The 56,289-nt window shown below is 61.0% G+C and carries 52 protein-coding genes and 1 pseudogene (1 of these 53 only partly in view); 25 read left to right on the forward strand and 28 right to left on the reverse strand.

Annotation, left to right across the window (positions count from 1 at the left end; all coding sequences use genetic code 11):
* Positions 1-469 precede the first annotated feature (469 nt).
* Positions 470-817, forward strand: a complete 348-nt coding sequence (locus JZ00_RS22255) for a DUF6124 family protein (RefSeq protein ID WP_039593473.1) — start codon at positions 470-472, stop codon at positions 815-817.
* A 295-nt stretch (positions 818-1,112) separates the two neighbouring features.
* Here JZ00_RS22255 and JZ00_RS22260 read toward each other — a convergent pair whose 3' ends face one another.
* The 3 genes from JZ00_RS22260 to JZ00_RS22270 form a co-directional block, all read right to left on the reverse strand.
* Complete coding sequence (locus tag JZ00_RS22260) at positions 1,113-1,883, reverse strand: MetQ/NlpA family ABC transporter substrate-binding protein (protein WP_039593472.1); 771 nt, start codon at positions 1,881-1,883, stop codon at positions 1,113-1,115.
* 79 nt (positions 1,884-1,962) lie between these two features.
* Entirely contained in the window at positions 1,963-2,637 is a 675-nt protein-coding gene (locus tag JZ00_RS22265; protein WP_014335809.1) for a methionine ABC transporter permease, read from the reverse strand.
* Positions 2,637-3,644, reverse strand: coding sequence for a methionine ABC transporter ATP-binding protein (locus tag JZ00_RS22270; protein ID WP_039593471.1), 1,008 nt, complete (start codon positions 3,642-3,644; stop codon positions 2,637-2,639). Before JZ00_RS22270 ends, JZ00_RS22265 begins: the two co-directional genes overlap by 1 nt.
* A gap of 266 nt (positions 3,645-3,910) precedes the next feature.
* On the opposite strand from JZ00_RS22270, the gene katE reads away from it, so the two are divergent.
* The gene (gene katE / locus JZ00_RS22275; protein WP_039593470.1) at positions 3,911-6,046 is read left to right on the forward strand and encodes a catalase HPII; all 2,136 of its coding nucleotides are present in this window, start codon (positions 3,911-3,913) and stop codon (positions 6,044-6,046) included.
* A 122-nt stretch (positions 6,047-6,168) separates the two neighbouring features.
* Here the strand turns inward: katE and JZ00_RS22280 are convergent, their stop codons facing one another.
* The 4 genes from JZ00_RS22280 to zur are packed head-to-tail and all read right to left on the reverse strand — an operon-like array spanning position 6,169 to position 8,965.
* Positions 6,169-6,882, reverse strand: coding sequence for a PA5502 family lipoprotein (locus JZ00_RS22280; protein WP_039593469.1), 714 nt, complete (start codon positions 6,880-6,882; stop codon positions 6,169-6,171).
* 37 nt (positions 6,883-6,919) lie between these two features.
* Positions 6,920-7,708, reverse strand: coding sequence for a zinc ABC transporter permease subunit ZnuB (gene znuB / locus JZ00_RS22285; RefSeq protein ID WP_039593468.1), 789 nt, complete (start codon positions 7,706-7,708; stop codon positions 6,920-6,922).
* Entirely contained in the window at positions 7,701-8,483 is a 783-nt protein-coding gene (gene znuC, locus JZ00_RS22290; protein WP_039593467.1) for a zinc ABC transporter ATP-binding protein ZnuC, read from the reverse strand. The genes znuB and znuC overlap by 8 nt, the downstream gene beginning before the upstream one ends.
* A complete protein-coding gene (zur, locus tag JZ00_RS22295; protein WP_039593466.1) occupies positions 8,483-8,965 on the reverse strand; it encodes a zinc uptake transcriptional repressor Zur in 483 nt (160 codons plus the stop codon). Before zur ends, znuC begins: the two co-directional genes overlap by 1 nt.
* Before the next feature lie 66 nt (positions 8,966-9,031).
* Between zur and znuA the strand changes: the two genes are divergently transcribed.
* Positions 9,032-9,964, forward strand: a complete 933-nt coding sequence (gene znuA / locus JZ00_RS22300; protein ID WP_039593465.1) for a zinc ABC transporter substrate-binding protein ZnuA — start codon at positions 9,032-9,034, stop codon at positions 9,962-9,964.
* A gap of 178 nt (positions 9,965-10,142) precedes the next feature.
* Here znuA and JZ00_RS22305 read toward each other — a convergent pair whose 3' ends face one another.
* Positions 10,143-11,093: a homoserine kinase gene (locus tag JZ00_RS22305; protein ID WP_039593464.1), complete on the reverse strand. Its 951-nt coding sequence runs from the start codon at positions 11,091-11,093 to the stop codon at positions 10,143-10,145.
* A 60-nt stretch (positions 11,094-11,153) separates the two neighbouring features.
* Entirely contained in the window at positions 11,154-11,444 is a 291-nt protein-coding gene (locus tag JZ00_RS22310) for a DUF2782 domain-containing protein (protein ID WP_039593463.1), read from the reverse strand.
* 74 nt (positions 11,445-11,518) lie between these two features.
* Between JZ00_RS22310 and polA the strand changes: the two genes are divergently transcribed.
* Complete coding sequence (gene polA, locus JZ00_RS22315) at positions 11,519-14,287, forward strand: DNA polymerase I (protein ID WP_039593462.1); 2,769 nt, start codon at positions 11,519-11,521, stop codon at positions 14,285-14,287.
* A gap of 305 nt (positions 14,288-14,592) precedes the next feature.
* Here the strand turns inward: polA and yihA are convergent, their stop codons facing one another.
* The gene (yihA, locus tag JZ00_RS22320; protein ID WP_025211089.1) at positions 14,593-15,234 is read right to left on the reverse strand and encodes a ribosome biogenesis GTP-binding protein YihA/YsxC; all 642 of its coding nucleotides are present in this window, start codon (positions 15,232-15,234) and stop codon (positions 14,593-14,595) included.
* Between the two features lie 191 nt (positions 15,235-15,425).
* Here yihA and JZ00_RS22325 point away from each other — a divergent pair, with 191 nt between their 5' ends.
* The 7 genes from JZ00_RS22325 to JZ00_RS22355 all read left to right on the forward strand — a co-directional run bounded on the left by JZ00_RS22325 (position 15,426) and on the right by JZ00_RS22355 (position 22,721).
* The gene (locus tag JZ00_RS22325) at positions 15,426-15,716 is read left to right on the forward strand and encodes a c-type cytochrome (RefSeq protein ID WP_003196231.1); all 291 of its coding nucleotides are present in this window, start codon (positions 15,426-15,428) and stop codon (positions 15,714-15,716) included.
* Positions 15,717-15,762: 46 nt separating this feature from the next.
* Complete coding sequence (locus JZ00_RS22330) at positions 15,763-16,374, forward strand: c-type cytochrome (RefSeq protein WP_039593461.1); 612 nt, start codon at positions 15,763-15,765, stop codon at positions 16,372-16,374.
* Positions 16,375-16,560: 186 nt separating this feature from the next.
* The gene (locus tag JZ00_RS22335) at positions 16,561-17,202 is read left to right on the forward strand and encodes a thiol:disulfide interchange protein DsbA/DsbL (RefSeq protein WP_039593460.1); all 642 of its coding nucleotides are present in this window, start codon (positions 16,561-16,563) and stop codon (positions 17,200-17,202) included.
* A gap of 14 nt (positions 17,203-17,216) precedes the next feature.
* Entirely contained in the window at positions 17,217-18,095 is an 879-nt protein-coding gene (locus JZ00_RS22340) for an endonuclease/exonuclease/phosphatase family protein (protein ID WP_039593459.1), read from the forward strand.
* Positions 18,092-20,161 (forward strand): GGDEF domain-containing protein, encoded by a 2,070-nt coding sequence (locus JZ00_RS22345; protein ID WP_039593458.1) that lies wholly within the window; start codon positions 18,092-18,094, stop codon positions 20,159-20,161. Before JZ00_RS22340 ends, JZ00_RS22345 begins: the two co-directional genes overlap by 4 nt.
* Before the next feature lie 91 nt (positions 20,162-20,252).
* Positions 20,253-21,032 carry an N-acetylmuramoyl-L-alanine amidase gene (locus tag JZ00_RS22350; protein WP_039593476.1) on the forward strand — a complete coding sequence of 260 codons (780 nt, stop codon included), beginning with the start codon at positions 20,253-20,255 and terminating at the stop codon, positions 21,030-21,032.
* Positions 21,033-21,107: 75 nt separating this feature from the next.
* Positions 21,108-22,721 carry an EAL domain-containing protein gene (locus tag JZ00_RS22355; protein ID WP_039593475.1) on the forward strand — a complete coding sequence of 538 codons (1,614 nt, stop codon included), beginning with the start codon at positions 21,108-21,110 and terminating at the stop codon, positions 22,719-22,721.
* 7 nt (positions 22,722-22,728) lie between these two features.
* Here the strand turns inward: JZ00_RS22355 and JZ00_RS22360 are convergent, their stop codons facing one another.
* Positions 22,729-24,519, reverse strand: a complete 1,791-nt coding sequence (locus JZ00_RS22360) for an ATP-binding protein (RefSeq protein WP_039593457.1) — start codon at positions 24,517-24,519, stop codon at positions 22,729-22,731.
* Positions 24,520-24,529: 10 nt separating this feature from the next.
* Positions 24,530-25,876, reverse strand: coding sequence for a sigma-54-dependent response regulator transcription factor AlgB (algB, locus tag JZ00_RS22365; protein WP_039593456.1), 1,347 nt, complete (start codon positions 25,874-25,876; stop codon positions 24,530-24,532).
* Positions 25,877-26,315: 439 nt separating this feature from the next.
* On the opposite strand from algB, the gene JZ00_RS22370 reads away from it, so the two are divergent.
* The 5 genes from JZ00_RS22370 (at position 26,316) to JZ00_RS22390 (ending at position 30,667) form a co-directional block, all read left to right on the forward strand.
* Positions 26,316-26,603: a hypothetical protein gene (locus JZ00_RS22370; protein ID WP_039593455.1), complete on the forward strand. Its 288-nt coding sequence runs from the start codon at positions 26,316-26,318 to the stop codon at positions 26,601-26,603.
* Between the two features lie 78 nt (positions 26,604-26,681).
* A complete protein-coding gene (locus JZ00_RS30490; protein ID WP_003177151.1) occupies positions 26,682-26,846 on the forward strand; it encodes a DUF1328 domain-containing protein in 165 nt (54 codons plus the stop codon).
* Positions 26,847-26,848: 2 nt separating this feature from the next.
* Positions 26,849-27,313: an inhibitor of vertebrate lysozyme family protein gene (locus tag JZ00_RS22380; protein ID WP_039593454.1), complete on the forward strand. Its 465-nt coding sequence runs from the start codon at positions 26,849-26,851 to the stop codon at positions 27,311-27,313.
* A 694-nt stretch (positions 27,314-28,007) separates the two neighbouring features.
* Positions 28,008-29,339, forward strand: a complete 1,332-nt coding sequence (gene gltP / locus JZ00_RS22385) for a glutamate/aspartate:proton symporter GltP (RefSeq protein WP_039593453.1) — start codon at positions 28,008-28,010, stop codon at positions 29,337-29,339.
* A 98-nt stretch (positions 29,340-29,437) separates the two neighbouring features.
* Positions 29,438-30,667, forward strand: a complete 1,230-nt coding sequence (locus JZ00_RS22390; RefSeq protein WP_039593452.1) for a nucleoside recognition domain-containing protein — start codon at positions 29,438-29,440, stop codon at positions 30,665-30,667.
* A gap of 20 nt (positions 30,668-30,687) precedes the next feature.
* Here the strand turns inward: JZ00_RS22390 and JZ00_RS22395 are convergent, their stop codons facing one another.
* The 9 genes from JZ00_RS22395 to JZ00_RS22435 all read right to left on the reverse strand — a co-directional run bounded on the left by JZ00_RS22395 (position 30,688) and on the right by JZ00_RS22435 (position 40,889).
* Positions 30,688-31,323: an ABC-type transport auxiliary lipoprotein family protein gene (locus JZ00_RS22395; protein WP_039593451.1), complete on the reverse strand. Its 636-nt coding sequence runs from the start codon at positions 31,321-31,323 to the stop codon at positions 30,688-30,690.
* Positions 31,320-32,258, reverse strand: a complete 939-nt coding sequence (locus JZ00_RS22400; protein ID WP_039593450.1) for an MlaD family protein — start codon at positions 32,256-32,258, stop codon at positions 31,320-31,322. Before JZ00_RS22400 ends, JZ00_RS22395 begins: the two co-directional genes overlap by 4 nt.
* A gap of 1 nt (position 32,259) precedes the next feature.
* Entirely contained in the window at positions 32,260-33,063 is an 804-nt protein-coding gene (locus tag JZ00_RS22405) for an ABC transporter ATP-binding protein (RefSeq protein ID WP_039593449.1), read from the reverse strand.
* Positions 33,060-34,208, reverse strand: coding sequence for an MlaE family ABC transporter permease (locus JZ00_RS22410; protein ID WP_039593448.1), 1,149 nt, complete (start codon positions 34,206-34,208; stop codon positions 33,060-33,062). The genes JZ00_RS22405 and JZ00_RS22410 overlap by 4 nt, the downstream gene beginning before the upstream one ends.
* Positions 34,209-34,260: 52 nt before the next feature.
* Positions 34,261-35,286 carry a DUF5924 family protein gene (locus JZ00_RS22415; protein WP_039593447.1) on the reverse strand — a complete coding sequence of 342 codons (1,026 nt, stop codon included), beginning with the start codon at positions 35,284-35,286 and terminating at the stop codon, positions 34,261-34,263.
* A 56-nt stretch (positions 35,287-35,342) separates the two neighbouring features.
* Complete coding sequence (locus JZ00_RS22420; RefSeq protein WP_039593446.1) at positions 35,343-36,731, reverse strand: M16 family metallopeptidase; 1,389 nt, start codon at positions 36,729-36,731, stop codon at positions 35,343-35,345.
* Between the two features lie 72 nt (positions 36,732-36,803).
* Positions 36,804-38,462 carry a Na/Pi cotransporter family protein gene (locus JZ00_RS22425; RefSeq protein ID WP_039593445.1) on the reverse strand — a complete coding sequence of 553 codons (1,659 nt, stop codon included), beginning with the start codon at positions 38,460-38,462 and terminating at the stop codon, positions 36,804-36,806.
* 275 nt (positions 38,463-38,737) lie between these two features.
* Entirely contained in the window at positions 38,738-39,505 is a 768-nt protein-coding gene (locus JZ00_RS22430; RefSeq protein ID WP_039593444.1) for a TerC family protein, read from the reverse strand.
* Between the two features lie 76 nt (positions 39,506-39,581).
* On the reverse strand, positions 39,582-40,889 hold the full coding sequence (locus tag JZ00_RS22435) for a CitMHS family transporter (RefSeq protein ID WP_039593443.1): 1,308 nt from the start codon (positions 40,887-40,889) through the stop codon (positions 39,582-39,584).
* A gap of 412 nt (positions 40,890-41,301) precedes the next feature.
* On the opposite strand from JZ00_RS22435, the gene JZ00_RS22440 reads away from it, so the two are divergent.
* Together JZ00_RS22440 and JZ00_RS22445 are read left to right on the forward strand one after the other, a co-directional pair.
* Positions 41,302-42,312 carry an AAA family ATPase gene (locus JZ00_RS22440; protein WP_039593442.1) on the forward strand — a complete coding sequence of 337 codons (1,011 nt, stop codon included), beginning with the start codon at positions 41,302-41,304 and terminating at the stop codon, positions 42,310-42,312.
* Positions 42,309-42,815, forward strand: coding sequence for a hypothetical protein (locus tag JZ00_RS22445; protein ID WP_039593441.1), 507 nt, complete (start codon positions 42,309-42,311; stop codon positions 42,813-42,815). The genes JZ00_RS22440 and JZ00_RS22445 overlap by 4 nt, the downstream gene beginning before the upstream one ends.
* 36 nt (positions 42,816-42,851) lie before the next feature.
* Here JZ00_RS22445 and JZ00_RS22450 read toward each other — a convergent pair.
* Positions 42,852-43,176: pseudogene (locus JZ00_RS22450) on the reverse strand (DOPA 4,5-dioxygenase family protein).
* Between the two features lie 85 nt (positions 43,177-43,261).
* Between JZ00_RS22450 and JZ00_RS22455 the strand changes: the two are divergent.
* On the forward strand, positions 43,262-43,918 hold the full coding sequence (locus JZ00_RS22455) for an NAD(P)-dependent oxidoreductase (RefSeq protein WP_039593440.1): 657 nt from the start codon (positions 43,262-43,264) through the stop codon (positions 43,916-43,918).
* A gap of 66 nt (positions 43,919-43,984) precedes the next feature.
* Here the strand turns inward: JZ00_RS22455 and JZ00_RS22460 are convergent, their stop codons facing one another.
* Complete coding sequence (locus JZ00_RS22460) at positions 43,985-44,935, reverse strand: choline sulfate utilization transcriptional regulator (protein WP_039593439.1); 951 nt, start codon at positions 44,933-44,935, stop codon at positions 43,985-43,987.
* A 114-nt stretch (positions 44,936-45,049) separates the two neighbouring features.
* Between JZ00_RS22460 and betC the strand changes: the two genes are divergently transcribed.
* From betC to JZ00_RS22475, 3 genes are all read left to right on the forward strand, one after another.
* Positions 45,050-46,558 (forward strand): choline-sulfatase, encoded by a 1,509-nt coding sequence (gene betC, locus JZ00_RS22465; protein ID WP_039593438.1) that lies wholly within the window; start codon positions 45,050-45,052, stop codon positions 46,556-46,558.
* Positions 46,559-46,581: 23 nt separating this feature from the next.
* Positions 46,582-47,502 carry a choline ABC transporter substrate-binding protein gene (gene choX / locus JZ00_RS22470; RefSeq protein ID WP_039593437.1) on the forward strand — a complete coding sequence of 307 codons (921 nt, stop codon included), beginning with the start codon at positions 46,582-46,584 and terminating at the stop codon, positions 47,500-47,502.
* A gap of 156 nt (positions 47,503-47,658) precedes the next feature.
* Positions 47,659-49,227, forward strand: coding sequence for a SulP family inorganic anion transporter (locus JZ00_RS22475; RefSeq protein WP_039593436.1), 1,569 nt, complete (start codon positions 47,659-47,661; stop codon positions 49,225-49,227).
* 29 nt (positions 49,228-49,256) lie between these two features.
* Here the strand turns inward: JZ00_RS22475 and aroE are convergent, their stop codons facing one another.
* Together aroE and hemF are read right to left on the reverse strand one after the other, a co-directional pair.
* Entirely contained in the window at positions 49,257-50,078 is an 822-nt protein-coding gene (gene aroE, locus JZ00_RS22480; RefSeq protein ID WP_039593435.1) for a shikimate dehydrogenase, read from the reverse strand.
* Between the two features lie 13 nt (positions 50,079-50,091).
* Positions 50,092-51,006, reverse strand: coding sequence for an oxygen-dependent coproporphyrinogen oxidase (hemF, locus tag JZ00_RS22485; protein WP_039593434.1), 915 nt, complete (start codon positions 51,004-51,006; stop codon positions 50,092-50,094).
* 163 nt (positions 51,007-51,169) lie between these two features.
* Between hemF and JZ00_RS22490 the strand changes: the two genes are divergently transcribed.
* On the forward strand, positions 51,170-52,147 hold the full coding sequence (locus JZ00_RS22490) for an NADPH:quinone reductase (RefSeq protein WP_039593433.1): 978 nt from the start codon (positions 51,170-51,172) through the stop codon (positions 52,145-52,147).
* 94 nt (positions 52,148-52,241) lie between these two features.
* Here the strand turns inward: JZ00_RS22490 and JZ00_RS22495 are convergent, their stop codons facing one another.
* The 3 genes from JZ00_RS22495 to JZ00_RS22505 all read right to left on the reverse strand — a co-directional run bounded on the left by JZ00_RS22495 (position 52,242) and on the right by JZ00_RS22505 (position 55,060).
* Positions 52,242-52,799: an L-threonylcarbamoyladenylate synthase gene (locus JZ00_RS22495; protein ID WP_039593432.1), complete on the reverse strand. Its 558-nt coding sequence runs from the start codon at positions 52,797-52,799 to the stop codon at positions 52,242-52,244.
* 60 nt (positions 52,800-52,859) lie between these two features.
* Positions 52,860-53,954 (reverse strand): DNA-processing protein DprA, encoded by a 1,095-nt coding sequence (dprA, locus tag JZ00_RS22500; RefSeq protein ID WP_039593431.1) that lies wholly within the window; start codon positions 53,952-53,954, stop codon positions 52,860-52,862.
* Between the two features lie 80 nt (positions 53,955-54,034).
* On the reverse strand, positions 54,035-55,060 hold the full coding sequence (locus JZ00_RS22505) for a LysM peptidoglycan-binding domain-containing protein (protein WP_039593430.1): 1,026 nt from the start codon (positions 55,058-55,060) through the stop codon (positions 54,035-54,037).
* A 154-nt stretch (positions 55,061-55,214) separates the two neighbouring features.
* Between JZ00_RS22505 and def the strand changes: the two genes are divergently transcribed.
* Positions 55,215-55,721 carry a peptide deformylase gene (gene def, locus JZ00_RS22510; protein ID WP_030138961.1) on the forward strand — a complete coding sequence of 169 codons (507 nt, stop codon included), beginning with the start codon at positions 55,215-55,217 and terminating at the stop codon, positions 55,719-55,721.
* A 71-nt stretch (positions 55,722-55,792) separates the two neighbouring features.
* Positions 55,793-56,289, forward strand: the 5' portion of a protein-coding gene (fmt, locus tag JZ00_RS22515; protein WP_039593429.1) for a methionyl-tRNA formyltransferase. 463 nt of this gene lie beyond the right edge of the window; only the first 497 of its 960 coding nucleotides appear in the window; the start codon lies at positions 55,793-55,795; its stop codon lies beyond the right edge, outside the window.

Below are 56,289 nucleotides of genomic sequence, written 5' to 3' on the forward strand. Positions count from 1 at the left end.
TCGGACGTGACAGGACGTCAGTAAATCATGACGGGCAGATCGACTTGCAGCGTTTGTAACGCGATAAAACAACGTCAGGCGCCATCGCTAAAACCGGCCCTCTGGCTCCGAATTCCAAGGCAAAACGCAGCCTTGTTTATTCCGCCACAGCCATCCTTCCATCAAGCTACGAATCCTTGCGCCATTGCCTACAACTACGCCAGAATCCGCCCCCTTGTGTGCCTTGACCATGGGTTCTATTGTTTTCCTGCCACTGCCCATCAGTGGTCGGGTTTAGTAGCTCGGTTAGTCATCTACGGTTGCATGAGTGTCATCCAGTCAGGCGTTTGCCTGCACTTGATGGTGGCTGTGCGCAAGGCGCCTTCGGGCGCGCCGGGTTTGGTGACTTTACCGGTCTACTAACTTGCGCACAGCTGCCTCCTTTCGTTTAGTAGCGAGATGGTGGCGGCCCTACTATAGGAAAGTCCCAATGTTCAAACCTACTCCGAACCCTCCAGAGACAGGCCACGCCAAATCCAAAGCAAAAAAGCACGACGAAGCCACCAATCGCGCTTTGGATTACTACCTGCTACCAAAACCGGAAAAGTCCGAAGATGCGTCCCAACCGGGTCAGCTCTTCACCGTCGCCAAAAACGCCGACAACGAATCCCTCCTCGCCAACCTCAGCGAAACCCTGGCGGCAGCCGATGCGATGGTCAGCAACCTGGCTTTCGATCTGGAAGGCCAGCGTCGTCACATCCTCCTCGGCATTCAACAGTTGATTGAATTGAGTTCACTGCTGGCGAATCGGGTGTTGGATAACGTTGATCCGCGATAGCAGGTAAATATCCTTCCCAAAAGCAAACCCGACATCTTGTGTGTCGGGTTCGCTCTATTAATGTTCCAGAAACACGAAAGCCCGCAGAGATTTCGCTCAAGCGGGCCTCGGAAGGTAGGCACGAGAGTCACCCCTCATGCGTTGGGATAAGTATTGTTGCGGGACAATCACTAGGTCAGTCAAATTTGATGAATGCCCGTGATCTTGCAGATCTTTGCGCGACGCGTACATTTCCGAGCATAAAAAAACGGGCCTGCATTCCCACGCAGCCCCGTTTTTTCACCACCTGATCAGCTCAAAACGCCGGCAAAACCGCGCCTTTATACTTCTCAAGGATAAAAGCCTTCACCTCCGGCGTATGCAGCGCCGCAACCAGCTTCTTCATCGCCTCGCTGTCCTTGTCGTCCGGACGGGCCACCAAGATGTTCACATAAGGCGAGTCGTTACCTTCGATCACCAGCGCATCCTTGGAAGGATCAAGCTTGGCTTCCAACGCATAGTTGGTATTGATCAGCGCCAAATCCACCTGAGTCAGCACCCGCGGAATGGTCGCCGCTTCCAGCTCGCGGAATTTCAGATCCTTCGGATTTCCGGTGATGTCCTTGGTCGTCGACAGGATGTTGTCCGAATCCTTCAACTTGATCACCCCAGCCTTAGCCAGCAGCAACAGCGCACGGCCGCCGTTGGTGGCGTCGTTCGGGATCACTACGTTGGCGCCGCCCGGCAGTTCTGTCAGTGCCTTGTACTTGCTGGAATATGCGCCCAGGGGCTCCAGGTGCACGCCGGCCACGCTCACCAGGTTCGTGCCCTTGGCCTTGTTGAACTCATCCAGGTACGGCTGGTGCTGGAAGAAGTTGGCGTCCAGGCGCTTTTCGGCGACTTGTACGTTCGGCTGGATGTAGTCGGTGAAGACTTTGACCTTGAGGTCCACGCCTTCTTTGGCCAATGCCGGTTTGACGAATTCGAGGATTTCCGCGTGGGGGACCGGGGTGGCAGCGACAGTCAGTGTCTCGGCGTGGGCGGAAAACGCGGCGGCGGCAGCGAAGGCAACCAGTAGTTTTTTCATTCAGCTAACTCCTTGTGGGGCGCCTGCTCTTGGCGCCTGCCAGCGAATGGCCGGCTCATGGTTTATTGGCCGCGAGGCCTTATTTTCTAGAGAAATGCACAACCAGTTTGTCGCCTACGGTCTGCAGGACCTGGACCAGCACCAGCAGCAACACCACCGTGACCACCATCACATCGGTCTGGAAACGCTGGTAACCGAAGCGGATCGCCAGGTCGCCCAAACCACCGGCGCCGACCACACCGGCCATGGCCGTGTAGGACACCAGCGTAATCGCTGTCACCGTAATCGCTGCAAAAATGCCTGGGCGGGCTTCCGGCAGCAAGGCGTTGACGATGATTTGCCGCGTCGTTGCGCCCATGGCCTGGGTCGCTTCGATGATGCCGCGGTCGACTTCGCGCAGGGCGGTTTCCACCAGGCGGGCGAAGAACGGTGTGGCGCCGACCACCAGCGGTGGAATCGCGCCGGCCACGCCCAGGGAGGTGCCGGTGATCAACACCGTGAACGGGATCATCACGATCAACAGGATGATGAACGGCAGCGAACGCAGGATGTTGACGATCAGCGACAGCAGCGCATAAACGCCGCGGGCTTCGAGCAATTGGCGCGGGCTGCACAGGAACAGCAGCACCCCCAGGGGCAGGCCGAGCAGCACGGTGAACAGCAGCGAACCGAACAGCATCAGGAAGGTGTCGCCAGTGGCCAGCCAGATTTCCAGCCAGTCGATGTTGGAGAAAAACGAATTCAGCAGTTCCATTAGCGCAGCACCTCCATGTGGACATCGGCCGCGGTGAAGCGGGCGAACGCCGCCTCCATGTCACCGCCGGTGATGGCGAGGGTCAGTTGCCCGTAGGGGGTGTCTTTGATGCGGTCGATGCGGCCGGCCAGGATGCTGTAGTCCACGCCGGTTTCCCGGGCGACGGTGCCGAGCAGTGGCGCGTAGGTCGCGTCGCCCTGGAACGTCAGACGCACGATGCGCCCTGGGACGTGAGCGAAGTCGTCGCGCTGTTCGCTTTCGTCGATCTGCTCGTCTTCCTGGACGAAACGCTTGGTGGTCGGGTGCTTCGGATGCAGGAACACCTGGGCCACTGGGCCTTGCTCGACGATCACGCCAGCGTCCATCACGGCCACTTGGTCGCAAACGCGGCGGATCACGTCCATTTCATGGGTGATCAGCACGATGGTCAGCTTCAGCTCGCGGTTGATCTCCGCCAGCAGTTGCAGCACCGAGGCGGTGGTCTGCGGGTCGAGGGCGCTGGTGGCCTCGTCGCACAGCAGGATCTTGGGTTTGGTCGCCAGGGCGCGGGCGATGCCGACGCGTTGCTTCTGGCCGCCGGACAGTTGCGCCGGGTATTTGCGAGCGTGGTCGGACAGCCCTACCCGCGCCAGCAGTTCGGCGACGCGGCGGTCGATTTCGCTGCGGGACAACTCGCCGGCCAGCGTCAGCGGCAGCGCGACGTTGTCGGCCACGGTTTTGGACGCCAGCAGGTTGAAGTGCTGGAAAATCATCCCGACTTGCTGGCGGAAGCGGCGCAAGCCACCGGCGTCCAGGGCGGTGACTTCTTCGCCGTCGACGATGATCTTGCCGCCCGTGGAGTCTTCCAGGCGATTGATCAGGCGCAGCAGGGTACTTTTTCCTGCACCGGAATGGCCAATCAGGCCGAAGACCTGACCGTTCTCGATTGTCAGACTGGTCGGATGCAGGGCGGGGATATCCCTACCGGCAACCCGGTAGGTTTTATGGACGTTTTGAAACTCGATCACGTAGCGAACCTTGTGGGGCGCGTTGGAAAAGGATCAGCGGTTAGCCGGGCGCGCATTTTAGCCTGTCCGTATAGAGGTTCTTAGCATTTATTTGAGATTGAACCAGCGATTTGGCAATAAGGCGATCAAAGGACATAAAAAAGGAACACAGCGAAACGGTATCGGTCACTCATTAAGCAACTCAAAACATGCCCAGGTACCGTGCCTGGTGCATCGAACTCACGGGTCCTGGCCACGGCGGGGATCGCAACGAGGAGTCATGCCTGATGAGCACTCACAAACCTGCCGGCCCCAGCCAATTGGCGGGGACCGATACCCTGGATCGCAGCAATACCAACGACAAGCTCGAAAGCCTGGAGCAGTTTCGTTCCGACGCCACCGAGCAGGCGTTGCGCACCAACCAGGGCGTGAAGATCGCCGACAACCAGAACACCTTGCGCGCCGGCCCCCGCGGCCCCTCGCTGCTGGAAGACTTCATCATGCGTGAGAAAATCACGCATTTTGACCACGAGCGCATCCCGGAGCGCATCGTCCATGCCCGCGGGACCGGGGCCCATGGCTACTTCCAGGCCTATGAATCACATGCGGCCCTGACCAAGGCCGGTTTCCTACAGGACCCAAGCAAGAAAACCCCGGTCTTCGTGCGCTTTTCCACCGTGCAAGGTCCACGAGGCTCCGGTGACACCGTGCGGGACGTGCGCGGCTTTGCGGTGAAGTTTTTCACTGACGAAGGCAACTTCGACTTGGTGGGCAACAACATGCCGGTATTTTTCATCCAGGACGCGGTGAAATTTCCAGACTTTGTCCACGCGGTAAAACCCGAGCCCCATAACGAAATTCCTACAGGCGGCTCTGCCCACGACACGTTCTGGGATTTTGTCTCGCTGGTGCCGGAATCAGCTCATATGGTGATCTGGGCGATGTCCGACCGGGCCATTCCAAAAAGCCTACGCACCATGCAGGGCTTTGGCGTGCACACCTTTCGCATGATCAACGCTGAAGGCCGTAGCAGTTTCGTCAAGTTTCACTGGCGACCCAAGGCCGGCACCTGTTCTTTGGTGTGGGACGAAGCCCAGAAGCTCGCGGGCAAGGACACCGACTTCCATCGCCGCGACCTGTGGGAATCCATCGAGATGGGCGATTACCCGGAATGGGAGTTCGGCGTGCAAATCGTTGCCGAGGAAGACGAGCACAAGTTCGACTTCGACCTGCTCGACCCGACCAAGATCATCCCTGAAGAACTCGTACCCATCACTCCTTTGGGCAAGATGGTGCTGAACCGCAACCCGGATAATTTCTTCGCTGAAGTCGAGCAAATCGCCTTCTGCCCTGGGCACATCGTGCCAGGCATCGACTTTTCCAACGATCCGCTGCTGCAAGGCCGGCTGTTTTCCTACACCGATACGCAGATCAGCCGACTTGGCGGGCCGAATTTTCATGAGCTGCCGATCAACCGGGCGATTACGCCGGTGCACAACGGCCAGCGCGATGCCATGCACCGCACCACCATCGACAAGGGGCGTGCGTCCTACGAGCCAAACTCCATCGACGGTGGATGGCCGAAGGAAACCCCGCCCGGCCCGCAGGATGGTGGTTTCGAAAGTTATCCAGAGCGTATCGACGCCTACAAGATCCGCCAGCGCAGTGATTCGTTCGGCGATCACTTTTCCCAGGCTCGGCTGTTCTACAAGAGCATGAGCCCTCATGAGCAGGAGCACATCATCGCCGCCTACAGCTTCGAACTGGGCAAGGTGGAGCGGGAGTTCATCCGGGCGCGGCAGGTCAATGAGATCCTTGCCAACATCGACCTGGAATTGGCCGGGCGGGTCGCCAAGAACCTCGGTTTGCCGGCGCCCACCGCTGGTACGGTCGATGTTCCGCAGCCTTCGCTGGAACAATCCCCCGCCCTGAGCCAGGCGAACCTGCTTTCCGGCGACATCAAGACGCGCAAAGTGGCGGTGTTGGTGGCTAACGGTGTCGATGGGGCGATCATCGATACGCTCAAACAGGCTCTGGAGGCTGAGGGCGCCCACGCCAAAGTGCTGGGGCCGACTTCGGCGCCGGTTACTACGGCCGATGGGCAGACGCTGGCGGTGGATGCGTCCATGGAAGGCATGCCGTCGATTGCCTTTGACGCGGTGTTCGTGCCCGGTGGCGCGGAGTCGATCAAGGCCTTGAGTCGCGACGGTGTGGCGTTGCATTACGTGCTGGAGGCCTACAAGCATCTGAAAGCCATTGGCCTTCATGGTGAGGCCCGGCAGTTGTTGGTGGAATTGAAGCTGGAGGTGGATGCGGGGTTGATCGAAGACGCGGATGCGAGCGGTTTTTCGCGATTTTTTGCGGCGACTGCTCAGCATCGGGTTTGGGCGCGGGAGCCCAAGGCGAAGGCGGTTCCGGCCTGATGAGGGCCTGAAGGGGTTTGTTGCAGGACAGGGCGCTTTCGCGAGCAAGCCCGCTCTCACACAAGGTTTGCGAACAACCTTGTGGGAGCGGGCTTGCTCCGGGCTGCGTTCCTACGGAGCTTTTAGGGCTTGCGCGGAGTCAGCACCATCTGCGCTGGCACACTGCGCAAAATCTGTTTCCGCAACTTCAGATCAAACCCCGGATCAAGCTTCTTGACTCGCTTGTCCAGTAACGTCGCCAGCCAAGGGTAATCATCGGTACGCGGCGCCTGGATGCTGACGTCGCACTGATAATTCACCACATCGGCGGCGATGGCATCCAGTTGCCGACGCATTTGCTGAATATCGGCTATGTTGAGCGCAACGGTGGTGCTCGGTGCGCTCGGGTCGATCACCTTGGCAACCGGCTTGGCTTCGGCGGCCTTGAGGTCGGCCTCGGCTTTTTCCAGGTCGGCCTTGCGGGCTTCGGCAATGGCGCTGTTGAACTCGCCGGTCAGCGCCGGAGCCTTGGGCATCAAGGCTCGGGCTCGGCTAAGAGCGGTGGCGGCAGCGTTGACATCGCCTTTTTGCAGGTCGATCTGGCTGCGGCGCAGATACGCCTCGGCCAATTGCCGCTGGTAAGGTTCCAGCGTCGGGTCTTCGGGCGACTGGGCTTGCAAGGCGGCCAACTGGCCTTCAGCGGTGGCCAGCTCATTGCTGGCCAGGCTTTGCTCGAGCTGCGCGATGGCCGGGCCCCGCGGATCGGGAGCCTGGGTGACCGGCGGAGTACTCTGGCACGCGCCCAGCAGTAGGGAAAATGCGACAAGGAGCAGATAACGGGAGGCGAACGGCTTCATTCCTGCGACTCTCTATTTGCGCAAAAAGCGAGCAAGTCTACACCCCTCGACGGGGCAGGACAAAACTCAGCAGAAACAACGCCGCGGCGCTGACCACGATCGAGGGGCCGGCCGGGGTGTCCTTGAACCAGGAAAGGGCCAGGCCACCACAGACCGCGAGCATGCCCAGCAGGCTCGCGCCCAGGGCCATTTGCTCGGGCGAGCGGGCGTGACGCTGTGCCGCAGCCGCCGGGATGATCAGCAATGAAGTAATCAGCAACACACCGACGATTTTCATCGCCACTGCAATGACCACGGCGATCAACAGCATCAGCGCCAAGCGCAGGCTGACCACCGGCAGACCCTCGACCCGCGCCAGTTCTTCATGGACAGTGACCGCCAGCAATGGACGCCACAGCGCCACCAGCAACAGCAATACCGCCGCACTGCCGCCCAGGATCCAGGCGAGATCCGCAGGGCTGATTGCCAGCAGATCGCCGAACAGATAGGCCATCAGGTCGATCCGCACGTCACGCATGAAGCTCAGCACCACCAGCCCGAGGGACAAGGTGCTTGGTGCGAGGATCCCCAGCAGCGTGTCGGACGCCAGCGGCTGGCGCTGTTGCAGGGTGACCAGCACCACCGCCAGCAACAGGCAGCCAACGGTCACCGCGATGGCCGGGCTGAAATCCAGCAGAAACCCCAGGGCCACCCCCAGTAGTGCCGCATGGGACAAGGTGTCGCCGAAATAGGCCATGCGTCGCCAGACCACGAACGAACCCAGCGGACCGGCGACCAGGGCGAGGGCCAAGCCTGCGAGCAGGGCGTACAACAGAAAATCAGCCATGCTTGCAGCCGTCTCCATGAACATGATTGGAAGCAGAAGGGGCACTGACCACCGAACCATGCAGGTCATGGGCGTGGTCATGGTGGTGGTGATAAATCGCCAGGCTTTGTGCGTTCTTTCCGAACAACTCGACGAAGGCCGGATCGCCGCTGACTTGCTCGGGATGCCCGGAGCAGCAGACGTGGCGGTTGAGGCAGACCACTTGGTCGGTGGTGCTCATCACCAAGTGCAAATCGTGGGAGACCATCAGCACGCCGCAGCCGTGGCGGTCGCGCAGGCGCGTGATCAGGCTGTACAGCTCGGCCTGGCCCGCTACGTCGACGCCTTGCACTGGCTCGTCGAGCACCAACAATTCAGGCTCGCGCAGCAGGGCGCGGGCCAGCAATACCCGTTGCATCTCGCCACCGGAGACACTTTGCACCGGGCTGTCGATCACCTGTTCGGCGCCGACCTCCTTCAGCGCCGCCAAGGCCCGCTCGCGATCGACGCCCGGCACCAGGCGCAGAAAGCGCAGCACCGACAGCGGCAACGTCGGATCGACGTGGAGTTTTTGCGGCATGTAGCCGACGCGCAACCTGGGCTTGCGCCAGACGCTGCCGCTGTCGGGCTTGAGCAAGCCCAATACGGCGCGTACCAGGGTGGTCTTGCCGGCGCCGTTGGGTCCGATCAAGGTCACGATCTGCCCCGGCTCGACGCTCAGGTGAATGTTGTCCAGCACGTTCTGCCCGGCGAACGTCACGGCCACCTGCTCGAGGCGGATCAGTGCGTTGCTCATCAGGCCCCCTGGCAGCCGGAGCAGAGGCCGACGACTTCGACGGTCTGGGTGTCGACGACGAAGCCGACTTCCTTGGCGCTCGCGACGATGGCATCGCTGATGGATTTCTGTTCCAGCTCGATGGCGGCGTGGCATTCGCGGCAAATCAGGAACTGGCCTTGGTGGGCGTGCTCCGGATGGTTGCAGCCGACGAAGGCGTTGAGCGACGAAATGCGATGCACCAGGCCGTTTTCCAGGAGGAAATCCAGCGCCCGATAGACGGTTGGCGGCGCGGCGCGGCGGCCGTCCTGCTCGCTGAGCACCGCGAGAATGTCGTAGGCGCCCAGTGGCTTGTGGCTTTGCCAGACCAATTCCAGCACGCGCCGACGCAGGGCGGTCAGGCGCAACCCTTGGCGCGCGCAGATGGCGTCGGCCTCGGACAGCGCGCTGTGCACGCAGTGGGAGTGATCGTGGGGACGACTGGCAAGGGGAGTAATGGGCATGGGCAGCGACGAGATTAGTGAGAGACGTTATTATGTTACCCGTTCTCGTCTCTTCGAGTGGTCATCGTGTCCCGATTTTTTTCGCTGTTTGTCGCTTTTGTCGCAAGTTTCCTACTGATTGGCTCGGCCCAGGCCGACGTCAAGGTGCTCACCAGCATCAAGCCGTTGCAATTGATTGCCGCCGCTGTGCAGGACGGCGTGGCCGTCCCGCAAGTGTTGCTGCCCCCAGGAGCTTCGCCGCACCACTACGCATTGCGGCCCTCCGATGTACGCAAGGTGCAGTCGGTGGACCTGTTGTACTGGATCGGGCCCGACATGGAGGGATTCCTGCCGCGCGTGTTGAACGGTCGTACGCTGCCGTCGGTCGCCGTGCAAGAGCTGCCGGGGCTCAAGTTGCGTCACTTCGCCCAGGACAGCGCTTCCCACGAGGATCATGACGATGATGGGGGCGATGATCACGATCACGACCATCGTCCCGGCACCGTGGACGCCCACCTGTGGCTGTCCCCGCACAATGCGCGGGTGATCGCCGCCAGGATGGCAGCTGACCTGAGCGCCGCGGATCCGGCGAACGCGGCCCGCTATCAAAGCAACCTCAAGGGCTTCAACCAGCGTCTCGATGCCTTGGACGCACGCATCAAGGCCCGCCTGGCCGGGGTCGCGGGCAAACCGTATTTCGTGTTCCACGAGGCGTTCGACTATTTCGAAGACAACTACGGCCTCAAGCACGCCGGGGTGTTCGCCGTGGCTGCCGAAGTCCAGCCCGGTGCCCAGCATGTGGCGGCAATGCGCATGCGCTTGCAGGCGGTGGGCAAGACCTGCGTCTTCAGCGAACCGCCGCTGCGCCCGCGCCTGGCCGAAACCCTGGTGGCCGGGTTGCCGGTGAAACTGGCGGAGCTGGATGCGCTAGGCGGCTACACCCCGGCGACGGCGCAGGGGTATGAGCAGTTGTTGGAGAAGTTGGGGAATGATCTGGCGGGGTGCCTGGAGTCGCTATAGCGCTGCCAAGCGCAAACCCTGTGGCGAGGGGATTTATCCCCGTTGGGCTGCGCAGCAGCCCCCCTGCTTTCTATCTGACGGACTCGCGGCGGCAGCTATTTTTTGGGGCCGCTTCGCGCCCCAGCGGGGATAAATCCCCTCGGCACAACATCATTCGGCGAAAGCCTTCTATTGATACTTAAAGGGCAAAAGGCAACACCGTGTGAACCGTCTGCCGCTGCGCCAGACGCTGCTGAAATTCCATCGGATCGTGAATCAACACATCCTGCCCGGCAAACGATTCGGCAGCAATCAACCGCGACAGCCAGAACCGTACGCACGCCACGCGCAGCATGGTCGGCCACAGTTGTGCCTCAGCGGCGGTAAACGGCCGCAGTGCCGCGTACGCACCCAGCAACGCCCGCGCCCGGGCGCCATCGAGCACGCCGTCGTCATCCGAGCACCAGTCATTCAAGGCGATGGCGACGTCATACAGCATCGGCCCGGAGCAGGCGTTGTAAAAGTCGATCAGCCCGGTCAGGTGCGTGCCTTCGAACATCGCATTGTCGCGGAACAGGTCGGCATGAATGTTGGCCCTGGGTAGCGCCAGGATGCCTACCTTCTTCGACGAGATTTCTTCCAGCGCTGCTTCCAGCAACTGACGCGGCTCGGTATCGAGGTGCGACAGCAGTTTGCCGCCCTCCTCTTGCATCCAGTCCAGGCCGCGATCGGTCTTGCGCTTGATCATATTGTCGCGGGTCGCCAGGTGCAGATGCGCCAGCAATTCGCCGACTTGGGCGCAGTGCTGGGCGTTGGCCTGCTTGATGTGCTTGCCGGCCAGGCGCGGTTGCAGCAGCGCCGGCTTGCCCGCCAGCTCACGCAGCGCGACGCCGTCGGTGGTGCGCAAGGCGTAAGGCACCGGCAAGTCGGCATTGTGCAGCACGTCCAGCAACTCAATGAAGAACGGCATTTCCTGCACCGGGCCACGCTCGACCAAGGTCAGGACGAACTCGCCCCGCTCCAGGCTGATAAAGAAATTGGTGTTTTCGCTGCCGGCGGCGATCCCCTGGAAATCAAGCAGGCGGCCAAGCCCATAAGGGGCGAGAAAGGTTTCCAGCTCGGGCCGAGCCAGGGGGGTGAACACAGACATGGTCAAAAACTGCTCAGTTCGGGCGCCGTGATTGACGCGGCGCCTATTAAAATTAAGAAACTACTTCCACTCAAAGATTTTCCACGAAGGGATCAGCATATCCGGCTCGTCCGAACGGATGAAGTTTGCATCGGTGCCGTCGGCACGCACCAGAAAATAAGGCTTGCCGATCTTGGGCGTGACCTTGATCGCATACAAAAAGCCGTTTTGCCGATATTCCTGGATCGTGTTATCGCCTTCGGTGCGGATGGTGACATCCGGGTCCGCCGAGGGCGCGTCGTCCGCCGCCATGACGGCCAACGGGGTGAATGCAAACAAGCCAGCCAGTAACAGGCGATTTAGTGTACGCATGATAACCTTGTCCCTTTGTCGTCAACGGTCCCGCTATTCTAGCCCCGGACCCGCCGAAAAGGTTGATCCTGCTCATGAGCCAAGCTCCCCTCGTCCTGGTGGACGGTTCTTCTTACCTGTACCGCGCCTTTCACGCGCTGCCACCGCTGACCACGTCCAAAGGCCTGCCGACCGGTGCGGTCAAGGGCGTGTTGAACATGCTCAAAAGCCTGCGCAAGCAGTATCCGGACAGTCCTTTCGCCGTGGTTTTCGACGCCAAGGGTGGGACGTTTCGCGATGCGCTGTACGCCGAATACAAGGCCAACCGCCCAAGCATGCCGGACGACATGCGCGTGCAGATCGAGCCGCTGCACGCCAGCGTCAAGGCCCTGGGTTTCCCGCTGCTGTGCGTGGACAACGTCGAAGCCGATGACGTGATCGGCACGCTGGCCCGCAGCAGCGCCGCGGCGGACCGTCCGGTGGTGATCTCCACCGGCGACAAGGACATGGCGCAGTTGGTCGACGGGCACATTACCTTGGTCAACACCATGACCGGTAGCTCGCTGGATGTGGCTGGCGTGAAGGAGAAGTTTGGCGTCGCTCCGGAGCAGATCATCGATTACCTGGCGTTGATGGGCGATTCGTCCGACAACATCCCGGGCGTCCCAGGCATTGGACCGAAGACCGCTTCCGGCCTGCTGGTGGGCGTCAACGGTGGCCTGACCGAGCTGTACGCGCAACTGGACATCGTCGCCACCTTGCCGATCCGTGGCGCCAAGACGCTGGCCGCCAAGCTCGAAGAGCACAAGGAGATGGCGTTCCTGTCGTACGAGCTGGCGACCATCAAGACCGATGTGCCGCTGGATGTCGGACTCGACGATCTGCAAATGGGCACGCCGGACCACGAGAAACTGGCCGAGCTGTATACACTGCTGGAATTCAAGAGCTGGTTCGAAGAAAACCAGCGGGACGCCAAGCGTGCCGGCCAGGAAATCGTCGACGTTACCGAAGAACAGCCCGGCGCTCCCGAGGCCAAGTACGAGGTGATCCTCGACCAGGCGCGCTTCGACGCGTGGCTGGCCAAACTGGACAAGGCGCCGCTGTTTGCCTTCGTCACCGAAACCAACGGCGGCGATGCCCAGCAATCGCAACTTGTGGGCCTTTCGTTCGCCGTGGCCCCTTTCGAGGCGGCCTACATCCCGCTGACCCATTCCTACATGGGCGTGCCGGAGCAACTGGATCGCGACACGGTACTCATGGCCCTCAAGCCCTTGCTGGAAAACCCGGACAAGCTCAAGGTCGGTCAGCACGCCAAGTTCGAAACCAACATATTGGCCAACTGCGCCATTGGTGGCGACCAGAACAACGGCATTCTGGTCCAGGGCATCGCCTTCGACACCATGCTCGAATCCTACGTACTGGATTCCACCGCGACCCGCCACGACATGGACAGCCTGGCGCTCAAGTACCTGGGCCACAGCAAGACCGATTTCCAGGATATTGCGGGCAAAGGGGTCAAACAACTGAGTTTCGATCAGATCTCCCTGGAGCTGGCCGGGCCTTATGCCGCAGAAGACGCCGACGTGACGTTCCGCCTGCACCTGGCCTTGCAGGAAAAGCTTGCCGCCACACCGAGCCTGGGCACGGTGCTCAACGAAATCGAAATGCCATTGATGCCGGTCCTGGCGCGTATCGAGCGTCAAGGTGCGCTGGTCGATGCCAACCTGCTGGGCGTGCAAAGTGTCGAGTTGGGCGAAAAACTGGTAGCCCTGGAGCGTGAGGCGTTTGCCATTGCCGGCGAAGAATTCAACCTCGGCTCGCCGAAGCAATTGGGCGTGATCCTGTACGAAAAGCTCGGCTTGCCGGTGCTCAGCAAAACCGCCAAGGGCCAGGCATCCACCGCCGAAGCGGTGCTCGCCGAACTGGCAGAGCAGGATTACCCGCTGCCCAAGGTATTGATGCAGTACCGCTCGTTGAGCAAGCTCAAGAGCACCTACACCGATCGCCTGCCGGAACAGATCAACAGCCGCACCGGCCGCGTCCATACCAATTACCAGCAAGCCGTCGCTGCGACCGGGCGCCTGTCGTCCATCGACCCGAACCTGCAGAACATTCCGATTCGCACGGCCGAAGGCCGACGCATCCGCCAGGCCTTCGTCGCGCCGAAAGGCTACAAGCTGCTGGCGGCGGACTACTCGCAAATCGAGTTGCGGATCATGGCGCACCTGGCCAAGGACGAAGGGCTGCTGCATGCCTTCCGCAACGACCTGGATGTGCACCGCGCCACGGCGGCCGAGGTGTTCGGCGTTGATCTGGACGCCGTAACCAACGACCAGCGCCGCAGCGCCAAGGCGATCAACTTCGGCCTGATATACGGCATGAGCGCCTTCGGCCTTGCCAAGCAGATCGGCGTCGATCGCAAGCAGTCGCAGGCATACATCGACCGTTACTTCGCCCGTTATCCCGGTGTGCTGGAATACATGGAGCGCACCCGCGCCCAGGCGGCCGAGCAAGGTTTCGTCGAAACCATTTTCGGTCGCCGGTTGTACCTGCCGGATATCAACGCGAAAAACCCGGCCCTACGCAAGGGCGCCGAGCGCACCGCCATCAACGCACCGATGCAAGGCACAGCGGCCGACATCATCAAGAAAGCCATGGTTGCCGTGGACCGCTGGCTGACCACGTCAGGGCTGGACGCAAAAGTCATCCTGCAGGTTCATGACGAACTGGTGCTGGAAGTGCGTGAAGATCTGGTCGAACAGGTGAGTGGCGAAATCCGCCAGCTTATGGGCGCGGCCGCCACGCTGGACGTCCCGCTGCTGGTGGAAGTGGGCGTGGGTAATAACTGGGACGAGGCGCATTGAGTCTTGCCGGAGAATCGAGCGGACTCTGCGGCGAGGGGATATATTCCCTCGCCACATCAATCACCGCGAATTCGCGAGCGGCCTCATTAGTCCGGAAAATTCCTACAGTTATTTCCAAAAATAATCTGAACTAAACCCGTGAATTACTACTCAGAGATTCTGAATGGCTGGTGAAGCCCTTCAATGCTCCTATGTTGTGTTAAGTGTTGGCAGATATCTGGACCCCGCCCTAGCGGTCCGGAACTTGGACCCCGAACTTCCCCCTCCCCATACGAAGTCCGGGGTTTTTTTTGCCTGGGATTTGGCTATTCAGCCGCCTCGCTGCCCTTGTCTGCCAGTTCCATCCAGTCGGCCAATACTGTGTAGGCCTCTTCCAGCCCCATGCGCTTGGGGGCCGAGAACAGCTGGATGGTAATCGTGTCACCCCAACCCTTGCGGATCTCCGACTGCACTTTGAGCAGGGTATTTTTCGCTGCGCCGTAGGTGAGCTTGTCGGCCTTGGTCAGCAGGATATGCATCGGCATGCCGCTGGCGACCGCCCAATCAAGCATCAAAAGGTCGAAGTCAGTCATCGGATGGCGGATATCCATCATCAGGATCAGACCCTTCAAACTCTCGCGGCTGCCCAGGTAGGCTTCCAGGTGGCGCTGCCAGTGTTGCTTGAGCGGGATCGGCACCTTGGCATAACCGTAGCCCGGCAGGTCGACCAAACGCCGTTCATCGTCTAGCTTGAAGAAGTTCAAGAGCTGCGTGCGACCTGGCGTTTTCGAGGTACGCGCCAGGCTTGCATGGGTCAATGTGTTGAGCGCGCTGGATTTACCGGCGTTGGAACGACCGGCAAAGGCCACTTCGAAACCTTCGTCGTCAGGGCATTGATCGACTTTGGCAGCGCTGAGCATGAAGGTGGACTGTTGGCACAGGCCAAGGATGGGGTTCTTCAGTTGCATGGGATTTCCGATGTGGGCGGCGTCGGGAATGGACGCGGCAAGCTGTGTCGTTTCCGTTTCAGTGACGCCAGTATATAATGCCGCAGATTTTGTGTGCGCTTTGTCCCAGCGTAGGATGAAGCTCACGGGAGCGACCGACCGAAATTGCGCATTAGAACGCAGCTCGTTCCCAACCCTGAAAAGGTCGTTTTATGACGAAATGGCTGCTAGCTGCCGGTGTCTTGATGCCGCTTTACAGCGCTCAGGCTACACAGGATCCGGAAGCTGTGTACAACCGTGTTTGTGGTGCCTGTCATTCCGGCCAACTCCCCATGGCGCCCCGCAAGGGCGATCAGGAAGCTTGGACGCCGAGGTTGGCGAAAGGTATGGAGACGCTGGTGCAACACGTGACCCAGGGTTTCAAGGCGATGCCGCCGCGTGGTTTGTGCATGGACTGCAGTGCCGAGGATTACCGAGCCATCATCCAGTGGATGAGCGAGTAAACCCGGCCCATAACTCTTTAACCCTTAGCCGTAGTTGGATTAGCTGATGAACAAACTGATCGTGAGTCTGCTGTTGACCTTGGGGATATCCGGCGTAGCCCACGCCGCTGGCGACGCCGCTGCCGGTCAGGCGAAAGCGGCCGTATGCGGGGCCTGCCACGGCCCGGATGGCAATAGCATGGCGCCCAACTTTCCGAAACTGGCGGGCCAGGGCGAGCGTTATCTGGTCAAGCAGTTGAAGGAAATCAAGGACGGCAAGCGTGTCGTGCTGGAAATGACCGGCCTGCTGACCAACCTGAACGATCAGGACCTGGCGGACATCGCGGCCTATTTCGCCAGCCAGAAGGGCAGCGTCGGCGCCGCCGATCCGAAACTCGTGGCTCGCGGTGAAGCGCTGTTTCGCGGCGGCAACCTGGAAAAAGGCCTGCCAGCCTGCACCGGCTGCCACTCGCCTGACGGCAAGGGCAACGCCGCTGCCGGTTTCCCACACTTGGGCGGCCAGCATGCCCAATACATCACCAAGCAGCTGACCGATTTCCGCAAGGAAGAAGGCGGTCGCGCCAACGATGGCGACGCGATGACCATGCGCACCATCGCACGCAAGCTGAGCGACGAAGATATCGCCGCCGTTTCCAGCTACATCCAGGGCCTGCACTAAGGCCGTTGCAAGGGGGGCGCCTCTCGCAACGTTAACGCTCGATTAATCTGTCGATGCGAGCATCAAAAGGGTGGCCTTGGCCGCCCTTTTTTGTGGCCGCTGCCGTTACACTAGAGAACTTGAACCCGCGACGGTCTGTCTTAGAAGCACGTCCCGCGAGGCCCCCTCATTGTCCAGGAGTAAAGCATGCGTAATCTGATCATCAGCGCCGCGCTCGTCGCCGCCAGCCTGTTCGGCATGACTGCCCAAGCGGCTGAAAAGCCCGCCGCACCTTATGTCGAACTGTCCAACCCCGTTCCGGTGGCCGTGCCTGGCAAGATCGAAGTCGTGGAGCTGTTCTGGTACGGCTGCCCGCATTGCTACGCCTTCGAACCGGTGATCAATCCCTGGGCTGAAAAGCTGCCATCGGACGTGAATTTTGTGCGCATTCCGGCCATGTTCGGCGGTCCTTGGGACGCCCACGGCCAGATGTTCCTGACGCTGGAATCCATGGGCGTCGAGCACCAGGTTCACGCAGCGGTGTTCAATGCGATCCAGAAAGAAAAGAAACGCCTGACCGATCCTGAAGAGATGGCTGAGTTCCTCGCCACCCAAGGCGTCGACAAAGACAAGTTCCTGGCCACTTTCAATTCTTTCGCCATCAAGGGTCAGATCAACAAGGCCAAGGAGCTGGCAAAGAAATACGAAATCACCGGCGTACCGACCATGGTCGTCAATGGAAAGTACCGCTTTGACATCGGCTCTGCCGGCGGCGCGAATGAAGCGCTGCAACTGGCGGACAAGCTGATCGCCAAAGAGCGAGCGGCCACCAAGGCCGCCGCCAACTAAGCGGGCCCACGGCCATGGCCCGCTGGAGTACCGAGCGCATCGTTGGCCTGCATGAACCGCGGGTCAACGAGCATCATGTCGCGTCCACGGGCCTGCCGGCGGACAGCCGCCTGCGGTTGCTCAGTTTCAACATCCAGGTCGGCATCAGCACCGAACGCTACCGGCATTATCTGACCCGCGGTTGGCAACATTTGCTGCCCCACACCGGGCGCGCAGGCAACCTGCAGAAAATCGGCGACCTGCTCAAGGATTTCGACCTGGTGGCCTTGCAAGAAGCCGATGGCGGAAGCCTGCGTTCCGGCTACGTCAACCAGGTGGAACACCTCGCCCAATTGGGTGCCTTCCCCTACTGGTACCAACAACTCAATCGCAACCTCGGACGCCTCGGCCAGCACAGTAATGGCGTGCTGAGTCGCCTGCGTCCCTGGGCGATCGAAGATCATCCGCTCCCCGGTCCCAAGGGGCGTGGGGCGATCCTGGCGCGTTTCGGCGAAGGCCCGGAGGCGCTGGTCGTGGTGATGATGCACCTGGCCCTCGGCGCTCGCACCCGAACGATGCAGCTGGCGTACATCCGTGAGCTGATCGGCGGCTACAAGCACCAGGTCCTGATGGGCGACATGAACACCCACGCCAATGACCTGCTTCAAACTTCGCCATTGCGCGACCTTGGCCTGCTCGCCCCGCAGCTCGAAGCCACGTTTCCCAGTTGGCGCCCTCAGCGCTGCCTGGACCATATCCTGTTGAGCCCGACCTTGACCCTCGAACGCTTCGAGGTATTGGCGCAGCCTATTTCCGATCATCTGCCGGTCGCGGTCGAAATACGTCTGCCGGGTTCGCTCACGGCCGACGCATTCCCCGCGCTGAGTCCTGCCCCTTGCGGATCCGATGAATGAGCGACGACGCCGAACGCTGGAGAGAGAAATACCTCAAGAGCATCGAACAGCAGGAAAAGCTTGAGCGTCGCTGGGACGCTCGGCTCGACTTGCTGCGTCGGGGGCTGGTGCGCAGCACGCTTGCCGCCGAGGGCACCGACCGGGCAGTGGACCAGTGCATGAAAGAGATGCGCGAAGTGGTGCGCACCGACGACATGGACGCTGCCCTCGCCGCCCTGCTGCCGCGCCTGGAGAAAGCCGTACTCGATTCCGAGCAGCGTCGCGAGACGCGGGTTGAGCAAATGAGCGCCGCGTTGACGGCTTTGGTTGCCCAGTTGCAATCCTTGCCGCTGCCCAAGGACGTCAGCCGGCCTTTGAAGAAGTTCTCCAAGCAATTGGAAGCCCGGGTCGGCCAGGCGCGGGAAATCCCCTTGTTGCTCAGCGAGTTGAGTGGCTTGCAGGGCAAGGCGCTGAGCGCACTGGATACACCGGATGAGCCGAGCCGTCCCGGCCTGCTGCAACGGTTGTTTGGTGGTCACGGTCACGATGAGGTGGCACCCCAGCCGCGCCCATCGTCGGAGCCGGGCCAGCCGAGCCCGACGCCTGGAACAGATGCGAGTGCGCTAACGCCGGCACCGCCCACAGCCGAGACGGTATCCATCCCGCCCGCACCCGCACCTGCGCCCGCACCGAAAGCGGAGCGAGACCACGCGTTCCAATTATCCGAAGCCGAGCCGGTCGAGCCTATTGAAGCAGCAGACGAACCGGAAGGCGAACCGGAAGGCGAACCTGCGCCGGAGCCCGTGACGCCGCCGGCCGCAGCCGTGGCTCAGCCGCCCGTCGAACCGCCGCCCCCGCCCCTTGATGAACACGCCGAACCAACAACCGCGTTCCAGAACCCGGACGAGCTAGTGCCGGAGGCACCCCCGCCGGTCCTCGAAGAGCCGCCAGTTGCGGCCGCCGAATCCAGCGAACCCGCCGAGCCCCTCGCGGCCGATTCCGATGAGGCTCACTACGCCCTGCCCGACTCGCCGGAGCCTTCCTACAGCTCGGTCGCCAGGCATATCGAAGACACGCTGCTGGGCCTGCTTGGCGACCTGACGCTGCCCGAACGTCATCGGCCCCAGGCGGAAGCCATGCGCGAACGTCTGCGCAATGGGCTGAACTGGTATGAGTTGCTGCCGATCCTCGACGATCTGGCGGTACTGATGCTGGCAATCACCGACAGCGGCCAGCATGAATTCGAAGCTTATCTGCAGCGACTCAATGATCGCCTGGAGTCATTCCAAAGCACGTTGCAAGCTGCCAGCGACGACCATGCCGACAATCTGTCGGCCTCCAGGGAAATGGACTCCCAGATTCGTGAGCAAGTGGACGGCCTGCAGAGCAGTGTGCAGCAAGCCGATGACTTGGAAGGCCTCAAGCAAGTGCTGGAGAATCATCTGGAGGGTCTGCTTGGTACGATGGATGAGCATCGCAAGCAGCGTGACCAGCGCGAGAAAGAAGTCTCGGTTCGTCTCAAGAGCCTGGCCGAGCGCGTTGCGTTGATGGAACAGGACGCGCTGATCGTCCGTGAGAATCTGGAAGAGCAGCGCCAGAAAGCCTTGATTGATCCGTTGACAGGCCTGCCGAACCGCGCTGCCTGGACCGAGCGCCTCGAACAGGAAGTTGAGCAATGGCAGCGGCATGGCAACAGCTTGTTGATCGCCATGCTCGACCTGGATCACTTCAAGCGGATCAATGACAACTACGGGCACCTGGCCGGTGACCGCGTGCTGAAGCTCATCGCCTCCGTGCTGCGCAAGCGGATCCGTGGCAGTGACTTCATCGCCCGCTTTGGTGGCGAGGAGTTCGTCTTGCTGGTGCCTGATACGCCTCTTGCGGCCGGCGCGAAACTGGCCGAAGCCCTGCGCGCGGCCATCGAAGCGTGTCCGTTCCATTTCAAGGGCGAGCCGCTGACGGTGACGGTGTCGATGGGCATGACGGCGTTCAAGCCGGGAGAGCGCAGCGAACTGGTGCTCAAAAGGGCCGATGAGGCGCTTTATCGGGCCAAAAATGCGGGCCGTAACCGAGTGGAGTTTGGCTGAACAATTGTTCCATTTTGTGTAACGGCACCGGATCATTTCCAGGTGATACGTTACACTGTTGCATTATTTTCCTGTGTGCCTGTTCTTCGCCATGAAACTTCTCCCGCTCGTTGTTTCGCTGTTAGTCCTGGCCGGTTGCGCGAGCGGCCCCCGGCTGGATACCAGTCATCCGTCGGTCAACCACGACAGCCGTGTCCAGTTCGTCGTGGTGCATTACACCTCGGCTTCCCTCGAGCGCTCCCTGTCTTTACTGACCCATGGCGAAGTCAGCGCGCATTACCTGATAGGCGACGACAAGGACGCGACTATTTATAAGCTGGTGGACGAAAACCGGCGCGCCTGGCACGCCGGCGAAAGTGAATGGCAAGGCCGGACCTGGCTCAACTCCAGCTCCATCGGGATCGAGATTGTCAATCCGGGCTATGTGGACACGCCTACCGGTCGCCTCTGGTACCCCTACAGCGAAGCCCAGGTGCAAGCTCTGATCGCCTTGCTCAAGGACATCACCCGACGTAACGAGATCAACCCGGCCAACATCATTGGCCATAGCGACATCGCCCCCAATCGCAAGCTGGATCCCGGCCCGTTGTTTCCCTGGAAGCGACTGGCGCAGGCAGGCCTTGGTGTCTGGCCGGACGAACGGGCGGTCGCGCTACAGCAGGCTGCCTACGCCGCTCAGTTGCCGAGCGCCAGTTGGTTCCAGGCGGAGCTGGCCCGCCTCGGCTACCCGACGCCTCGCACTGGCGAATGGGACGTAGCCACCCACCAGGTGCTCGCCGCCTTCCAGATGCGCTATCGGCCGACCCGGTTCGATGGCGCGCCAGACGCCCAAAGCGCGGCGATTTTGCAGGTGCTAAACCAGACAAAATAATGACGCTCGTCTGACTGATAGCGCCAAATCCAAAACAGAAGCTATAACTCATTGGTAACTTTCGGATTACTGATGATGACGGCTGCCCGCGAAACGCTGCAGAGTTGGCTGCATCGCCCTATTTTCCTGGCGATGACGGCGGCTGCCCTCAGTACTGTGTTGTTGCTGGCAGGCAGTCTGTTTGTGGTGATGCAGCAAATCCAACAGCGTGAAAGTGACCAGATGAACGCTCAAGGCGAGCGCTTCCTGCTACGCCTGGAACAACTGTTCGGACAGCTGCGCGAGAGCCTCGATGATTTGCAGGCTCAACCGCTGCGTGGCTGTAGCGATGACATGATCGCCACCTTGCAGCAGGTGAGTTTCAATTATCGCTTCGTCTACGAGGCGGCATATATCGACAGTACTGGCATGTGCTCCAACCGTCCGCGCCAGAGCGGTTTGTCCTTGGCGCGAGCACCTGACTTGCGCGGCCCGGCCTACAGCTACTGGCTCAACACCACCACGGAGCCCGATGAAAATCGTGCCGCGTTGATGTTGGGGCGCGGAAATTTTCGGGTGGCAACGTCTCGCGGCCACCTGACCGATGTGGTCGACTTGCCGCCGGGCAGCAGCTTGCTGGTGGTCCTCGATGACGGCGAGCGGGCGATTCCGGTCCTTGGTACTGAACAACACTGGCCACCGGCCGAGCCGTGGCCGCCGAAAAGCCGAAACGCCTTGCAGGTCACGAAATACCGATTGATCTACCGGATGCCAACTGACAGTCCTGAGTACCAGCTGGTGCTGATCGCACCGCGCAACGGCCTGCGCATCCCGGCCAATGCCTGGTGGATGCTGCCCATCAGCCTGGTGCTCGGGCTGGGCATCGGCTTTCAGGTCTTTCTTCTCGCGCGCCAGCGCCAATCGATGGATGCCGAATTGCACGGTGCTATCCGACGCGGTGAGCTACAGGTGCTCTATCAACCGATTTTCGACCTTCACAGCCGCAACTGCGTGGGCGCCGAAGCCCTGCTGCGCTGGCGCCGGCCGGACGGCACGCTGACCAGTCCGGATCTGTTCATTCCGATGGCGGAAGACACCGGGCAGATCCGCCAGATCACCGATTTTGTCCTGCAGCGTTTATTCGATCAGTTGGGCCAGCTATTGCGCGCCAATCCACACCTCTATATTTCCGTGAACCTGGCGGCATGCGACGTGATGGTGCCGCGCATTGGCGATGTGATTGCCCGGCTGTTGGCGATGCATCGCGTATCGGCGCACCAGATCGCTTTCGAAGTCACCGAGCGCGGCCTGGTCGACGTGCTGGTGGCTCGCGATAACCTGCAATCGTTGCGCGACGTGGGGCATCAGGTGCTGATCGATGACTTCGGCACTGGCTATTGCAGCCTGGCCTACCTGCAAACGCTACCGGTGGATTGCCTGAAAATCGACAAGGCCTTCATCGACGCGCTGGGGCACGACGCCGCCAGCAGCGGCGTCGCCCCGCATATCATCCGCATGGCCCACGCCCTTGAGCTCAAAGTCATCGCTGAAGGTATCGAGCATGAGGCCCAGGCGTCTTACCTGAGCAGCGAGGGCGTGAAGTTCGGTCAGGGGTGGCTGTTCGCCCACGCGCTCAGTGCGGTGCAGTTCATCGAACTGATCACCCGCGGGCGACGTCTGGTCGGGCGGCGCATTGATGATGAGGCGTAACGGGCGCTTACACCGTCAAGGCCATGTAGAACTGAGTGCCCTGCCCTGGCCTTGAATAAACGCCCATGCGCCCGCCGTGGAGCTGGACGATCTCCTTGCACAGCGCCAGGCCGAGGCCGGCGCCGCCCTTTTTGCGGCCAACCTGGACGAAGGGCTCGAAAATCCGCCCCTGCTGGCCGTAGGCAATCCCCTCGCCGTTGTCCTCGACGCTGATGATCACCCGCTCGCCGTGGCGTCGGGCCTGCAAGCGGATCTGGCCGTCATCGTTGGTGTGACGCATCGCGTTATCGATGAGGTTGTCCAGCACCCGATCCAGCTGCGCGGCATCGGCGTGAAGGCGCGGCAACGGACCCTGGATCTCGACGAGTAATTCGATACCTTTCGCTTGCGCCTGGCCGGCAAAGCGCATCCTGGCGGCTTCCAACAATTCTTCGATGGAGCAAGGTGCCAACGTGAGCTTCTGCAAGCCGTTCTGGTAACGGGAGAAATTGAGCAAGTCATTAATGAGCTGCATCAACCGCTGCATTTCTTCATTGACGGTATTGAGCAGGTCCGCCTCACGGGACTCTTTGGGAAAATGCACGCGCTCCTGGAGCAGGCCGAAGGCCATGTGCATGCCCGTCACCGGGGTGCGCAGCTCATGAGAAGCCCGCAGGACGAATTCACTGCGCACCCGTTCGAAGGCGCGTTGCTCGGTGACGTCATGCAGCACCATCACCGCGCCGAGAATCTGGCCTTGGGTGTGGATGACCGGCGTCAGGCTGTAGGTGAGCACGCGTGACTCGCCATCCACCTCGATGCTCAAGTCGTCTGGCGCTCGCTCCTGCGTGCCGCCGCGCAGGACCAGTTGCAACTCGTCGTCCAATTCGATACGTCCAAGCGCCTCGCCGAGCCCCTGCCCCAAGCGCTCCTGATCCCAGCCCAGCTGACGTTGGGCCACGGGATTGAGGTGCTCGAGCCGACCTTGGCGATCGATCATCAGCAAGCCATCGTCGATGCTGTCGAGTACCGCTTGCAGGCGTTGCTGGCCGGCGAGCAGCTCATCGACATTGGTCGCCTGATGCTCGCGAAGCGCTTGGGCCATGATGCCGAAACGGCGGGTCAGCAGGTTCAGTTCCGCCGCCGAGGAGATCGGCAGGGTCACTTCGAAATTGCCTTGGCCGATATCGTCCGCCGCCGCTGCCAACGCCTCGATCGGCGCGCCAAAGCGCCGGGCTATGCCGTGGGCGGTGACGAAGCCGATGATCAGCACGGCCAGCCCCACCAGCCCCAGCAGGCTGGAAATCAGCAGGGCACGCTCGCGGGCGCGGTCCTGGGTGTCGCTGATTTTGTTCAGGGCATGGCGATAGCCCTCGATCAGTCCACTGCGCAATACGTTGAATTTATCAGTGAGCGCCTGGATACCCGCCAGCTGTTTGGGTTGCTGGCGAGAATCGTCGAAGGCCTCGAGGAAGCTGATGTAATCGGATTTGGCACGGCTGAAGCTGGCGGGCGGATCCCCCAGCGCCTGCTCGTGTGCAATGCCTTCATCCAGCAGCTCGAAATACTGGCGCTTGGACTCCTCCAGCGCCGCCAGGTTGGGGTTTTCGTCGAGCATGATCATCAACTGGTCGCCCAGCGTCTGACGTAGCTTGAGGCCCAGGTCCAGCAGTACGAAGTTGTCGCGAACGGATTGTTCTTGGGTGTTGGCCATCTGCATTACGCTGACCAGTCCCAACAACAGCCCCAGCAGCGCCACCGTGATCAGCGCCGAAATGCTGAGGAACAACCGTGTGCGCAGCTTCATCGCCAGTTTCATAAGGTGCCGCTCACAGGTTGTATTGCTTGCGTTTGCGATACAGCGTGGACGCGTCGATGCCCAGGGTCTTGGCGGCCTGGTCAAGGGTGTCGGCAGTGGCCAGCACTGCGCCGATATGCGCCTTCTCCAGCTCGTCGAGACTCAGTGCGGCACCGATTCGCGGAGCGTTGTTGACCGGCTGCTCGGCCATGCCCAGATGGCTGATTTCGACCTTCTCCTGGGGGCAGATGATGCTGGCGCGCTCGACCACGTTGCGCAACTCGCGAATGTTGCCCGGCCAGCGGTAGCCTAGCAGCGCTTCGCGAGCCTCGTCGCTGAACCCCCGTGCCGGACGAGCGTACTCCTTGACGAAGCGTGCCAGGAACCGGTCGGCCAGGGTCAGGATGTCCTCGGCGCGTTCGCGCAAGGGCGGCAGGTGCAGGGTAATGACGTTCAGGCGGTACAAGAGGTCTTCGCGGAAACGTCCGTCGCGCACCATGTCCTCAAGATTGAGGTTGGTCGCCGCGAGAATCCGGACATCGGCGCGACGCGTAACGGGGTCGCCGACGCGCTCGTATTCCTTGTCCTGGATAAAACGCAGCAATTTTGGCTGCAGTGCGAGGGGAAAATCGCCGATCTCGTCGAGAAACAACGTTCCGCCATCCGCTTGGTTGACTCGCCCCAACGTACTTTCGCTGGCACCAGTGAACGCACCGCGGCTGTGACCGAACAATTCGCTTTCCATCAATTCGGTGGTCAACGACGGGCAGTTGATGGTGACGCAGGATTTTTTCGCACGTTTGCTCCAGCCATGGATCGCCCGCGCCAGTTCGCCCTTGCCGGTGCCGGACTCGCCCAGGATCAGGATGTTGGCGTCGGTGCTGGCGACCTGCCGAGCGGTTTCCAGCACCACTTTCATCGCCGGACTGTGGGAGTCGAGGCCGTCCTTTGGCTTGCGTATCTCGCCTTCCAAGGCTTCGAGCCTCGCGGACAGTTGGCGCACCTCCAGTTGCTTGGCGGTCGCGAGGCGCAGTTGGTCGGGGCTGCACGGCTTGACCAGATAATCGGCCGCGCCGGCCTGGATCGCATCGACGGCCGTATCGACGGCGGAGTGGGCTGTCACGATGACCACTCGCATCCAGGGTGCCTGGATACGCATCTGTCCCAAGACGTCGAGACCGTTGTCTTCGCCCAGGCGCAGGTCCAGGAAGCACAAGTCGAACACCTGGCGTTGCAGCAGGGCTTCGGCCTGTGCAGCACTGTTGGCGGTGGCGACGCTATAGCCCTCGTCTTCGAGGCAATAACGGAAGGTACGCAGGATGGCGGACTCATCGTCTACCAGCAGAATGCGGCCTTGATGCTCGGTGGCGGATTCCATCTTTCCTACGCTCCTTAATGAATGATGATGATTAGTGTCAGAAAAATCGGGCAAGTTGCATGGTCCATTCTGATCGAATATTACCCACCGAATCGGAATCTGTGGACCTCGATCGTCTAAAAGCCTGATTTCCAGTCAATTTTTCAGCTCCTCAGGTCCCGACGGTTCGGCTCGCTCATTCCGACAGCCATTTCCGACTCGCAATTCAAAAAAGAAATCGACCGAGCCGCTTCCTGCCAATTCGTGCATAACGCACGACGCGCGTCTGGCCCATCGTGCAGGATGCGCTCCGGGTCTTCTTTGGAGTGCTCATAACTATTTGATTTAAAAGGATTTTATGGGTTGTGGATTTCTGGCATGCCGACTGCAATGTTCTAGGCAACGTGGCGTTTCAAGGCGCCTCAACCAGATCACCGCTAGGGTGGGGAGGAGTTTCAGGATGAATCGTCAATGTGCCGCCCAATTTCGCATTTCCCGCCTGCACATCCAGCAGGGGCTGTGGGCTTTTGTCGCACTGCTGGTCACCCTTTTAGCGGGGCAGCAATTGATGCTCTGGCATGAAAGCCAGAAACCGGAAGCGCCACTGGTCTCCACCTACCGCGCCCCGCAAACCCATTTCAGTGCCGCCAGCACGTTGGCGCAGGAATCCGCATCGATGCGAATGATGGAAGTCGACCAGGCGCAGCCCCTCCCCGAGATGCCTCGGGAAGAGCGCTGGGTGTTCTGACAAGAACCGGTCGTCCGTTGTGCCGGAACCCTCGTCGCCAGATACCTAACTAAATAGAAAAGCGTAAGGAGAATCACCATGTTGAGCTGGGCTATTACCTTCCTGATCATTGCCATCATCGCTGCGGTACTGGGCTTCGGTGGTATCGCAGGCACCGCCACGGGCATCGCCAAGATTCTCTTTGTCGTGTTCCTGGTGATGTTTATCGCATCGTTCTTCTTTGGCCGTCGCGGCCGAGGCTGACTATGAGCGTGACATTCAAAGGACTGGCCGCCGCCCTGCTGTTGGGCGGCGGTGCCATGGCAATGGCTGCCAACGACGGTCAAATGCGGGTCAACCAGTTGCTGCAATCCGATCCGCAGTACCGCGAGACCTGGCAGCAGGTCGTCAAGAAAGAGGAGCGCCTGCCCGAGTGGGTGATGAACCTGACGGGCGACGCGGAGCAAATGAATGCGGTCGAGGAAGACGACGATAAATATCTCGTCGGACCTTTGTGCGAGACCCAGGCGACCTGCAAGAGCAAACGCCTGTTCGTGGCTTTCAGTTTCGACAAAGACGAAGCCTATGCCCTGTTGGTGGAAGTCCCTGCGGGCCTGCCCTCCGACAAGTCACCGACCCGTCACGCGGACTACCGCTTTCTCGGCAACCCCGATGAAGGTATGCAAAAACTGTTAATGGAACAGCTCAAGAAAGATCCTAACTGGTACTGATTTCTTGAAGCGGGAAAAGCAACGCTGCTTTTCTCCCTGCGAAGCCCGAGGAGGGCGTAAGCATGACCAGGGGGCTGGGACGTTCTGACCATCAAGGGTCGGAGTGACCTACGGGCACAAGGGGTGCCTGCGAAAGGGCCGGGTCAGGTAAAAGCTGCGACGCAAGTTCGCAAAGTCGTGACGGCTTGGCGAACTTGCGTAGAGCTTATTCCCCAGGCTAGAGCGATTTGCTGCTTCTTTTGCCAGAACCCAACTGGCGCTGCGGCATATTGTCCCGCTCCCCAAGCAATGCTGTTCCAAAGCCGACCGTATATCGGAGAATAGGCGCACGGTTTCGCTTTTCGCCGGTGGCCTGCGACTCAATCCTTTCATCGCCTCTCAAGCAATCCAGATAACGCCCGGCTACGCTGAAATGGCCGGTTGACGGCGTTTATGCCTGATGAAGTGTCGCTTTTGAACCGATTGGGACGTACGTTTCACATCGGTGATCTCATGCCGATTCGGCATAGGGTAGGCGTTTACGGCATTAGACGATCCCCCCTTGCATCGCAATAGTTGCGCCTTTTTTCGCCTGCCAGTGAGCTGCCTTGGGCGCCCGGGGTGACCTTATACGGGGGCAGCAGCGTGAGTCCGTGTCGCCTTTGGCGATCCGTTGATGCTGCTGTCCGAGTCAAACTGAAGTAAGGGTAATGATATGAAGAAGGCAAGACTAAGCCTCGCCTGGCAGATCCTCATCGGTCTGGTGCTCGGGATTGCAATCGGCGCGCTGCTCAACCATTTCAGTGCCGAAAAGGCCTGGTGGATCAGCAACGTACTGCAACCGGCAGGCGATATCTTTATCCGTCTGATCAAGATGATCGTGATTCCAATCGTGATCTCCTCGCTGATCGTCGGCATTGCCGGCGTGGGCGATGCCAAGAAGCTGGGGCGGATCGGCTTCAAGACCATCGTCTATTTCGAAATCGTCACCACCATTGCCATCGTCGTCGGCCTGCTGATGGCCAATTTCTTCCAGCCAGGCAGCGGCATCGACATGAGCACCCTGGGTACCGTGGATATTTCCAAGTACCAGGCCACGGCGGCTGAGGTGCAGCATGAGCATGCGTTCATCCAGACGATCCTCAACCTGATCCCGTCGAACATTTTCGCAGCCGTCGCTCGCGGCGAAATGCTGCCGATCATCTTCTTCTCCGTGCTGTTCGGGCTTGGTTTGTCCAGCTTGCAATCGGACCTGCGTGATCCCCTGGTCAAGATGTTCCAGGGCGTGTCGGAAAGCATGTTCAAAGTCACCCACATGATCATGAACTACGCCCCGATTGGTGTGTTCGCCCTGATCGCCGTGACGGTCGCCAACTTCGGTTTCGCTTCCCTGTTGCCACTGGCGAAGCTGGTGATCCTGGTTTACGTCGCCATCGCCTTCTTCGCCTTCGTGGTGCTGGGCCTGATCGCGCGCCTGTTCGGTTTCTCGGTGATCAAGCTGATGCGCATCTTCAAGGATGAGCTGGTACTCGCCTACTCCACCGCGAGCTCCGAAACGGTATTGCCGCGCGTCATCGAAAAGATGGAGGCGTACGGGGCGCCGAAGGCTATCTGCAGTTTCGTCGTGCCTACCGGGTACTCGTTCAACCTTGATGGTTCGACGCTGTATCAGAGCATCGCGGCGATTTTCATCGCCCAGCTCTATGGCATCGATCTGTCCATCGGCCAGCAGCTGATGCTGGTACTGACCTTGATGGTGACCTCCAAGGGCATCGCCGGCGTGCCGGGCGTCTCCTTCGTAGTGTTGCTGGCGACCTTGGGCAGCGTTGGCATTCCTTTGGAAGGCCTGGCGTTCATTGCCGGTGTCGACCGCATCATGGACATGGCCCGTACCGCGCTCAATGTCATCGGTAATGCCCTGGCCGTACTGGTCATTTCCCGTTGGGAAGGCATGTACGACGATGCCAAGGGCCAGCGCTACTGGAACTCCCTGCCGCACTGGCGCAGCAAAGAGCCGCTGCCGGCAGGGGAAACTTCCAGCCGTTGATCTTCTTGGCAATGCCAACCAAACCCCGGAGAAATCCGGGGTTTGTCGTTTTGGCCAGCCCCGCTATCATTCGCGGCATCTTCCGGGGGACTTAACCGATGCTCAATGGCCTGTGGCTTGGCTTCTTTATCGTGGCAGCCGTGTCGGCGCTGGCGCAGTGGCTGGTCGGCGGCAACGCCGGGATCTTCGCGGCCATGGTGGAAAGCATTTTCGCCATGGCCAAGCTGTCGGTGGAGGTGATGGTCCTGCTGTTCGGCACCTTGACCCTGTGGCTGGGCTTCCTGCGCATCGCTGAAAAAGCCGGCATCGTCGATTGGCTGGCCAAGGCCCTTGGCCCGCTGTTCTTGCGCTTGATGCCGGAAGTGCCCGCCGGCCACCCGGCGATTGGCCTGATCACCCTCAACTTCGCCGCCAATGGCCTGGGCCTGGACAACGCCGCCACGCCCATCGGCCTCAAGGCCATGCGCGCGCTGCAGGATCTGAACCCCAGCCCGACCATCGCCAGCAACGCGCAGATCCTGTTCCTGGTGCTCAATGCATCGTCGCTGACCCTGCTGCCGGTGACGATTTTCATGTACCGCGCCCAGCAAGGCGCGCCGGACCCGACCCTGGTGTTCCTGCCGATCCTGCTCGCCACCAGCGCCTCGACCCTGATGGGGCTGTTGTCCGTGGCGTTCATGCAGCGCCTGCGCTTGTGGGACCCGGTGGTGCTGGCCTATCTGATTCCGGGTGCGTTGGTGCTGGGCGGTTTCATGGCGCTGCTGGCAACCCTCTCGGCCACGGCGCTGGCGGGGCTATCGTCGATCCTCGGCAACCTGACCCTGTTTGGCCTGATCATCCTCTTCCTGGTGGTGGGCGCGCTGCGGAAGGTCAAGGTGTATGAAGCCTTCATCGAAGGCGCCAAGGAGGGCTTTGACGTCGCCAAAACGTTGCTGCCGTACCTGGTGGCGATGCTTTGCGCGGTAGGCGTACTGCGGGCTTCGGGGGCGCTGGATTTTGGCCTCGACGGTATCCGCCACCTGGTGCAATGGGCCGGCTGGGACACACGCTTCGTCGACGCCTTGCCGACTGCCATGGTCAAGCCGTTCTCCGGCAGCGCCGCCCGGGCCATGTTGATCGAGACCATGAAGACCTCCGGCGTGGACAGCTTCCCGGCCCTGGTGGCCGCGACGATCCAGGGCAGCACCGAAACCACGTTCTATGTGCTGGCGGTCTATTTCGGCGCCGTGGGCATCCAACGGGCGCGCCATGCCGTGGGCTGCGCGCTGCTGGCCGAATTCTCCGGGGTGGTGGCGGCCATCGGCGTTTGCTACTGGTTCTTCGGTTGACCTGAGTCGCCCGGCGACCCCTAGGGTTGGGTCGGCGTTGCGAAACGCTGGCCTTGCTCCAATGTCCAGGCCACCACTTCGGCCGTCAACCGGTCGCCGGCCCGGCCAAAGCCGTCCACCACCGCCGGCACTTTCACATCGCTCAACGGCTGGCGCACTTCAAACCGGCGACTGGCCAGGATGCGCTGGTCGAACCCGCGCACCAGCAGCGCGTCCAGCCGAATCACCACGCTGGCCGCTGTGCCCTGGTATTCGGTCTGGAACGCCTGCAATTGCCCGCCCAGCTCCAGGTCCGCTTGCAGGTTGCTGTCGGCGACGCTCAACAGCCTGACGCGTCCATCCTGGGCGAAGCCATCGAGCAGGCGGTTGCGCAACAGCACCGGGGCCGGGTCGCTCCAGCGCGAGGCGGCGTAGCTGCTGAACAGATTGCCTTGGGGGATCACCGCGATTTTCGGGCTGTTGAGCACTTCACTGGCCTGGGGGCTGGCCAGGCGCAACGACCAGTTCACCGCCGTGCCCGCAGATGCCGGGGCCTGGGTGGCGGGCAGGCGATACACATCCGCAGGATCGGCCTTGGGCAAAATCGAGCAACCACCCACCAGGACAAATCCTGCCAGCAAGAGAAGAGGTCGGATCAACCGGTTGGACGGCTTCATGGCGTGAACTCCTTGTCCTTGTCGTTGCCCAGCAAATAGCCGCTGGGGTTGGCATCCAGGCGCCGGGAGATCCCTCGCAGGGCGCTCAGGGTCTCGCGCAGCTCACGCACGGCGGGCGCCAGGGCATTGAGGCCCTGCATGCCGTTATTCAGCGAGTCGCGGTTGTCGTTCAGCAACTTGTCGAGGGTCGCGGTGCTGCGCGCCAGGGACTGCATGGCCTGGCCGGCGTTGCCGAACGCCTGCTTGCCCTGGTCGTTGAGCAAACCATTGGCGTTGCGCATCAACGCCGTGGTCTGCTCCAGCGTGGCGCTGGCCTGTTTGCCGATGGACGCCAATTGCTGCATGGCCTGGCGAATATCGCCGCGTTGCTCGGCAATGACCCCGGTGGTTTGTTCCAGATGCTCGAGGGTCTTGCCCAGGCTCTGGACGTTGTCCGAGGAAAACACCTCATTGGCGTTGTGCAGCAGCAGGTTGATGCTGGTCATCAAGTCATCGCTGTTGTTGAGCAAGCGGGCGATAGGCGAGGGCGCGGCGATGATCACTGGCGGCTCGCCGTCGTGCCCCGTCAGCGCCGGGCTCTGGGGCGTGCCGCCACTGAGCTGGATAATCGAGGTGCCGGTGATGCCGGTCAGCGCCAGCTTGGCCTGGGTGTCTTGCTTGATCGGTGTTTCTGCGCTCAAGCGCACCCGCGCCAGCACCCGGCGTGGGTCGTTCGGGTCCAGGCGCAGGTTGACGACGTCGCCGACCTTGATCCCGCTGTACTCCACCGAGCTGCCCCGGGACAACCCGCTGACCGCCTCGTTGAACACCACTTCGTAATCCTTGAATTCGCTGTCCACGCTGGACTTGGCCAGCCATAAACCAAACAGCAGGGCGCCGGCCACCACAATGACGGTGAACAGGCCGATCAGCACGTGATGGGCTCGGGTTTCCATGTCAAACCTCGTTGGATTGTGTAGCGGCCGATAACGCCGCGCGGCCGCGAGGGCCATGGAAGTATTCGTGAATCCACGCGTCGTCGGTTTCCGACACCTTGTCGATGACGTCGGCCACCAGCACTTTTTTCTGCGCCAGCACCGCCACCCGGTCGGTGATGGTGTAGAGGGTGTCCAGGTCGTGCGTGACCAGGAACACGCTCAGGCCCAGGGCATCGCGCAGCGTCAGGATCAACTGGTCGAACGCCGCCGCACCGATGGGGTCGAGGCCGGCGGTGGGTTCGTCGAGAAACAGGATGTCCGGGTCCAGGGCCAGCGCACGGGCCAGGGCGGCGCGCTTGATCATGCCGCCGGACAGCGAGGCGGGGTACTTGTCTGCGGCCGAGAGTGGCAGCCCGGCCAGCGCGAGTTTCACCGCTGCCAGGTGCTCGGCGTCGGCGCGGCTGAGCCCGGCGTGTTCGATCAGCGGCAGGGCGACGTTTTCTGTCACGGTCAATGACGAAAACAGCGCGCCTTTCTGGAACAGCACGCCGAAGCGCCGTTCCACCCGCGAACGTTGCTCCGGGGGCAGGCTCGGCAAGTCCTGGCCGAACACCCGCACGGTCCCCTCGCTGGGCCGGTTCAGGCCGACAATGCTGCGCAACAGCACCGATTTGCCGCTGCCGGAGCCGCCGACCACGGCGAGAATCTCGCCCTTGTACACGTCCAGGTCGAGGTTCTCGTGCACGCTCTGGCGACCGAAGCGATTGCACAGGCCGCGCACTTGAATCACCGCCTCGGTGGGCGGCCGCAGGGGTTGGCTCACCAGCTCATCTCCATGAAAAACAGCGCGGCCACGGCATCGAGCACAATCACCACGAAAATCGACTGCACCACGCTGGACGTGGTGTGGGCCCCGACCGACTCGGCGCTGCCACTGACCTTGAAACCTTCCAGGCAGCCCACGGCGGCGATCAGGAAGGCAAAGATCGGCGCCTTTACCATCCCCACCAGAAAATGCTGCACGCCAATGTCCGACTGCAACAGCGACAGGAACATGGCCGGGGAAATACCCAGCGACAGGGCACACACGACACCGCCGCCGATAATGCCCGAGAGCATGGCCAGGAAGGTCAGCATCGGCAGCGCCACCAATAGCGCCAGTACCCGTGGCACCACCAGCAACTCGACCGGATCAAGGCCCAGGGTGCGGATCGCGTCGATTTCCTCGTTAGCCTTCATCGAGCCGATCTGCGCGGTGAACGCGCTGGCGGTACGGCCCGCCATGAGGATCGCCGTGAGCAACACGCCGAATTCACGCAGGAACGAGAATGCCACCAGATCCACGGTAAAGATGCTGGCGCCAAAGTCGGCCAACACCGTCGCGCCGAGGAACGCTACCACCGCGCCGACCAGGAACGTCAGCAGGGCGACGATGGGAGCAGCGTCCAGGCCAGTCTGTTCGATGTGAACGACCATCGCGGTCATGCGCCAGCGCCTGGGGCGAAACAGGTTGCGGGCCAGGGTTTCGAGGATCAGGCCGACAAAACCCAGCAGTTGCAGGGTGTCTTGCCAGATTTTGTCCACGGCGCGGCCGATACGCGTCAGCAGCTGGGTCAGCACGCTGACCTGCGGCTCTTTCACCGGCACACAGAAGTCCGTCAGCGAGCAATAGACCGTCTGCAATAGCGCCCGCTCGGCGGCCGGCAAGCTGCAATCGGGGTGCTCGGCGGTCTTGCCCAGCCGTTCGGAGCCCAGCAGTTCCACCAGCAACGAAGCCCCGGCGGTGTCGAGGGCGCCGAGGCCATTGAGATCAATCAGGGTGTTGTCGTCGTATTGGCCGCGCAGCGAATCGCTCAGGCGCTTGAGCTGCGCGTAGTGGGCCAGCGTCCAGTCGCCGCTGACCCATAGCTTCGCCGCAGGGCCGGACGTATCCAGTCGGGCAGTGCCAGTGGGGGATCCGGGGGTCATACGCTCCATGCTCGTTCGACTTGAACAGCGCTACCTAATAGCACGACCGCCGTTATTTTGCTTCGGGTGTGTCGGCGTTCACCGTGAAACGCAGTACACCGATCATCTGGCCATTTTCCGTCAGCACCCGCACTTGCCATTTGCCCGTTGGGTCTTGCGGGAAGTTCTGCTTGTGGGTCCAGGCGCGATAGCCTTCCTTGCGCCCGCCGTGGATGTCCAGGGCGATGCGGTCGACTTCTTTGCCGTTGAATTGCCAGACGTGATAAATCCGCTCATCGAGCCCACGCGGCGCATTGATGGCGGTGTAGGCGTACAGACCGCTGCCGCGAATCTGGGCCGCGCTGACTTCCTTGAGACTGGCGCCCGGCGTGCGGTCTTCCACTTGGGTGCTGATCGCCACTTCGGTCATCCACAGCGTGGCCGGCGGCACCCAGGAGCGCAGCACCCAGCCGGTGGCGCCAATCCCCACCGTAATGCAGAGGATCGCCAGGGCGTTGCGCACGGTGCGGATCGGAAAGATCGAGGCCAGGCTCGGGAACGACAACAACATGGCGATGCCCAGTGCCAACTTGAAACTCTGGTCGGTGGTCAGGTGCAGGATCACCGGTAATGCGGTGAGCAGGGCGGCGAACAGTGTCAGCGTGTGCAGCGCCAGGAACGCCCAACGCCGGGGCGCCAGCCATTTGTAGTACAGCGGATCGGTGATCGAAATCAGCGCCGCGATCGTCAGCAGGCCGGTGAAAAGCAGCTGGCTGCTGTTCCAGGTGGTGGTGATGAAGAAAAACGGCAGGACGAAAAACAGGCTTTCCTGGTGAATCATCTGCGTGGCATAGCGCAACAGCGGCTGGGGGATTTCCCGTTTGAATATCCGCGTGAACAGCCGGGTCATGCTGTTCTCCACCATCAGCCAGAGCCAGCTCACCAGCATCACGATGGCGATCCAGGTCGCCAATCCCTGCTGGCGGTCCACCAGCATGAAACTGCCGACCCCGGAAATGAAACCGCCGAGTGCGATAACCCCTGGGTAGCGCTTCATCAGTTCGAGGATGCGCTGGATAAGATGAGTCAGGTTCGGCATTCGGCAGTTTCACAATAAGTCGTAGGAAATATCCCTGACAGAGTACCACTGTGGGGTCACTCCGGGTCCCGCCGAGACCGACGACGCGCCAGCCATATCAACAGCACCAGCAGCAACGCCACTGACCCGCCGAGGGTCCAGATCAGTTCGTCGTCACCGAGCAGCGGCTTCTCGATGCGCAAGTAACCGGGGTCCTTCAGCAGCTCGCGCAGGGCCTGGTTGGCCTGCTCCAGGCTCACTGCCTGCAGGCGCTCGGCGGGGTTGGTGAAGCGGCCGTCTGCATAATCGCTCAAGGCGCTCCAGTAATAATCGGCCAGCGCACTGTTGCCCTGGACGGCCCAGGACTGGTGGGCGATGGCGGCACGCTTTATCCGCACGAAACTCTCGGGATCCAGGCCGTCCCTGAGCAAAGTGTTGCGCAGCCTCTCCAGCGCTTCCTCCGCTTGGGGCAGGTCTTCGCGGGCCAGGTCGGCGTTGAGGCTCAGGAAACCGACGCCGCCGAAGACTTCTCGTTCCACCCACGGGCCATAGGACAGGCCGTCAGCCAGGCGCAGTTGCCGGTAGAGCGCCCAATCCAGGTACTCCTTGAGCAGATCGAAGGTTTCATCGTGTTGTTCCTCCAGTACAGGCTCCGGGAACAGCCAGTGAAGCTTGGCGTTTTCCCCGGCCATTCCACGAATCAGGTTGCGCTTGGTGACCGCGCTGTAGCGGATTTGCGCCAGTGGTTCGTGGACGCTGGGTTCGACCGGTTCGAGCTCGCCGAAGGCGCGTTCCAGATAGGCCGGCAGCAGCCGATCGAGTTCGCCGACGACGATCAGGGTCATGTTGTTGGGGGCATACCAGGCCTTGCGCACCTGTTCCAACTGGGCGACGGTAAAGCGCTCGACCTCGGCCCGCTCCGCACAACGCAAGCCCAGCTCCACGGCCAATTGGTTGCTGGCCTTGTGGCCGAGGTGCTGGCGGTCGAGCCAGCGTTGCAGATGGGTATAGTGGCCACCGTCCTCGCGCTCGACCACCCGTTTGGCCGCTTCCAGGTTCTTTTCGTCGATGCGGGTACGGGTCAATAACGCCAGTAGCAAATCCAGGATCTTGCGTTGATTGCGCGCTGGCGCCTCGATGACGAACGTCGTGTCGGCATTGCTGGTGAAGGCGTTCCATTCGCCACCCAGCGCTTGCATGCGCTCTTCCAGGCCGCCTTCGCCCGTACTGTCGACCCCGCTGAACAGCACGTGCTCGAGCAGGTGCGGCAGTTCCTTGTCGGCGCAGCTGAAGTCGTCAAGGCCCACGCCGACCACCAGCCGAATCGCCACGTGCCCACGTTCAGTGCCGGGCTTGAGCAACACCTGCATGCCGTTGGGCAACAGGTAGCCTTCGACTTGGAAACGGTCCTGGGCAACGACGGGTAGGGAGCCGAACAAAAGCAGGGCGAGTAGCAGACAACGCATAGCGGGCTTCCTGGCGGCTTATGAGATCCATGGTCCGGGCCAATCTTGTTGACTGGCCAAGACGCCAGTCGTTCAAGGCGAGTGGGTGATGTCTGAAATTTCCTCAGCGGCCAGCGCGCCGATCTCAGCCGTTTCCAGCACCACGTAGGCGCTGCCGCAAAACAACGAATTCAAGCGCCGCATGTCGGCGATCAACTCCAAGTGCAGGGAACTGGTCTCCAGGCTTTGTACGACTTTGCGCTGCAGGCGGCTGACATGGGCGTGGGCCATCCGCCGTTCCTGCGCGCGGAAACGCCGTTTCTCGCGCAGCAGCTGACGTGCGCTTTCCCGGTCGGCGCTTAGGAAGACCGACAGCCCCAAGCGCAGATTGGCGGTCAGGTGGCTGTGCAGCCCCGCCAGTTCTTCCAGGCCCACGTCGGAGAACGAGCGCCGTTGGGAGGTTTTCTGCTGCTGGACCTTGCGCAACATGCGCTCGATGAGATCACTGGCCAGCTTCAGGTTGATCGCCAGCTCGATGATCTCCGCCCAGCGACGACTGTCCTGTTCGCTGAGGTCTTCACGGGGCATTTGCGCCATGTAGAGCTTGATGGCGCTGCACAGGGCTTCGACGTCGTCGCTCATGCTGCGCACCTGCTGGGTAATCGCCGTTTGCTCGCCGCGCAGCACGCCGAGCATGGCTTCGAGCATGTTTTCGATCAGGTCGCCGATGCGCAGGGTTTCCCGGGCGGCGTTCGCCAGCGCCAGGCTCGGGGTGGCCAGGGCGGCAGGGTCCAGGTGCCGAGGCGTGGCCGTACCGTTGGTTTCCAGACGCTCCGGCAGCAGCCATGCACAAAGCCTGGCCATGGGGCCGACGCTGGGTAACAGCACCAGGCAGCGCACCGTGTTGTAGAGCAAATGAAAGCCGATGACGGTTTCCTGTGGGCTGAAATCCAGGCTGTCCAGCCAGCCCACCAGCGGATCGAGCACCGGGATGATCAGCAGCAGGCCAATCAGCTTGTACAGCAGGCTGCCCAGCGCCACCTGGCGTCCGGCGGCGTTCTGCATGCTGGTACTGAGGAACGCCAGCACACCGCTGCCGATGTTGGCGCCGATCACCAGGCCGATGGCCACGGGCAAGCTGATCACGGCAGCGCCGGCGAGTGTCGCGGTCAACAACACGGCCGCCAGGCTGGAATAGGAAATCATCGCGAACAGCGCACCCACCAATGCATCGAGCAGGATGTCGCCGGTCAGCGAGGCGAAAATCACCTTCACGCCCTGGGCTTGGGTGATGGGCGCGGCGGCTTCGACGATCAATTGCAGGGCCAGGATGATCAGGCCCAGGCCAATGGCGACCCGGCCCATCTGGCCGAGGCGCGTCTGTTTGCGTGAGAGAAAAAAGATCACCCCGAGGAAAATCAGCAGCGGCGACAGCCACGACAAGTCCAGGGTCAGCACCCGGGCCATCAACGCGGTGCCAACGTCGGCACCCAGCATGGTTGCCAGGGCCGGGGTCAGCGCCATCAGGCCCTGGCCGACGAAGGAGGTGACGAGCATGGCCGTGGCGTTGCTGCTCTGGACCATGGCCGTGACCATGATGCCGGCGATGAACGCCAGCCAGCGCTTGGACATGTTCTGGCCGATGACATGTCGCAGGTTCGAGCCGTAGACCCGCAAAATGCCGGTACGGACGATATGCGTGCCCCAGATCAGCAAGGCCACGGCGGAGAGCAAATTGAGCAGGGTCAGCATGAGGAGCCCCCTGTTAGCGTCCCAAAGGGACAAATTGACGGTGCCACATCGTTTTACTTCTTGTACTTAAGCTGTAGTTGCCGAATGGTTCGGGCGCCAGCATTGCACAGCTAAAGAGTCGTTTGAAACAAAACTGTCATGAAAACCGATCGTCCGGAACGACAGAGATCCTGTGGGAGCGGGCTTGCTCGCTCCCACAGGTTACGCATCCGGGCCCTTTTTCACGGGCATGAAAAAGGGGCTCCAAGAGCCCCTTTCGTTCACTGCCCTATACCTTACTGACCCGGCATGTCCTTGCGCAGTTTCACCGGATCCTGCTGCTTGCGCTTGCGTGCCATCGCCGTACGCATCCTGATGTTGAACGCTTCCACCGCCAGGGAGAACGCCATGGCGAAGTAGACGTAGCCTTTTGGCACATGCACGTCCAGCGACTCGGCGATCAACACGGTACCGACCACCAGCAGGAACGACAGCGCCAGCATTTTCAGCGATGGGTGCTTGTCGATGAACTCACTGATAGTGCCCGCCGCCAGCATCATCACCAGCACCGCCACGACGATTGCCGCCACCATCACCGGTACATGGGAGACCATGCCCACGGCGGTGATGACCGAGTCCAGGGAGAACACGATGTCGATGATCGCGATCTGGACGATGGTGTAGATGAAACTGCCGCCCTTGCCCGAAGGTTCGTCGTTGGTTTCATCTTCGCCTTCCAGCGCGTGGTACATCTCCTGGGAACTCTTCCACAACAGGAACAGGCCACCGAAGAACAGGATCAGGTCACGACCGGAGATGCCCTGGCCGAACACTTCGAACAGATCGGCCGTCAGGCGCATGACCCACGTGATGGACAGCAGCAACAGGATCCGCGTGATCATCGCCAGCGCCAAGCCGAAAATCCGGGTGCGCGCCTGCATGTGCTTGGGCATGCGGCTGACCAGGATCGAGATCATGATGATGTTGTCGATGCCCAGGACGATTTCCAGGGCGGTCAAGGTAAAGAAGGCAACCCATATTTCCGGGTTGGTCAGCCATTCCATGTGAGTTCCTTTGAGCGAGTGTTAGGCCGCGCCGCCCTTCGGTCATCCGAGAGGGGCGACGCAGCGGGCATTGCTTTTATAGAGTGCTGAACAGCGGAAAAATCCCCATCAGCAAGGCGGCGAACATTATGCACAGGCAAACCAGTACTGCCCACTTCAAGGTGAAGCGTTGGTGGTCGCCGAATTCGATCCCGGCCAGGGCCACCAGCAGGTAAGTCGACGGAACCAGCGGGCTCAGCAGGTGGACGGGCTGGCCGACGATGGAAGCGCGGGCCATTTCGACGCCAGTGATGCCGTAATGGCTGGCTGCTTCGGCCAGAACCGGTAACACCCCGTAATAAAATGCATCGTTCGACATGAAGAAAGTGAACGGCATGCTCACCAGCGCGGTGATGACCGCCAGGTAAGGACCGAGGAAGTCCGGAATCACTGCCAACAGGCTCTTGGACATGGCGTCGACCATACCCGTGCCGGACAGGATGCCGGTGAAGATCCCCGCTGCGAAAATCAGCCCGACCACCGCCAGGACGCTGCCGGCGTGGGCCGCGACGCGGTCTTTCTGCTGTTGCAGGCATGGGTAGTTGACGATCATGGCGATGCTGAACGCCACCATGAACAGCACGGGCAGCGGCAACAGACCGGCAATCAGGGTGCACATCAACACCAGGGTCAGCGCGCCGTTGAACCAGATCAGCTTCGGACGGCGGGCGTCCGGGAACTGGGAAACGCTGATTTCGCTGTGGTCCATTTCGTCGCCCGCCAGGTGCAATTCACCCAGGCGCGCACGCTCTCGTTTGCCGTACATGTAGGCAATCGCCAGGATCGCCACGACGCCGGCCAACATGGCGGGAATCATCGGCACGAAGATGTCGGACGGATCAACATGCAGTGCACTGGCCGCCCGTGCGGTCGGGCCACCCCAGGGGGTCATGTTCATCACGCCACCGGCGAGGATGATCAGGCCGGCCATGATCCGTGGGCTCATGCCGATGCGGCTGTAGAGCGGCAGCATCGCGGCCACGCAGATCATATAAGTGGTCGCGCCGTCACCATCAAGGGAAACGACGAGCGCCAGGACGGCGGTACCGACCGAAACTTTCAAGGGATCGCCCTTGACCAGCTTGAGGATCTTGCGCACGGCCGGGTCGAACAGGCCGGAGTCGATCATCAAGGCAAAATACAGAATCGCAAACATCAGCATCACCCCGGTCGGGGCGAGCTTGGTGATGCCTTCGAGCATCATCGGGCCGATCTTCGGCGCGAAACCACCGAACAGGGCGAACAGGATCGGGATGATGATCAAGGCGATCAGCGCGGACAGGCGCTTGGTCATGATCAGGAACATGAACGTGATGACCATGGCGAAGCCAAGGAAAGTCAGCATGGGAAATACTCCAGGCGTGGCGCGGCTATGAAATGCGAACCGGACAGGTCAGCGCGAGATGCAGAGCACGGGACGAACGGATGGAGTGGGTGCAGCGGGACGGGTAGCAGCGGACATCAGAATCACCATTGTTGTTGTTAAAAAGGCCGCACGAGCATGTGAAGACTCGTTTTAGGCCACCGGTCTATTGCCGGTAGGTGGGGCGATCCTAATCGCGCAAGCTTTCAGCAGGCTTTCGCGAGCGAAAGGGCCGACAAGGGACTGGGAGATATCTACAGCCTAAATGTGGGTTTCAAGGGCCAGTCCTATAGGCGAATTCTGAATCTCATGTGAGCTCTCGCTCCTCGCTGTATCCAGGGTATTCAGAATGGTAGGCTTGCCGGCAATTGCGAGTTTTAAACGGAGCTCCTCCATGCTCAACAGTGTTGAATTAGACAATTTCGGTCCGCTGCAGCACTTACGCTGGGGCAAGCTTTCAAACATCAACCTGATCATCGGAGCCAACAGCAGTGGCAAGACATTCCTGCTCAAAGCTCTGTATTGCAGTATGCGTACACTTGAGGAATATCAGCGCGGAAACGACCAGAGAACGGCTGCTGAAATATTGGCTGATAAGCTTTATTGGACGTTCCAAGCAGACAAGATTGGAGACTTGGTAACCAAAAACGCCGACAGTCCGCTGGCCTGTAAGATCAAGGTCGACTCGCGGGAGTTTCGCTATAGCTTCGGTAGGGACACGACTAAAAGCATTACCTCCTTGGAGAATCACGTACCGCCAAGGACCAGCAATTCCATCTTTCTTCCGCCCAAGGAAGTGCTGTCACTGCAAAACATCATCCTGAAAAGCCGCGATGTCGATAAAGAGTTCGGTTTTGACGATACCTATTACGACTTGGCCAAAGCGCTGCGCACGGCTCCAACCAGAGGTAAGAATCACGCCCACTTCGCAAAGGCCAGAGAAAGCCTGGAGGACATGTTCGACGGCAAGGTTGAACTGGATAGCAAGACCAATCGCTGGCAATTCAAGAAGGGCAATCAGAAGTTCCCGATTGGCGCCACCGCCGAAGGCGTGAAAAAAATCGCCATTCTTGACACATTGCTAGGCAATCGTTACCTGTCCAAGGAGTCGGTCGTCTTTATCGACGAACCAGAGTCTGCGCTTCATCCCGTCGCTATCTCTCGTCTAATCGACATCATCGTGTCCCTTGCCGACAGTGGTATCCAGTTCTTCATTGCCAGCCATTCTTATTTTGTTGTGAAAGCGTTGTACCTCGCCGCGCAAAAGCATCAGATGTCTGTACCGGTCCTGTCCTTTGTCGAGCGCTGGTCGGCTGATGATCTGATAGCGGGGATGCCCGATAACCCGATCATTGATGAATCGATCCGGCTTTATGAAGAAGAAGTGGAGCTGGCGCTGGGATGACCATTTCTTTTGTTGAATCAGGCATGAGTTTTGGACCCTATGCGGTAGATGAAGTCTTTCCGATCGAGCAAAGCCCCCTTTATAAACACTTAGGTCAGGGTTTGATGATCGCCGAGTTCGTCCTCATACGCCCCGGACGGGGCGAATCGGAAGAGGTCTGGGTTATTGAAGCCAAGTCGAGTGCTCCCCGGGTCTTTGGCGAGTACGTAGATGAAATACGTCAAAAATTGACAAACTCCGTTCAATTGACCCTTGCCTCTTGCTTGAAGCGTCATCCACACGCCGCGGATCTGTTGCCTGCCCGCTTTTTGGATCTGGATCTCGGAGCTTGCGCATTCAAATGCATACTCATCATCAAAGGTTTCCGCAAAGAATGGTTACCGCCATTGCAAAGTGCTTTAGCCAAAGAGATGAAATCCCTGGTTAAAACCATGGGCTTTAATCCAGGTTCCGTCAGCGTCATCAACGATGACAAAGCGCGTGAGCTGAAGCTTATTATCTGAGAGATCCAGGACGCCGATAGCGCATCCGAACTGGGTTCAGAGCCCCAAAAGATTCAACGGCCGCACCGCGCCCATCCAGATCGCAGGTCGGTGTGATCGACCAGGTCGTCGCCGGTCTCCGGTGCAGGAAAATCACCAAGCCTTTGCGATTCGGGGCCAGCCACGGCAGGACCACGCCGATGTACTGCGGATCGAAGGCCAGCTGACAACTCCAGTCCGGGTGCGGGCCGACCGGGCGTTGATGAACACGGCCCATTTTCAGCAGGAACAACTGCGTCGCTTCCTCACACAGCGCCCGCGCTTGGTCGAGGGTATCGGCGTCGAAATAGACGTGGGCGTAATAGCCCTTGATCCGTTGCATCTGTTACTTCTGGAAAGACCAGCCGAACCCTCTCGGTTAACCGTGTGTCAGAGCCTCTACACGCGGGATAAAAGGAAAGCCAGCCATGAAAAACGCCGAAACCCCGGTTATCAAGGTGGTGCTCTATGGTGCCATGAGCAGCCTCGGCAGTGCGTTGATGGCTGAACTGCTGCGGCGCCAGCATGAAATCATCGCCATCCTGGATGATCTGACGGCCCTCGCGCCGCGCCCGGGCTTGCGGGCCAAGACCGGCGATCTCTTCGATCCTGAACGGGTCAAGCAGAGCGTCGCTGGCGCCAGCGCCGTGGTGTGCCTGTTGAACGCACCGGGCTTGCCGATGAACAGCGAGCAAGTGGAGCGCAGTTTGATCCCCGGCCCGGTGGAGCAGGTCCTGGCGGTGGATGCGCTGATTGCCGGCATGCAGGCGGTGAACATTTCCCGGCTGTTCCTGGTGGGCAATTTCGCTGTGCTGGAAGAGGAAATGGATGATGACTTGCAGCGGCACGCCGCCGAAGAAATCCTCGATGCCCTGAAAAACAGCGCCTTGCAATGGACGCTCATCAACGCGCCCTATGCCGTGCAGGGGCTGGGCATCGAGCATTTCAGCCATGTCAGCACCAGCCTGGAGCCGGGCATGGCCGAATCATTGGAGCGCTTGAGTCGCGTGGCGGTCGGCATCGCTGATGAACTGCGCCTGAACCTGCATGTGGGCCAACATGTGAATTTCGTGCCCGCCGTCTAGGCGTTATAGATCCGTTCCCCGTGGCGAGGGAGCTTGCTCCCGCTGGGCCGCATAGCGGCCCCAAGCTCAAACGGCAATCGACGGCAACGGCAATCCGGTCAACGACTCCGCACTGTTGGCCTGTTCTTCCATCAACCAGTCCACGAATAACTTGATCAGAACGCCCCGGCGCTTGCGCTGGGGCAAGACCACGTAGTATCCCAACCGGGAGAGCACTGTTTCGGCGATCGGACGACACAATAGGCCCTGGGCCAATAAGTTATCCACAAGGTGCCTCCAGCCGATCGCGACGCCTTGGCCGCCGATCGCCGCCTGGATGAGCAGGGTGTAGTTGTCGAAGCGCAATTGCCCTGGCGCCGGCGGCGAGGTGATGCCCAGTTCACGGAACACGCCGCTCCAGTCGAACCAGGCGCTGCTGTTGCCGCCGCGCAAATGCAGCAAGGGAAATTCCGAAAGGTCATGGGCAGGCAACGGCAGGGTACGTTCGCCGAGCAACAGCGGGCTGCACACTGGAAATACTTCTTCGCTGAAAAGCCAGCGACTTTCGCCTTGCTTGAAGCGACCGTCGCCGAACAAGACAGCAACGTCTATATCGGTGCGCAGCATGTTGTGGTTGCGCTCGCTGGTCACCAGGCTCACATCTACCTGCGGATTGGCGGCATGAAACCGATGGAGCCGAGGCATCAGCCAATAGGCGGCAAAGGCGAAGTCCGTCGCCACTTGCAGCACCTCGTGCTGGTGCTGGGCGGTGATCGCAGTCAGGCCAGCATCGATGCTTTGTAAACCGGCCTGGACTTGCTCGAAAAGGATGGTGCCGGCCTCGGTCAATTCGATGCCTCGGTAGATACGGTCAAACAACCGCGTGCCCAGCTGTTCTTCCAACCGCTTGATCTGCTGGCTGATGGCCGGTTGCGTGGTGCCCAGCTCAATCGCGGCGGCCGTAAAGCTCTGCTGGCGAGCCGCTGATTCGAAGGCGCGGAACAGGTCCAGCGACAAGTCACCCAAGGCATCATACATAAGCTGTGCTTATCCTAGTCATTGTCTTGCATGGGCTTTACCCCGAAAGGCATGGGCTACATGCTCAATCGCAGCACTATCGCATAACTGCTCACTATGGAATGCCGCGAATACATGAAGCGCAAGAACATTCTTTTCATCATGGCCGATCAAATGGCCGCGCCAATGTTGCCGATCTATGGTCCGTCGCCCATCAAGTTGCCGAACCTGTCACGCCTGGCCGACCAGGGCGTGGTATTTGATGCCGCGTATTGCAACAGTCCGCTCTGCGCGCCGTCACGCTTCACCCTGGTGAGCGGCCAGTTGCCGAGCAAGATCGGTGCCTACGACAACGCGGCGGATTTCCCTGGAGACGTTCCGACCTATGCCCACTACCTGCGCCGCCTCGGCTACCGTACGGCGCTGTCCGGCAAGATGCATTTTTGCGGGCCCGACCAGCTGCACGGCTACGAAGAACGCCTGACCAGTGATATTTATCCGGCCGACTACGGCTGGGCCGTGAACTGGGACGAGCCGGATGTGCGGCCGAGCTGGTATCACAATATGTCGTCGGTGTTGCAGGCCGGACCATGCGTGCGCACCAACCAGCTGGACTTCGATGAAGAGGTGGTGTTCAAGGCCCAGCAATATCTGTTCGACCACATCCGCGAGGACGGCGACCAGCCGTTTTGCCTGACGGTGTCGATGACTCACCCACACGATCCGTACACGATTCCCAAGGCGTTCTGGGATTTGTACGACGACAGCGACATCCCGTTGCCACAGACCCCGGCGCAAACCGAACTCGACCCTCATTCCCAGCGCCTGCTCAAAGTCTATGATCTCTGGGACAAGCCGCTGCCTGTGGATAAGATTCGCGACGCCCGCCGCGCGTACTTCGGGGCATGCAGCTACATCGACAGCAACGTCGGCAAGTTGCTGCAGACTCTGGAGGACACCGGGTTGATCGATGACACCATTATTGTCTTCTCCGGCGATCATGGAGACATGCTTGGCGAAAAGGGGCTCTGGTACAAAATGCACTGGTTCGAAATGGCCGCTCGCGTCCCGTTGTTGATCAGCGCACCGGGGCAGTTCGCCAGCGCCCGTGTTGGCGCGGCCGTGTCCACCGCTGACCTGCTGCCGACCCTGGTCGAGCTGGCCGGTGGCACGCTGGAGCCAGGTTTGCCGCTGGATGGCCGTTCGCTGGTGCCGCACCTGCAAGGGCAGGGTGGGCATGACGAAGTCTTTGGCGAGTACATGGCCGAAGGCACCATCAGCCCGTTGATGATGATTCGTCGCGGCCAGTGGAAATTCATCTACAGCGAGGATGATCCTTGTCTGTTGTTCGATGTGCGCAACGATCCCAATGAAACGGAGAACCTCAGCCAGTCTCCCGAGCACCAAGCGCTGCTGGCCGACTTCCTCGGCGAAGCGCGTGCCAAATGGGACATTCCAGCCATTCACCAACAAGTGCTCGCCAGCCAGCGCCGTCGCCGTTTTGTTGCCCAGGCGCTGACCCTGGGCAAGCTCAAGAGCTGGGATCACCAGCCGTTCGTAGACGCCAGCCAGCAGTACATGCGCAACCACATCGACCTGGACGATCTGGAGCGCAAGGCCCGTTATCCACAACCCTGCCAATAAACCAATAACGTAAGGGGAAGCACATGCAAAAGTTATCCACAGCACTGGCCGCCGGGCTGTTGGCGTTGAGCAGTGTGTCGGCGTGGGCCGAGCAAAGTTGCGAGACGGTGAAGATGGCTGATCCGGGCTGGAGCGATATTGCCGCCACCAATGCCATTACGGGTTTCCTGCTGGAGGGCATGGGCTACAAGGCCAAGGTCGACACCCTCGCGGTGCCGATCACCTTCGGTGGCCTCAAGGATGGCCAGGTGGATGTGTTTCTGGGTAACTGGATGCCGGCGCAGCAAGGTTTCTATGACAAGTTCGTGGCCAATGGCGACGTCACGCAACTGGCCAAGAACCTGGACGGCACCGAATTCACCCTGGCTGTTCCCGATTATGTCTGGGATGCGGGCGTGCATAACTTTGCCGACCTGAACAAATTCGCGGACAAGTTCGACAAGAAAATCTACGGCATCGGGTCCGGCGCTCCGGCCAACCTCTCCCTTAAGGAAATCATCAAGACCAACGATTTCGGCATGGGCGAGTGGAAGCTGGTGGAGTCGAGCGAGCAGGCGATGCTGGCGGAGGTCTCCCGGGCGGTGAAAAAACAGAAGTTCGTGACGTTCCTCGGCTGGACACCGCACCCGATGAACGTGCAATTGAAGATGCACTACCTCAAGGGCGGCGAGAAATATTTCGGTGACACCGGCAGCGTGTACACGCTGACACGCAAAGGTTATGCACAGGCCTGCCCGAACGTGGGCAAGCTGCTGACCAACCTGAGCTTCACCCAGGAAATGGAAAACAGCATCATGGCTGAGGTGGTGAACAAGAAAGTCAGCAACGCCGAAGCGGCCAAGGCTTGGATCAAGGCCAACCCGGCCGTTCTGGATAAATGGCTCGATGGCGTGAAAACTCTGGATGGCAAGGATGCGCTGGCGGCGGTGAAGGCCAAGCTCTGACAGCTGCGCCGGGCTCTTGTGGCGAGGGAACTTGCTCCCGCTCGGTCGCGCAGCGGCCGCAGAATCAGGGCCTGCTGCGCAGTCCAGCGGGAGCAAGCTCCCTCGCCACGTTGGTTCACCTGATACTCTTGCGCCAAACCCCATCCTTGAGGCCCCATGGCAATCCCCACGCGCCATTCACTCTTTCCCTTCCTGAGTTGGCTGCCCCGGCAGACCCGCGCCAGCGTTGGCCGTGACCTGATCGTCGGCCTCAGCGGCGCGATCCTGGCGCTGCCGCAGTCCATTGCCTACGCCCTGATTGCCGGACTTCCGCCCGAGTACGGACTATACGCGGCGATTGTGCCGGTGTTGATCGCCTGCCTGTGGGGCTCGTCGTGGCATTTGATCTGCGGTCCTACGGCCGCGATTTCCATCGTCCTGTACGCCACCGTCAGTCCCTTGGCCGTGCCTGCGACCCAGGACTACATCACGCTGATCCTGCTGCTGACAGTATTGGCCGGTATTTTCCAGTGGTTGCTCGGGTTGCTGCGGTTCGGTGCGCTGGTCAATTTCGTCTCACATTCGGTGGTGCTGGGTTTCACCCTGGGCGCGGCGGTGGTCATTGCCCTGGGGCAACTGCCGAACCTGCTGGGCCTGGACCTGCCGAATGAAGCCACCGCGTTGAAAAGCCTGCTGATGCTCGCCGGCCATATCGGGGCTGTGGATAAACCTTCGCTGCTGCTGGGTTTGGGGACGCTGGTACTGGGCATCGTGCTCAAACGCTTGCTGCCGCGCTGGCCAAGCCTGTTGATAACTTTGGGCATCAGCAGCCTGGTGGCCTGGGCCTGGCCCGCGATGTTCGGGCATGTGGCGTTGGTCAGCGCCTTTGTCGGGCGCCTGCCGCCATTCACACCGCTGCCACTGGATTTGGATCTGATCCTGCGCCTGCTGCCCGGTGCCGTTGCAGTGGGCATGCTGGGGCTGGTGACCAGCCTCTCCATTGCGCGCTCGCTGTCGGTCCGCTCCGGGCAGTTGCTCGATGCGAACCAGGAAGTCAGGGCGCAGGGACTTTCGAATATCGTTGGAGGATTTTTCGCCGGGTCGTTGTCAGCCGGTTCCTTCACCCGTTCCGGCCTCAGCTATGAGGCAGGTGCTTGCTCGCCCCTGGCCGGGGTGTTCTCGGCGCTGTGGGTGGCATTGTTTGCCGTGGCCGGCGCGAAGCTCATCGCGCACATTCCCATTCCGGCCATGGCGGGCAGTATCCTGCTGATCGCCTGGGGCCTGGTGGACCATCGGGGCATTCGGGCGTTGTACCGGGTGAGTCGCTCCGAATTCCTGGTCATGGGCCTGACCTGCCTGGCCACGCTGCTGTTGGAACTGCAGACCGCCATCTATGCCGGCGTACTCGCTTCGCTGTTTTTCTACCTCAAGCGCACCTCCCAGCCGCGGGTTCACCATAGCCGCGAGGGCGAAGCGGACATCCTGCGGGTGGGCGGCTCGATCTTTTTCGGCGCCAGTCATTATTTGCAAGTGCGTTTGCAGCGGATGCAGGCACAGCGGGTGGTGATCGACGCCCAGCAGATCAACTTCATCGATTATTCCGGGGTGGAAATGCTCCACCAGGAAGCCCGGCGATTGCGCAGCCAGGGGCGTAGCCTGACCTTGCGCAGGGCAAGGCCGCAGGTGGTGGAGGAGTTATTGAAGTTGGAGGGCGCGCAGAAGTGCCCGATTCACTTCGAAGACTAGGGCTCAAGGCAGGCATCCCTCGCCACAGTTCACAGCGCCAGCTGGCGGCGCAGTTCGGCCAGCACCGGCGCGGTATCCGGGCGTACTCCGCGCCACAGGAAGAACGCTTCGCCCGCCTGCTCGGCGAGCATGCCCAGGCCATCCATCGCCACCGCCGCGCCGTGTTCCCGGGCCCAACGGCAGAATGAAGTCGGCTCCTTGCCGTACATCATGTCGTAGCAAAAGGTCTTGCCCGGCTCGATCAGGCTTGCGGCAATCGGCGGGACATCGCCTGACAAGCTGGCGGACGTGGCGTTGATGATCAGGTCCACCGGCTCTTTCAACCAATCGAAACCACTGGCCGAGACCGGGCCCAGGTCGGCGAACAGCTCCGCCAGCAGCTCGGCCTTTTCTACCGTTCGATTGGCGATGATCACCGAAGCCGGCGCCTCGGCCAGCAGCGGTTCCAAGGCGCCGCGCACCGCGCCGCCGGCCCCGAGCAAGAGGATGCGCTTGCCCTTGAGGCTGAACCCGGCGTTGACGGTCAGGTCCCGCACCAGCCCCGCGCCGTCGGTGTTGTCGCCCAGGAGGCGGCCGTCGGCCAGTTTACTCAAAGTGTTGACCGCGCCGGCTCGCTGAGCCCGCTCGGTCAACTGATCAGCCAAGCGGAAAGCATCTTCCTTGAACGGCACGGTGACGTTCGCCCCACGGCCATCGCGGAAAAATCCCTTCGCGCAACCGGCAAAATCCTCCAAAGGGGCGAGCAACGTGCTGTAGTCCAATGCCTGGCCGGTCTGCTCGGCAAACAGGCGATGGATCAACGGCGACTTGCTGTGGCCGATCGGGTTACCCATTACAACGTAGCGGTCCATGGATAATCCCCGTTCAGGCCGTTGCCAGCCAATCGCGATCCTGCAGGAAATAGTCGGTCAACCGCGCCTCTTCGCTGCCCGGCTCGGCTTTCCAGTCATAGCTCCAGCGCACTTGGGGCGGCAGGGACATCAGGATCGATTCGGTACGCCCGCCCGATTGCAGGCCGAACAGCGTGCCACGGTCATAGACCAGGTTGAATTCCACGTAGCGTCCACGGCGGAACTCCTGGAATTCCCGTTGCTTGGCCGTGAACGGGTCGTGCTTGCGACGACGCACGATAGGCAGGTAGGCATCGATGTAGGCATCGCCGATGGCGCGCATGAAGGCGAAGCTGGTGTCGAAATCCCACGCGTTCAGGTCATCGAAAAACAGGCCGCCGATGCCTCGGGGCTCGTTGCGATGCTTGATGTGGAAATAGCTGTCGCACCAGGCCTTGTAGCGCGGATAGACATCCGGGCCGAACGGCTCGCAGGCTTGCTGGGCGATGCGGTGCCAATGCACGCAATCTTCTTCCACGCCGTAATAAGGCGTCAGGTCGAAGCCGCCGCCAAACCACCACACCGGCTCTTCGCCTTCTTTTTCGGCGATGAAAAAGCGCACGTTGGCGTGGGACGTTGGTACGTGGGGGTTGTGCGGGTGGATCACCAGCGAAACGCCCAGGGCTTCAAAGCCGCGCCCGGCCAATTCCGGTCGATGGGCGCTGGCCGAGGGTGGGAGACCGCTGCCAAAAACGTGGGAAAAGTTGACGCCACCCTTTTCGATCACCGTGCCGTTTTCGATCACTCGCGTGCGACCGCCACCGCCGGCGGGCCGGGTCCAGGCGTCCTCGACGAAACGAGTGCCGCCGTCCTCGGCTTCCAGGGCTGCGCAAATGCGGTCTTGCAGGTCCAGCAGATAGGCTTTCACGGCCTCGGTGCGAGTAGTCATGACATCACCTTGATCAGGGCTACGCTGCGCGGCATACACAGGCCGCCGGCAAAATGGGCGCACAGGATAACACCGCATCCGCCCACACCACAGTTGACGAAGATCAAGCTTAGGAGTCCGATAGCAGGCTTGGTAAAAGTCCCACGATAAGGAGAAAGTGAAGATGGCTAAACGCATCCAGTTCAGCGCCCACGGTGGACCCGAAGTGCTCGAGTACGTGGAATACCAGCCGGGCGAGCCCGGTCCGCAACAGGTCCGCGTCAGCAACAAGGCGATCGGCCTGAACTTCATCGACACCTATTACCGCAGTGGTCTTTATCCACCACCGGCCCTGCCGTCGGGGCTTGGCGCCGAAGGTGCGGGTGTGGTCGAAGCCGTTGGTTCGCAGGTCACGCGTTTCAAGGTCGGCGACCGCGTGGCCTATGGCAGTGGACCGCTAGGGGCATACAGCGATGTGCACGTGCTGCCCGAAGCCAACTTGGTTCACTTGCCCGAAGCCATCAGCTTCGAACAAGCCGCCGGGGTAATGCTCAAGGGCCTGACCGTGCAATACCTGCTGCGCCAGACCTACGAGCTCAAGGGCGGCGAAACCATCCTGTTCCACGCCGCTGCGGGTGGCGTGGGCTCGTTGGCTTGCCAGTGGGCCAAGGCCTTGGGCGTGAAGCTGATCGGCACCGTCAGCTCGGCGGAAAAAGCCGCCATCGCCAAATCCCACGGCGCCTGGGAAGTCATCGACTACAGCAAGGAAAACGTCGCACAGCGCGTGTTGGAATTGACTGACGGCAAGAAAGTCCCGGTGGTGTACGACGGCGTCGGCAAGGACACTTGGCTGACGTCTTTGGATTGCGCGGCGCCCCGTGGCCTGGTGGTGAGCTTCGGCAATGCCTCCGGTGCGGTGGATGGCGTAAACCTGGGCATTCTTTCGGCCAAGGGCTCGCTGTACGTCACCCGTCCGACCCTGGCGACCTACGCCAACAACGCCGAAAACCTGCAGCGCATGGCCGATGAACTGTTCGGGATGATCGCCAGCGGCAAGCTTACGGTGGACATCAACCAGCGATTCCCGCTAGCTGAGGCGGCCAAGGCGCACACCGAGTTGTCGGCGCGGCGGACGACGGGGTCGACCATCCTGTTGCCTTGATTCAAAGGCTGCCAAAGAACCTGTGGGAGTGGTTCATCGTTTTCCCTAAGTGAACAGCATGAAACTCCCACAGTGGGTTGTGCACCGGTCAAAGTCAGTCCGGGCGCACTACCTTGCCCGTCGCCAGATCACGAATCACGCTCGGGTTCTTGCGTCCGCCCAGGTTGCCGCCCAGGACCAGATCGAGCTGGCCGCGGAAATACTGTTCGACGCGAATCCGCGTGCGCGCCGCCGGCCGGCCTTGTGGGTTGGCTGAGGTGGACACCAGCGGGCCGACCAACGAGCACAAATCACGAACGATTGGATGATCGCTGACCCGTAGCGCGACGGTGTCGTGCACGCCAGTGATCCACTCCGGCAGCAGGTTCTGGTGCGGCACCAGCCAGGTGTTGGGTCCTGGCCAGGTGCTGGCCATGCGGTCCATCCAGGTTTCGGGGAAATCCTCGAACAAAAAATCGAACTGGCGAATGTTGTCAGCCACGAGTATCAGGCCCTTGTCGGGCCGTCGGGACTTGATCGCCAGTAGACGCTCCACCGCATCTTCGTTCCACGGATCGCAACCCAGGCCCCAGACCGCTTCGGTTGGATAGGCAATCACCGCCCCGGCGCGAATTTCTCGCGCGGCTTGTTGCACACGCCAACTGTTGACCATCAAACATTCTCCGCAACGCAATTAAGGCTGTGGGCAGTTTACCGATCTTCCCCATAAAACCTAGCGTGCGAACCAACGTCCGTTGTCACAAATGGCGCGGCCCTCCATTTCCAGCTCGGTCAGCGCCGCCAGCACTTTGGGCAAACCCCAGCCACTGGCGTCGGCCAGCGCCTCGCTGCTCAGCGGCGCGGCGTGCAGCAGGCGCAGCAGCGGATGGGTCACAGGCACAGGCTCGGAGGCCAGCGGCAATCGCTGCCAACCGCGCAACGCTTCAAGGATGTGTTCGACGGTTTCCACCAGCGCCGCGCCGTCACGGATCAACTGATGACAGCCTCGGGCCCCTGGATGATGGATCGACCCAGGAATGGCATACACCTCGCGGCCCTGTTCTGCCGCAAGCCGGGCGGTGATCAGCGAACCACTGGCGACACTGGCTTCTACCACCAGCACCCCCAGGGACAAGCCACTGATGATCCGGTTGCGGCGCGGAAAGTTGCTGGCGTGGGGCGCCGCATCCAGCGGAAACTCCGAGACCACCGCGCTGCCTCGGGAAATCATCGCTTGCGCCAGCCGACGGTTGCGCTGTGGATAAAAATTTTCCAGGCCGGTGCCGAGCACGCCGACCGTGCATCCGCCAACGTCCAGCGCGGCCTGATGCGCGGCGGCGTCGATGCCCAAGGCCAAGCCGCTGGTGATGACAAAGCCGGCTCCGGCCAGGCTGCGAGAGAACGCCGCCGCCGTGTCCATGCCCGGGCGCGATGCGCGTCGACTGCCCACCATCGCCAACTGCGGTTTTTCCAGGATCAAGGGGTCGCCAGCGACAAACAGCAGCGGCGGTGGATCACTGATCTGTGCGAGCAGCGCAGGGTATTCAGGCTGGTCCCACATCAGTAAATGCTGGTCCGGGCCGTCTAGCCAGGCCATTGCGTGGGCGGCGCCGTCGCGTATCTCCGGGGAGCGTCGGGCCTCGGCGCAAGTGGCCGGCAACCCCAGCGCCCGCCAGGCGCTGGCCGGCGCGCTGATGGCTTTGGAGGCCGAGCCAAAGGCCTCCATCAGGGTCATGAAACGTTTAGGTCCTACGTCTGGCAAGCGATGCAAGCGCAGACGGGCCTCCAGTTCCGCAGGCGGAACCGAAGCAGATTCAGGCATTGGCATGTGATCAATCCTTGATCGTTATAGCCCCGTTGAAACGGGAACAAGCTGTGGATAACTCTGTTGGTAACTTGTGAGACCCGTTACGGATTGCGCACCTTGTCGAGGATCGCCAGCGACCGCGAGGCGTACAGCACCAAGCCATAACTGAGCTTGTCGTAGGTGCGGAACACCATCAGCAGGCCGGCGCGTTCGTCCGGAATCTTCACCGAGGCGCCGGTGATACGGTCGCGCACCGTTTCGCCGGTCTTCATCACGGCGAGGACGTTGCCTTCCTCCAGCCCGTCGCGCCGCCCCTTGTTCAGGGTGACCACGTCCATCGCGCCGATCTGCGTCACGCCCCGGGGTACATCGAGGATCAGTCCCTGGATGTCCGTTTTCGGCGCGCTGGGCATGAACGTCGAATTGATCGAGCGCTCTTCGCCGCTGAACAGGCGATCGCCGAGGCGCACCTCCTGGGTTGTGCGTTGCAGGGCCAGGGTGGTGACGTCGCCTTCGGTGGCAACGATTTCGCCGCTGCCGATGTCATCGGCGTTGATGCCCAAAAATTCCTTGGTCTCGGGATCGGTGTAGACCTTGCCCTGGCGGAAGATGCCGTAGGCCGACTGGCTCGTATCGAAGTTGCCGCGGGCGAAGATCGTGTCGCCGGTGCCGCTGAGCACTCGTTCGGCATCACCTGCCACGACATAGGGCGCCCGGTTGAAATCTTCGGCCGTGTCGACGATGCGGTTGCTCAGCAAAAAGCTGTTGATGGCCTGCAGCGGAATGCTCGGGATGGCATCGGCTACCGGTGAACTGCGAATGCGCGGCGACAGCTTGATGGTGCCGCGGGAGGCGCCGCGATTGAGGGTCAGGCGCGGCTGGCCGTTGACGTAGACCAGCGACAGGGTGTCGCCGGGGTAGATCAGGTTGGGGTTTTCGATCTGCGGGTTGGCCTGCCACAGCTCCGGCCATTTCCACGGCTCGCGCAGGTATTTGCCGGAAATGTCCCACAGCGTATCCCCCGTCACCACTGTGTATTGCTGTGGAAAACCTTCCCGAAGTTGCACTTGCCCGTGCGCGATACCGGCCGAGGCCAGGAGCAGCAGGGCGAGTAGTGATTTCCTCATGCGGTGAATCCCTTTATTATGTGCGTTCGCGTAAAACGCCAGAGCCCCCGTGGCTCGCTCTGTTCAAGAGCAACGTTTTACAACGGTAGCCTGCATCCCAAGACACGCCAGGCGAGCCACCCGACTTTACTTCACACGTGCATTTATCAAGCTTATGGCCATTTTGAACATTCTCGAATTTCCGGACCCGCGCCTGCGCACTATCGCCAAACCGGTGGCCGTAGTGGACGACGAAGTGCGTCAGCTGGTCGATGACATGTTTGAAACAATGTATGAGGCGCCAGGCATCGGCCTCGCCGCGACCCAGGTCAACGTGCACAAGCGTATCGTCGTCATGGACCTCTCCGAAGACCGCAGCGAGCCGCGGGTGTTCATCAACCCCGAGTTCGAAACCCTGACCGACGAGATGGACCAGTACCAGGAAGGTTGCCTTTCGGTGCCGGGTTTCTACGAAAACGTCGACCGCCCGCAAAAGGTCAAGATCAAGGCCCTGGACCGTGACGGCCAGCCTTATGAACTGATCGCCGAAGGCCTGCTGGCGGTGTGCATCCAGCACGAATGCGACCACCTCAACGGCAAGCTGTTCGTCGATTACCTGTCTAATCTCAAGCGTGACCGGATCAAGAAAAAACTGGAAAAGATCCATCGCCAGAACGCTTGATGCCCCCCTTCAAAGGCTTGCTGCGGCAAGCCTTTTTCTTTTTGCGACTGCTTTGTAATTGAGAGTTTTCCATGACTGAGCCACTGCGCATCGTCTTTGCCGGCACTCCCGAATTTGCCGCCGAACACCTCAAGGCCCTGCTGGCCAGCCCCCATGAAATCGTCGCGGTTTACACCCAGCCGGACCGGCCGGCCGGTCGTGGGCAGAAACTGATGCCCAGTCCGGTCAAGCAATTGGCTCTGGAAAACGGCCTGCCGGTCCTGCAACCGCCGACCCTGCGCGACGCGCAAGCCCAAGCCGAACTGGCGGCGCTGAAGCCGGACTTGATGGTGGTGGTCGCCTACGGCCTGATCCTGCCGCAAGTAGTGCTCGATATCCCGCGCCTGGGTTGCATCAACAGCCACGCCTCGCTGCTGCCGCGCTGGCGCGGTGCCGCGCCGATCCAGCGCGCCGTGGAAGCCGGCGATGCGGAGAGCGGCGTGATCGTGATGCGCATGGAAGCCGGCCTGGACACCGGGCCGATGCTGCTCAAGGCCAGCACCCCCATCAGCGCCGAAGACACCGGCGG

Origin of the sequence: Pseudomonas frederiksbergensis, from assembly GCF_000802155.2 — a bacterium.
Lineage (GTDB): Bacteria > Pseudomonadota > Gammaproteobacteria > Pseudomonadales > Pseudomonadaceae > Aquipseudomonas > Aquipseudomonas frederiksbergensis_A.

Excerpts from the sequence above, each read along its gene's own strand:
- JZ00_RS22415 (WP_039593447.1), bottom strand. The coding sequence starts at position 35,286 with ATGCCGAACCTGACTCATCTTATCCAGCGCATCCTCGAACTGATGAAG.
- JZ00_RS22395 (WP_039593451.1), bottom strand. The coding sequence starts at position 31,323 with ATGAAGCCGTCCAACCGGTTGATCCGACCTCTTCTCTTGCTGGCAGGA.
- JZ00_RS22370 (WP_039593455.1), top strand. The coding sequence starts at position 26,316 with ATGAATCGTCAATGTGCCGCCCAATTTCGCATTTCCCGCCTGCACATC.
- JZ00_RS22420 (WP_039593446.1), bottom strand. The coding sequence starts at position 36,731 with ATGCGTTGTCTGCTACTCGCCCTGCTTTTGTTCGGCTCCCTACCCGTC.
- polA (WP_039593462.1), top strand. The coding sequence starts at position 11,519 with ATGAGCCAAGCTCCCCTCGTCCTGGTGGACGGTTCTTCTTACCTGTAC.
- JZ00_RS22380 (WP_039593454.1), top strand. The coding sequence starts at position 26,849 with ATGAGCGTGACATTCAAAGGACTGGCCGCCGCCCTGCTGTTGGGCGGC.
- betC (WP_039593438.1), top strand. The coding sequence starts at position 45,050 with ATGAAGCGCAAGAACATTCTTTTCATCATGGCCGATCAAATGGCCGCG.
- JZ00_RS22350 (WP_039593476.1), top strand. The coding sequence starts at position 20,253 with ATGAAACTTCTCCCGCTCGTTGTTTCGCTGTTAGTCCTGGCCGGTTGC.
- JZ00_RS22335 (WP_039593460.1), top strand. The coding sequence starts at position 16,561 with ATGCGTAATCTGATCATCAGCGCCGCGCTCGTCGCCGCCAGCCTGTTC.
- JZ00_RS22455 (WP_039593440.1), top strand. The coding sequence starts at position 43,262 with ATGAAAAACGCCGAAACCCCGGTTATCAAGGTGGTGCTCTATGGTGCC.
- JZ00_RS22440 (WP_039593442.1), top strand. The coding sequence starts at position 41,302 with ATGCTCAACAGTGTTGAATTAGACAATTTCGGTCCGCTGCAGCACTTA.
- JZ00_RS22305 (WP_039593464.1), bottom strand. The coding sequence starts at position 11,093 with ATGTCTGTGTTCACCCCCCTGGCTCGGCCCGAGCTGGAAACCTTTCTC.
- def (WP_030138961.1), top strand. The coding sequence starts at position 55,215 with ATGGCCATTTTGAACATTCTCGAATTTCCGGACCCGCGCCTGCGCACT.
- zur (WP_039593466.1), bottom strand. The coding sequence starts at position 8,965 with ATGCCCATTACTCCCCTTGCCAGTCGTCCCCACGATCACTCCCACTGC.
- JZ00_RS22260 (WP_039593472.1), bottom strand. The coding sequence starts at position 1,883 with ATGAAAAAACTACTGGTTGCCTTCGCTGCCGCCGCCGCGTTTTCCGCC.
- JZ00_RS22445 (WP_039593441.1), top strand. The coding sequence starts at position 42,309 with ATGACCATTTCTTTTGTTGAATCAGGCATGAGTTTTGGACCCTATGCG.
- znuB (WP_039593468.1), bottom strand. The coding sequence starts at position 7,708 with ATGGCTGATTTTCTGTTGTACGCCCTGCTCGCAGGCTTGGCCCTCGCC.
- JZ00_RS22355 (WP_039593475.1), top strand. The coding sequence starts at position 21,108 with ATGACGGCTGCCCGCGAAACGCTGCAGAGTTGGCTGCATCGCCCTATT.
- JZ00_RS22330 (WP_039593461.1), top strand. The coding sequence starts at position 15,763 with ATGAACAAACTGATCGTGAGTCTGCTGTTGACCTTGGGGATATCCGGC.
- yihA (WP_025211089.1), bottom strand. The coding sequence starts at position 15,234 with ATGCAACTGAAGAACCCCATCCTTGGCCTGTGCCAACAGTCCACCTTC.
- aroE (WP_039593435.1), bottom strand. The coding sequence starts at position 50,078 with ATGGACCGCTACGTTGTAATGGGTAACCCGATCGGCCACAGCAAGTCG.
- choX (WP_039593437.1), top strand. The coding sequence starts at position 46,582 with ATGCAAAAGTTATCCACAGCACTGGCCGCCGGGCTGTTGGCGTTGAGC.
- JZ00_RS22460 (WP_039593439.1), bottom strand. The coding sequence starts at position 44,935 with ATGTATGATGCCTTGGGTGACTTGTCGCTGGACCTGTTCCGCGCCTTC.
- katE (WP_039593470.1), top strand. The coding sequence starts at position 3,911 with ATGAGCACTCACAAACCTGCCGGCCCCAGCCAATTGGCGGGGACCGAT.
- JZ00_RS22425 (WP_039593445.1), bottom strand. The coding sequence starts at position 38,462 with ATGCTGACCCTGCTCAATTTGCTCTCCGCCGTGGCCTTGCTGATCTGG.
- JZ00_RS22430 (WP_039593444.1), bottom strand. The coding sequence starts at position 39,505 with ATGGAATGGCTGACCAACCCGGAAATATGGGTTGCCTTCTTTACCTTG.
- gltP (WP_039593453.1), top strand. The coding sequence starts at position 28,008 with ATGAAGAAGGCAAGACTAAGCCTCGCCTGGCAGATCCTCATCGGTCTG.
- JZ00_RS22505 (WP_039593430.1), bottom strand. The coding sequence starts at position 55,060 with ATGAGGAAATCACTACTCGCCCTGCTGCTCCTGGCCTCGGCCGGTATC.
- JZ00_RS22310 (WP_039593463.1), bottom strand. The coding sequence starts at position 11,444 with ATGCGTACACTAAATCGCCTGTTACTGGCTGGCTTGTTTGCATTCACC.
- JZ00_RS22255 (WP_039593473.1), top strand. The coding sequence starts at position 470 with ATGTTCAAACCTACTCCGAACCCTCCAGAGACAGGCCACGCCAAATCC.
- algB (WP_039593456.1), bottom strand. The coding sequence starts at position 25,876 with ATGGAATCCGCCACCGAGCATCAAGGCCGCATTCTGCTGGTAGACGAT.
- JZ00_RS22390 (WP_039593452.1), top strand. The coding sequence starts at position 29,438 with ATGCTCAATGGCCTGTGGCTTGGCTTCTTTATCGTGGCAGCCGTGTCG.
- JZ00_RS22475 (WP_039593436.1), top strand. The coding sequence starts at position 47,659 with ATGGCAATCCCCACGCGCCATTCACTCTTTCCCTTCCTGAGTTGGCTG.
- znuC (WP_039593467.1), bottom strand. The coding sequence starts at position 8,483 with ATGAGCAACGCACTGATCCGCCTCGAGCAGGTGGCCGTGACGTTCGCC.
- JZ00_RS22345 (WP_039593458.1), top strand. The coding sequence starts at position 18,092 with ATGAGCGACGACGCCGAACGCTGGAGAGAGAAATACCTCAAGAGCATC.
- JZ00_RS30490 (WP_003177151.1), top strand. The coding sequence starts at position 26,682 with ATGTTGAGCTGGGCTATTACCTTCCTGATCATTGCCATCATCGCTGCG.
- JZ00_RS22265 (WP_014335809.1), bottom strand. The coding sequence starts at position 2,637 with ATGGAACTGCTGAATTCGTTTTTCTCCAACATCGACTGGCTGGAAATC.
- JZ00_RS22360 (WP_039593457.1), bottom strand. The coding sequence starts at position 24,519 with ATGAAACTGGCGATGAAGCTGCGCACACGGTTGTTCCTCAGCATTTCG.
- JZ00_RS22495 (WP_039593432.1), bottom strand. The coding sequence starts at position 52,799 with ATGGTCAACAGTTGGCGTGTGCAACAAGCCGCGCGAGAAATTCGCGCC.
- JZ00_RS22435 (WP_039593443.1), bottom strand. The coding sequence starts at position 40,889 with ATGCTGACTTTCCTTGGCTTCGCCATGGTCATCACGTTCATGTTCCTG.
- JZ00_RS22325 (WP_003196231.1), top strand. The coding sequence starts at position 15,426 with ATGACGAAATGGCTGCTAGCTGCCGGTGTCTTGATGCCGCTTTACAGC.
- JZ00_RS22280 (WP_039593469.1), bottom strand. The coding sequence starts at position 6,882 with ATGAAGCCGTTCGCCTCCCGTTATCTGCTCCTTGTCGCATTTTCCCTA.
- JZ00_RS22410 (WP_039593448.1), bottom strand. The coding sequence starts at position 34,208 with ATGACCCCCGGATCCCCCACTGGCACTGCCCGACTGGATACGTCCGGC.
- hemF (WP_039593434.1), bottom strand. The coding sequence starts at position 51,006 with ATGACTACTCGCACCGAGGCCGTGAAAGCCTATCTGCTGGACCTGCAA.
- JZ00_RS22490 (WP_039593433.1), top strand. The coding sequence starts at position 51,170 with ATGGCTAAACGCATCCAGTTCAGCGCCCACGGTGGACCCGAAGTGCTC.
- JZ00_RS22400 (WP_039593450.1), bottom strand. The coding sequence starts at position 32,258 with ATGGAAACCCGAGCCCATCACGTGCTGATCGGCCTGTTCACCGTCATT.
- JZ00_RS22340 (WP_039593459.1), top strand. The coding sequence starts at position 17,217 with ATGGCCCGCTGGAGTACCGAGCGCATCGTTGGCCTGCATGAACCGCGG.
- dprA (WP_039593431.1), bottom strand. The coding sequence starts at position 53,954 with ATGCCAATGCCTGAATCTGCTTCGGTTCCGCCTGCGGAACTGGAGGCC.